The organism is Glutamicibacter sp. V16R2B1, from assembly GCF_005774635.1.
Lineage (GTDB): Bacteria > Actinomycetota > Actinomycetes > Actinomycetales > Micrococcaceae > Glutamicibacter > Glutamicibacter creatinolyticus.
Window position 1 is genome coordinate 57,672 of sequence record NZ_VATX01000004.1, and the last position, 57,671, is coordinate 115,342.

At 67.7% G+C, this 57,671-nt stretch carries 49 protein-coding genes and 1 tRNA gene (2 of these 50 cut by a window edge); 35 read left to right on the forward strand and 15 right to left on the reverse strand.

Features of this window, described 5'->3' with window-relative positions; translation table 11 throughout:
- From metE to FDN03_RS01785, 4 genes are all read left to right on the forward strand, one after another.
- Positions 1 to 920, forward strand: partial view of a 5-methyltetrahydropteroyltriglutamate--homocysteine S-methyltransferase gene (gene metE / locus FDN03_RS01770; protein WP_138173514.1) — the final stretch only. It extends 1,432 nt beyond the left edge of the window; 920 of the gene's 2,352 nt are visible here — the last part of the coding sequence; its start codon lies off the left edge, out of view; it ends in the stop codon at positions 918 to 920.
- Between the two features lie 49 nt (positions 921 to 969).
- Positions 970 to 2,301 (forward strand): aminotransferase class I/II-fold pyridoxal phosphate-dependent enzyme, encoded by a 1,332-nt coding sequence (locus tag FDN03_RS01775; protein ID WP_138173516.1) that lies wholly within the window; start codon positions 970 to 972, stop codon positions 2,299 to 2,301.
- Positions 2,298 to 3,512, forward strand: a complete 1,215-nt coding sequence (locus tag FDN03_RS01780; RefSeq protein ID WP_138173518.1) for a cystathionine gamma-synthase — start codon at positions 2,298 to 2,300, stop codon at positions 3,510 to 3,512. Before FDN03_RS01775 ends, FDN03_RS01780 begins: the two co-directional genes overlap by 4 nt.
- A 133-nt stretch (positions 3,513 to 3,645) precedes the next feature.
- A complete protein-coding gene (locus tag FDN03_RS01785) occupies positions 3,646 to 5,424 on the forward strand; it encodes an HNH endonuclease signature motif containing protein (protein WP_138173520.1) in 1,779 nt (592 codons plus the stop codon).
- Between the two features lie 108 nt (positions 5,425 to 5,532).
- Here FDN03_RS01785 and FDN03_RS01790 read toward each other — a convergent pair whose 3' ends face one another.
- From FDN03_RS01790 to FDN03_RS01800, 3 genes are all read right to left on the reverse strand, one after another.
- Positions 5,533 to 6,051, reverse strand: a complete 519-nt coding sequence (locus FDN03_RS01790) for a gamma carbonic anhydrase family protein (protein WP_138173522.1) — start codon at positions 6,049 to 6,051, stop codon at positions 5,533 to 5,535.
- A gap of 122 nt (positions 6,052 to 6,173) precedes the next feature.
- Positions 6,174 to 7,019 carry a formyltetrahydrofolate deformylase gene (gene purU, locus FDN03_RS01795; protein ID WP_138173524.1) on the reverse strand — a complete coding sequence of 282 codons (846 nt, stop codon included), beginning with the start codon at positions 7,017 to 7,019 and terminating at the stop codon, positions 6,174 to 6,176.
- 52 nt (positions 7,020 to 7,071) lie between these two features.
- On the reverse strand, positions 7,072 to 8,244 hold the full coding sequence (locus FDN03_RS01800; RefSeq protein WP_249354197.1) for an NAD(P)-binding domain-containing protein: 1,173 nt from the start codon (positions 8,242 to 8,244) through the stop codon (positions 7,072 to 7,074).
- Between the two features lie 286 nt (positions 8,245 to 8,530).
- Here FDN03_RS01800 and FDN03_RS01805 point away from each other — a divergent pair, with 286 nt between their 5' ends.
- Positions 8,531 to 9,394 (forward strand): bifunctional methylenetetrahydrofolate dehydrogenase/methenyltetrahydrofolate cyclohydrolase, encoded by an 864-nt coding sequence (locus tag FDN03_RS01805; RefSeq protein ID WP_138173526.1) that lies wholly within the window; start codon positions 8,531 to 8,533, stop codon positions 9,392 to 9,394.
- Between the two features lie 146 nt (positions 9,395 to 9,540).
- On the opposite strand, the gene FDN03_RS01810 is transcribed toward FDN03_RS01805, so the two are convergent.
- Entirely contained in the window at positions 9,541 to 10,935 is a 1,395-nt protein-coding gene (locus tag FDN03_RS01810) for an MFS transporter (RefSeq protein ID WP_138173528.1), read from the reverse strand.
- 128 nt (positions 10,936 to 11,063) lie between these two features.
- On the opposite strand from FDN03_RS01810, the gene FDN03_RS01815 reads away from it, so the two are divergent.
- Complete coding sequence (locus FDN03_RS01815) at positions 11,064 to 12,020, forward strand: LysR substrate-binding domain-containing protein (protein WP_249354200.1); 957 nt, start codon at positions 11,064 to 11,066, stop codon at positions 12,018 to 12,020.
- Positions 12,021 to 12,119: 99 nt separating this feature from the next.
- Positions 12,120 to 12,476: a VOC family protein gene (locus FDN03_RS01820; protein ID WP_054821735.1), complete on the forward strand. Its 357-nt coding sequence runs from the start codon at positions 12,120 to 12,122 to the stop codon at positions 12,474 to 12,476.
- 43 nt (positions 12,477 to 12,519) lie between these two features.
- Here FDN03_RS01820 and FDN03_RS01825 read toward each other — a convergent pair whose 3' ends face one another.
- Positions 12,520 to 13,155 (reverse strand): response regulator transcription factor, encoded by a 636-nt coding sequence (locus FDN03_RS01825; RefSeq protein ID WP_138173530.1) that lies wholly within the window; start codon positions 13,153 to 13,155, stop codon positions 12,520 to 12,522.
- On the reverse strand, positions 13,152 to 14,447 hold the full coding sequence (locus FDN03_RS01830; RefSeq protein ID WP_171021092.1) for a histidine kinase: 1,296 nt from the start codon (positions 14,445 to 14,447) through the stop codon (positions 13,152 to 13,154). The genes FDN03_RS01825 and FDN03_RS01830 overlap by 4 nt, the downstream gene beginning before the upstream one ends.
- A 109-nt stretch (positions 14,448 to 14,556) precedes the next feature.
- Between FDN03_RS01830 and FDN03_RS01835 the strand changes: the two genes are divergently transcribed.
- From FDN03_RS01835 to FDN03_RS01855, 5 genes are all read left to right on the forward strand, one after another.
- A complete protein-coding gene (locus tag FDN03_RS01835; RefSeq protein ID WP_171021093.1) occupies positions 14,557 to 15,432 on the forward strand; it encodes a GAP family protein in 876 nt (291 codons plus the stop codon).
- Between the two features lie 100 nt (positions 15,433 to 15,532).
- A complete protein-coding gene (locus tag FDN03_RS01840; protein WP_138173536.1) occupies positions 15,533 to 16,036 on the forward strand; it encodes a hypothetical protein in 504 nt (167 codons plus the stop codon).
- Positions 16,037 to 16,101: 65 nt separating this feature from the next.
- Complete coding sequence (locus tag FDN03_RS01845; RefSeq protein WP_138173538.1) at positions 16,102 to 16,944, forward strand: exodeoxyribonuclease III; 843 nt, start codon at positions 16,102 to 16,104, stop codon at positions 16,942 to 16,944.
- A gap of 13 nt (positions 16,945 to 16,957) precedes the next feature.
- Entirely contained in the window at positions 16,958 to 17,980 is a 1,023-nt protein-coding gene (gene trpS / locus FDN03_RS01850) for a tryptophan--tRNA ligase (protein ID WP_138173540.1), read from the forward strand.
- Between the two features lie 2 nt (positions 17,981 to 17,982).
- The gene (locus FDN03_RS01855; protein WP_138173542.1) at positions 17,983 to 18,525 is read left to right on the forward strand and encodes a 2'-5' RNA ligase family protein; all 543 of its coding nucleotides are present in this window, start codon (positions 17,983 to 17,985) and stop codon (positions 18,523 to 18,525) included.
- 178 nt (positions 18,526 to 18,703) lie between these two features.
- On the opposite strand, the gene FDN03_RS01860 is transcribed toward FDN03_RS01855, so the two are convergent.
- From FDN03_RS01860 to sdhC, 6 genes are all read right to left on the reverse strand, one after another.
- Entirely contained in the window at positions 18,704 to 20,179 is a 1,476-nt protein-coding gene (locus FDN03_RS01860; RefSeq protein WP_138173544.1) for a catalase, read from the reverse strand.
- 32 nt (positions 20,180 to 20,211) lie between these two features.
- Positions 20,212 to 20,667, reverse strand: coding sequence for a Fur family transcriptional regulator (locus FDN03_RS01865; RefSeq protein WP_246049721.1), 456 nt, complete (start codon positions 20,665 to 20,667; stop codon positions 20,212 to 20,214).
- A gap of 197 nt (positions 20,668 to 20,864) precedes the next feature.
- A complete protein-coding gene (locus FDN03_RS01870; RefSeq protein ID WP_138173546.1) occupies positions 20,865 to 21,647 on the reverse strand; it encodes a succinate dehydrogenase iron-sulfur subunit in 783 nt (260 codons plus the stop codon).
- On the reverse strand, positions 21,647 to 23,434 hold the full coding sequence (gene sdhA, locus FDN03_RS01875; RefSeq protein ID WP_138173548.1) for a succinate dehydrogenase flavoprotein subunit: 1,788 nt from the start codon (positions 23,432 to 23,434) through the stop codon (positions 21,647 to 21,649). Before sdhA ends, FDN03_RS01870 begins: the two co-directional genes overlap by 1 nt.
- 46 nt (positions 23,435 to 23,480) lie before the next feature.
- Positions 23,481 to 23,930 (reverse strand): succinate dehydrogenase hydrophobic membrane anchor subunit, encoded by a 450-nt coding sequence (locus FDN03_RS01880; protein ID WP_138173550.1) that lies wholly within the window; start codon positions 23,928 to 23,930, stop codon positions 23,481 to 23,483.
- Between the two features lie 3 nt (positions 23,931 to 23,933).
- A complete protein-coding gene (gene sdhC, locus FDN03_RS01885; RefSeq protein ID WP_246049723.1) occupies positions 23,934 to 24,314 on the reverse strand; it encodes a succinate dehydrogenase, cytochrome b556 subunit in 381 nt (126 codons plus the stop codon).
- A 300-nt stretch (positions 24,315 to 24,614) separates the two neighbouring features.
- Here sdhC and FDN03_RS01890 point away from each other — a divergent pair, with 300 nt between their 5' ends.
- The gene (locus tag FDN03_RS01890) at positions 24,615 to 25,724 is read left to right on the forward strand and encodes a mannose-1-phosphate guanylyltransferase (protein ID WP_138173552.1); all 1,110 of its coding nucleotides are present in this window, start codon (positions 24,615 to 24,617) and stop codon (positions 25,722 to 25,724) included.
- Between the two features lie 144 nt (positions 25,725 to 25,868).
- On the opposite strand, the gene FDN03_RS01895 is transcribed toward FDN03_RS01890, so the two are convergent.
- A complete protein-coding gene (locus FDN03_RS01895) occupies positions 25,869 to 27,815 on the reverse strand; it encodes a penicillin-binding transpeptidase domain-containing protein (RefSeq protein WP_138173554.1) in 1,947 nt (648 codons plus the stop codon).
- A gap of 515 nt (positions 27,816 to 28,330) precedes the next feature.
- On the opposite strand from FDN03_RS01895, the gene betT reads away from it, so the two are divergent.
- The 13 genes from betT to FDN03_RS01960 all read left to right on the forward strand — a co-directional run bounded on the left by betT (position 28,331) and on the right by FDN03_RS01960 (position 45,868).
- Complete coding sequence (gene betT / locus FDN03_RS01900; RefSeq protein ID WP_138173556.1) at positions 28,331 to 30,493, forward strand: choline BCCT transporter BetT; 2,163 nt, start codon at positions 28,331 to 28,333, stop codon at positions 30,491 to 30,493.
- Entirely contained in the window at positions 30,490 to 32,028 is a 1,539-nt protein-coding gene (locus tag FDN03_RS01905; protein ID WP_138173558.1) for an aldehyde dehydrogenase family protein, read from the forward strand. The genes betT and FDN03_RS01905 overlap by 4 nt, the downstream gene beginning before the upstream one ends.
- Before the next feature lie 231 nt (positions 32,029 to 32,259).
- Complete coding sequence (locus FDN03_RS01910; protein ID WP_138173560.1) at positions 32,260 to 33,846, forward strand: GMC oxidoreductase; 1,587 nt, start codon at positions 32,260 to 32,262, stop codon at positions 33,844 to 33,846.
- A 188-nt stretch (positions 33,847 to 34,034) separates the two neighbouring features.
- The gene (locus FDN03_RS01915; RefSeq protein WP_138173562.1) at positions 34,035 to 35,237 is read left to right on the forward strand and encodes an amidohydrolase; all 1,203 of its coding nucleotides are present in this window, start codon (positions 34,035 to 34,037) and stop codon (positions 35,235 to 35,237) included.
- Between the two features lie 273 nt (positions 35,238 to 35,510).
- Positions 35,511 to 36,599, forward strand: coding sequence for a BMP family ABC transporter substrate-binding protein (locus FDN03_RS01920; protein WP_138173564.1), 1,089 nt, complete (start codon positions 35,511 to 35,513; stop codon positions 36,597 to 36,599).
- 120 nt (positions 36,600 to 36,719) lie between these two features.
- Positions 36,720 to 38,261, forward strand: a complete 1,542-nt coding sequence (locus FDN03_RS01925; protein ID WP_138173566.1) for an ABC transporter ATP-binding protein — start codon at positions 36,720 to 36,722, stop codon at positions 38,259 to 38,261.
- Entirely contained in the window at positions 38,258 to 39,481 is a 1,224-nt protein-coding gene (locus FDN03_RS01930; RefSeq protein ID WP_246049725.1) for an ABC transporter permease, read from the forward strand. The genes FDN03_RS01925 and FDN03_RS01930 overlap by 4 nt, the downstream gene beginning before the upstream one ends.
- Positions 39,481 to 40,761: an ABC transporter permease gene (locus FDN03_RS01935; RefSeq protein ID WP_138173570.1), complete on the forward strand. Its 1,281-nt coding sequence runs from the start codon at positions 39,481 to 39,483 to the stop codon at positions 40,759 to 40,761. The genes FDN03_RS01930 and FDN03_RS01935 overlap by 1 nt, the downstream gene beginning before the upstream one ends.
- Positions 40,762 to 40,763: 2 nt before the next feature.
- A complete protein-coding gene (locus tag FDN03_RS01940) occupies positions 40,764 to 41,348 on the forward strand; it encodes a cytidine deaminase (RefSeq protein WP_349291702.1) in 585 nt (194 codons plus the stop codon).
- A complete protein-coding gene (locus tag FDN03_RS01945; protein ID WP_138173572.1) occupies positions 41,329 to 42,642 on the forward strand; it encodes a thymidine phosphorylase in 1,314 nt (437 codons plus the stop codon). The genes FDN03_RS01940 and FDN03_RS01945 overlap by 20 nt, the downstream gene beginning before the upstream one ends.
- A 347-nt stretch (positions 42,643 to 42,989) precedes the next feature.
- On the forward strand, positions 42,990 to 43,673 hold the full coding sequence (locus FDN03_RS01950; protein WP_249354203.1) for a DedA family protein: 684 nt from the start codon (positions 42,990 to 42,992) through the stop codon (positions 43,671 to 43,673).
- 91 nt (positions 43,674 to 43,764) lie between these two features.
- Positions 43,765 to 44,979, forward strand: a complete 1,215-nt coding sequence (locus FDN03_RS01955) for an adenosine deaminase (protein WP_138173576.1) — start codon at positions 43,765 to 43,767, stop codon at positions 44,977 to 44,979.
- A 121-nt stretch (positions 44,980 to 45,100) separates the two neighbouring features.
- Positions 45,101 to 45,868 carry a class I SAM-dependent methyltransferase gene (locus FDN03_RS01960; protein WP_171021094.1) on the forward strand — a complete coding sequence of 256 codons (768 nt, stop codon included), beginning with the start codon at positions 45,101 to 45,103 and terminating at the stop codon, positions 45,866 to 45,868.
- 39 nt (positions 45,869 to 45,907) lie between these two features.
- Here the strand turns inward: FDN03_RS01960 and FDN03_RS01965 are convergent, their stop codons facing one another.
- Positions 45,908 to 47,401, reverse strand: a complete 1,494-nt coding sequence (locus FDN03_RS01965; RefSeq protein ID WP_138173578.1) for an aldehyde dehydrogenase family protein — start codon at positions 47,399 to 47,401, stop codon at positions 45,908 to 45,910.
- Between the two features lie 196 nt (positions 47,402 to 47,597).
- Here FDN03_RS01965 and FDN03_RS01970 point away from each other — a divergent pair, with 196 nt between their 5' ends.
- The 8 genes from FDN03_RS01970 (at position 47,598) to FDN03_RS02005 (ending at position 55,882) form a co-directional block, all read left to right on the forward strand.
- Positions 47,598 to 48,281, forward strand: coding sequence for a MazG nucleotide pyrophosphohydrolase domain-containing protein (locus tag FDN03_RS01970; protein WP_249354206.1), 684 nt, complete (start codon positions 47,598 to 47,600; stop codon positions 48,279 to 48,281).
- Between the two features lie 91 nt (positions 48,282 to 48,372).
- Positions 48,373 to 49,653: a phosphopyruvate hydratase gene (eno, locus tag FDN03_RS01975; RefSeq protein WP_138173582.1), complete on the forward strand. Its 1,281-nt coding sequence runs from the start codon at positions 48,373 to 48,375 to the stop codon at positions 49,651 to 49,653.
- Between the two features lie 134 nt (positions 49,654 to 49,787).
- The gene (locus FDN03_RS16900; protein WP_283205472.1) at positions 49,788 to 50,663 is read left to right on the forward strand and encodes a septum formation initiator family protein; all 876 of its coding nucleotides are present in this window, start codon (positions 49,788 to 49,790) and stop codon (positions 50,661 to 50,663) included.
- 110 nt (positions 50,664 to 50,773) lie between these two features.
- The gene (locus FDN03_RS01985; RefSeq protein ID WP_138173584.1) at positions 50,774 to 51,460 is read left to right on the forward strand and encodes a DUF501 domain-containing protein; all 687 of its coding nucleotides are present in this window, start codon (positions 50,774 to 50,776) and stop codon (positions 51,458 to 51,460) included.
- Positions 51,460 to 52,416, forward strand: coding sequence for a Ppx/GppA phosphatase family protein (locus tag FDN03_RS01990; RefSeq protein ID WP_138173586.1), 957 nt, complete (start codon positions 51,460 to 51,462; stop codon positions 52,414 to 52,416). The genes FDN03_RS01985 and FDN03_RS01990 overlap by 1 nt, the downstream gene beginning before the upstream one ends.
- Positions 52,417 to 52,584: 168 nt before the next feature.
- Positions 52,585 to 54,033 carry a S8 family serine peptidase gene (locus FDN03_RS01995; RefSeq protein ID WP_138173656.1) on the forward strand — a complete coding sequence of 483 codons (1,449 nt, stop codon included), beginning with the start codon at positions 52,585 to 52,587 and terminating at the stop codon, positions 54,031 to 54,033.
- Between the two features lie 257 nt (positions 54,034 to 54,290).
- A complete protein-coding gene (locus FDN03_RS02000) occupies positions 54,291 to 55,658 on the forward strand; it encodes an NAD(P)/FAD-dependent oxidoreductase (protein ID WP_138173588.1) in 1,368 nt (455 codons plus the stop codon).
- Between the two features lie 139 nt (positions 55,659 to 55,797).
- Positions 55,798 to 55,882, forward strand: a tRNA-Leu gene (locus FDN03_RS02005).
- A gap of 162 nt (positions 55,883 to 56,044) precedes the next feature.
- Here the strand turns inward: FDN03_RS02005 and FDN03_RS02010 are convergent.
- Complete coding sequence (locus FDN03_RS02010) at positions 56,045 to 56,692, reverse strand: hypothetical protein (protein ID WP_138173590.1); 648 nt, start codon at positions 56,690 to 56,692, stop codon at positions 56,045 to 56,047.
- Between the two features lie 327 nt (positions 56,693 to 57,019).
- Between FDN03_RS02010 and FDN03_RS02015 the strand changes: the two genes are divergently transcribed.
- Positions 57,020 to 57,671: the 5' portion of a Bax inhibitor-1/YccA family protein gene (locus FDN03_RS02015; RefSeq protein ID WP_138173592.1), read on the forward strand. Its footprint extends 161 nt past the window's final position; 652 of the gene's 813 nt are visible here — the first part of the coding sequence; its start codon is at positions 57,020 to 57,022; its stop codon lies beyond the right edge, outside the window.

The window sequence follows — 57,671 nt, forward strand, 5'->3', positions numbered from 1 at the left end:
ACGACCAGGGCTACCGCCGGTTCGTGGAGCAGGAGATCGCCCGGGTGATCGCGCTGCAGGAGGAGCTGGGGCTGGATGTGCTGGTGCACGGGGAAGCCGAACGCAACGACATGGTGCAGTACTTCGCGGAGAACCTCGACGGGTTCGCGGTCACCGAGCACGGCTGGGTGCAGTCCTACGGTTCACGCGCCACCCGCCCCTCGATCCTCTTCGGCGACGTCACCCGCCCGGCGGCGTTCACCGTGCCCTGGATTTCCCACGCCGCCTCGCTGACCGACAAGCCGGTCAAGGGCATGCTCACCGGGCCGGTGACGATCCTGGCCTGGAGCTTCGTGCGCGATGACGTGCCGCTGCAAACCAGTGCCCGGCAGGTGGCGCTGGCGCTGCGCGATGAGATCCAGGACCTGCAGCAGGCCGGGATCCGCATCATCCAGGTCGACGAGCCGGCGCTGCGTGAACTGCTGCCGCTGCGTGCCGCCGCCCAGCCGGAGTACCTGCGCTGGAGCGTGGACGCGTTCCGCCTGGCCACCGGCGGGGCGGCGGCCGGCACCCAGATCCACACCCACCTGTGCTATTCGGAGTTCGGTGAGGTGATCGGCGCGATCGACGCGCTGGGCGCGGACGTGACCTCCATCGAGGCGGCCCGCTCGGCGATGGAGGTGACCGCGGACCTGAAGTCCTTCGGCTACCGCCGCGGCATCGGCCCGGGCGTGTACGACATCCACTCCCCGCGGGTGCCCTCCCAGCAGGAGATCGCCGAGCTGATCGGCACCGCCCTGGATTCGGTGGACCGCCAGGCGCTGTGGGTGAACCCGGACTGCGGGCTGAAGACCCGCGGCTATGCCGAAACCACCGCCTCCCTGGCCAACCTGGTCGCCGCCGCCCGGCAGGTGCGCGCCGACCAGCTGGCCGCGATCTAACCCCGCGCACCACCACCGGTACGCACCAGCACGAGTAAAGGAGCCAGCCATGGCGCAGCAGTCCACCACAGCGATCCACGCCGGATACAGCCCCGGCGGCGAGCACCGTCCCCTCACGGTGCCGCTGTACCCCTCCGCGGCCTACGAATTCACCTCGCACGCCGATGCGGTGGAGAAGTTCGCGCTGCGCCAGGCCGGCTTCACCTATTCCCGCACCGGCAACCCGACGGTGGCGGTGTTCGAACAGCGCGCCGCCGCCCTGGAGGGCGGGGCGCACGCGGTGGCCACCGCCACCGGGCAGGCGGCCGTGGCCCTGTCCCTGCTGGCCCTCAGCCAGGGCCCGCGGCACCTGGTGGTCTCCAACCAGCTCTACGGGGGCACTGTGGACCTGCTGACCGACACGTTCCACGACTTCGGGATCCGGGTCAGCTTCGTGGACCCGGACAACCCGGACGCCTGGCAGGCGGCGATCGAGCCGGACACCCGGGCGTTCTTCCTCGAATCGGTGACCAACCCGCTGTCCACGGTGCCGGAACTGCCCCGGCTGGCCGCGATCGCGCACCGGCACCAGATCCCGGTGGTGGTGGACAACACCCTGGCCACCCCCGCGAACTTCCGGCCGCTGCAGCACGGGGCGGACATCGTGGTGCATTCGGCCACCAAGGCGCTGGCCGGGCACGGGCAGGTGCTGGGCGGGGTGGTCATCGACGGGGGCGGCTTCGACTTCTCCGACGCCGAGCGCTGGCCCCAGCTGGCCCGGGGCCGCGAACGCTACGCCGGGTCCAGCCTGCTTGAACGCCACGGGGCCGGGGCGTACGCGATGCTGGTGCGCTCAAAGTTCCTGCACGACCTGGGCCCCACCCTCTCCGCGGCCAGCGCCCACAGCATCCTGACCGGCATGGAAACCCTGGCGGTGCGCGCCGCCGCGGTGCAGCACAACGTGCAGCTGCTGGCCCGCTTCCTGGCCGCCCACCCGGCCGTGGCCCGGGTGCACCACCCCAGCCGTCCCGAGCACCGCCACCACCGGCGCGCCGCCGCCCTCTTTCCGCGCGGCACCGGCAGCGTGCTGGCCGTTCAGCTGCACGACGCGGCCCTGGTGCCCGGGGTCATCGACCGGCTGCAGGTGATCGCGCTGGCCGCGAACATCGGGGACACGCGCACCATGGTCGCCCACCCGGCGACGATGACCCACTGCCGGCTCTCCGCCGCCCAGCTGGCCGAGGCCGGACTGGACCCGGCGGTGCTGCGCCTGTCGGTGGGGCTGGAGGACCCGGCGGATCTGATCCGCGACCTGGACCATGCGCTGAACGCGGCGCTGGCCGAACGCCCCGCACCCGGCGCCCCTGCCCTGGCCCCCGCACCGAAAGTGAGCATCGCATGAGCGGCTTCAACACGCTGGCGGTCCACGCCGGCCAGGCCAAGGACCCGGCCACCGGCGCGGTCATCCCGCCGATCTACCAGACCAGCACGTTCATCCAGGACGGCATCAACGTGCTGCGGGCCGGGCACGAATACTCCCGCGGCTCCAACCCCACCCGCAACAGATTTGAGACCCAGCTCAACGCCCTGGAGGGCGGGGCCGCCGGGTTCGGCTTCGCCTCGGGCATCGCCGCGGAGGACGCGCTGCTGCGCGCGGTGCTGGCCCCGGGCGACCACATCGTGCTGGGCGCCGACGGCTACGGCGGCACCCACCGGCTGATCACCGGGCTGCACCGCAAGTGGGGGATCACCGCCAGCGCCGTGCCGATCACCGACCTGGATGCGGTGCGCGCGGCCCTGCGCCCGAACACGGCGCTGCTGTGGCTTGAAACCCCCTCCAACCCGCTGTTGGGCATCGCCGACCTGGCCGGCTGGGCGCAGCTGGCCAGGGACGCCGGCGCCCTGCTGGTGGTGGACAACACCTTCGCCACCCCCTACCTGCAGCGCCCGCTGGATTTCGGCGCCCACGCGGTGGTGCACTCCACCACCAAGTACATCGGCGGACACTCCGACGTGCTGGGCGGGGCGGTCATCGTCACCGAGCATCTGCACCGCGGCACCCCGCTGGCCGAGGCGGTCGGCTACCAGCAGTTCGCCGGCGGGGCGGTGTGCGGGCCGCAGGATTCCTACCTGGCCGCCCGCGGGCTGAAGACCCTGGGGCTGCGCATGGAACGGCATTGCGCCACCGCCGCAGGCCTCGCCCGCTGGCTGCAGACCCGCAACGAGGTCACCGGCGTCTACTACCCGGGACTTGAGGAACACCCGGGGCACCAGCTGGCCGCCCGGCAGCAGCGCGGCTTTGGCGGGATCCTCTCCCTGACGCTGGCCGATGAGCCCGCCGCGCGCGCCTTCGCCGAATCCATGCGCTACTTCCAGCTCTCGGTCTCCCTGGGCGGGGTGGAATCCCTGGTCTGCTACCCCCGGGAGATGACCCACGCCTCGCTGATCGGCACCCCGCTGGAAGTCCCGGCGAACCTGGTGCGCCTCTCGGTGGGCATCGAGGAGCCCGAGGACCTGCTGGCCGACCTGGAGCGGGGGCTCGGCGCGGCGCGCACCGCCGGTGCCGGCACCGCACGGCGCCCGGCCGGGAAGCTGGTGCCAACCCCGCGCTAGCTGTGCTGCCCAGACAGGTTGGTCAAGCGGCCCCGGGGCGGCGGTACCGCTGTCCCGGCGGCCGGCGGCCTTGTTATCCACAGCAGGTCGGGGCGCCGGTGTGCAGGCTGGCTGCCGGGGGCATGATTGGGCCATGAACACCTCCGGCACCGAAGCGGCGCTGGATCAGCTGGCCCAGGCGGTCAACCTGATCGACAGCGCGACGGCGGCCTTTGCAGCGGATGAACCAGCTGCCGGGCACGCCGCCTACTTCGCCTGGCTTGTGGAACAGGCCGGCGAACGCCTCACCCGCGCCCAGGTGCACGCCGCCCACGGGCTGCGGGCCAGCGGCGCCCACCTGCTGGAGCCCGATTCCTACCAGGCGATCCGGCAGGCCGGGTTGCAGCCCAGCGCCGAGGACCTGGCGCGCACCCGCGGCCGGAAAACCACCGGGCGCAGCTACTTCAAGAACACCGTGGACCTGTACAAGGGGTGGCTGAACCTCGGCGTCGGCGTCGCCCAGGACCGGATCAACATGGCCGACGCGCTGGTCGCCGGGATCACCGAGGCCGGGCAGCGCACCGCGCCACGCTTCGGGCGGCTGGGCGATGAACTGGCCAACCCCGACACGAACCCGGCCCTGGTGCTCACCGCCGCGCGGCAGCTGCGCAAGGCCGAACCGGACCTGGGTGCCGGACCGCAGGCCGGCGAGGCGTGCGAACGGCTGCAGGAAGACGCGATCACGCTGATCCGGCACGAACCGGGCACCGCACGCCGGCACCTGCCGCGGCTGATCGAACAATCCCTGGGGGAGAACCGTCCACTGGCGGCCCTGCTGGGCGAGGCCGGGCTGTTCCGCCGCGGCATGCGGCGCGGACTGATGCACTACCTGCTCAAGGTCATGCCCCAGGACGCGGAGCTGATCGAATCCCTGTGCGTGCAGATCGACAACCCCAAAACCATCGCCGGCAACCGGGACGAGCTCAAGGCCCTGGTCAACGAACAATACGCCCGGCCCACCCCGGAACCGGACGCCGATGAGCAGCCTTCGGGCGCCCAGGCCCCCGCAACCGGCTCTACCAGCCTCCCGCCGCAGTGGGGCGAGCAGGACACCATGCCCGACTGGGCCCGCCCTCACGACCCGTCCGCCACCACCGAAGCCGCCGAGCAGGCTCCGCCCACGGCAGCGCCGCCCACCCCGGATGCCCACCCCGCGCAAACCCCCGGGGCGGGGGAAGGCGCCGGCACCTTTGGCCAGCTGGGCGGAACGGACCGGTTCCCCGAGGAGCTGCTCAAGCCCTTCGAGGACCTGCGCCCCGAATTCCGCCACCTGATCGCGCTGCTTTCACTGCTGCGCGCCGATCACAGCGGCACCGGCAAGCAGGTGGGGGTGGTGCAGCCCGAAATCACGGTCATCATGGATTACGACAAGATGATCGCCGACGGCAAGGACTTCGCCGTCACGGAAAACGGCATCCCCATCTCCGCGGCCGCGATGCGGGCCATGCTCTGCAACGGGATCCTGCGCCCAGCGGTCTTTGGCACCAAGAGCGAGATCCTGGACATCGGCCGCACCAACCGGCTCTTCCCGAACTACATGCGCAAGGGCCTGCGGGCCAAATACCGCGGGTGTGCCTACCCCGGGTGCACCATGCCCGCCTCCAGATGCGAGGCCGACCACATCACACCCTGGGACGAAGGCGGGCAGACCAGCATCGATAACGGGTGCCTGTTCTGCCCGATGCACCACCACGCCCGGCACTGCGGCCTGTTTACGGTGATCCGCAACGAAGACGGCCCACCCATGGTGTTGTTGCCCAAGGACCTGGACCCCCATCAACGCCCGCGGATCAACACCTACTGGCTCAGCCCCTCCGAGGCGCTTACGGCCGCCCGGGCCGAGCAGGCCGCCGCCGACCGGCTGGCCGTCTGAAACACATAGGACTGCCCCCGACCGGTCACGGTCGAGGGCAGCACACCACCACTGCCGCCACGCGGCGTCCAATCCAGGCCGGTTTCCGCCGGCTCGGCGCTCGCGTCCCTAGGAATTGGCGGCCAGGTGCTTGGCGGCAAGCTCCAGGTAGGTGTCCGCGTTCTTTGACAATCCCGCGACCTCTTCCTCGGTCAGCTCACGGCGCACCTTGGCCGGAACCCCGGCCACCAGGCTGCGCGGGGGAACCTGGGTTCCCTCCAGCACCAGCGCCCCGGCCGCCACCAGGCACTGCTCGCCGATCACCGCGCCGTTCATGATCGTGGCGCTCATGCCCACCAGGCACCCATCGCCCACGCTGGCCCCATGCACCACCGCCGAATGCCCCACGGACACGGACTGGCCCACCGTGCACGGGAAACCGGCATCGGCGTGCAGCACCACGTTGTCCTGCAGGTTCGTTCCGGCGCCGACCCGGATCGGGGCCGAATCCCCGCGCACCGAAACGCCGTAGAAGGCGCTCGCGCGCTCGCCGAGTTCCACATCCCCGCTCAAGGTCGCGGTGGGGGCAACGAACACGTTCTGCGCCACCTTGGGGGTGGCGCCGTCAATGGTAATAATGTGAGCCATGGCACCCACTGTAGTTCAGGGGACGAACCGGCAGCGATTCCGGCCCGCGCAGATGACACCACCGCGACGCTCGCACAAGCGGCCCGGAAAAGCGGCTCGGAAAAGCGGCTCGCAGGAAGCCGCTAGGAGAAGACGATGGTGCGCTGCCCGTCGAGCATCACCCGATGCTCGGCATGCCACTGCACGGCCCGGGTCAGGGTGCGCCCCTCGACGCTGCGCCCCAGCTCCACCAGCTGGGCGGCGGTACGTGAATGGTTGACCGGGGTGACTTCCTGGTCGATGATCGGCCCTTCGTCCAGGTCGGCGGTGACGTAGTGGGCGGTGGCGCCGATGAGCTTCACGCCGCGGGCGTGGGCCTGGTGGTAGGGCTTGGCGCCCTTGAAGGAGGGCAGGAAGGAATGGTGGATGTTGATCACCCGCCCGGCCATGCGCTCGCACAGCGAGTCGGAGAGGATCTGCATGTAGCGGGCCAGCACCACCAGTTCGATCCCGTGCTCCTGCACGAGCTTGAGCAGCTCGGCCTCGGCCTGGCCCTTGTTCTGGGCGGTCACCGGCAGGTGCACGAAGTCCACCCCGTAGAACTCGGCCATCGGCTGCAGGTCACGATGGTTGGAGACGATCACCGGGACCTCGATCGGCAAGGTGCCGGCGCGCTGGGCGAACAGCAGGTCGTTCAGCGCGTGCCCGGCCTTGGAGCACATGATCATGGTGCGGGTGCGGCGGGACGATTCGAACACCTTCAGGTCCATGCCGAACTCGTCGCGGATGGGCGCCAGCTGCGCCATGACCTGGTCCAGGGTGTGCCCGGTGGCCACCTCGATGCGCATGAAGAAGGTGTTGGAATCCGGGCTCTCATACTGCTGCGACTCGGTGATGTTGCAACCGGCACCCAACAGGCCCCCGGAGACGGCATGCACGATGCCCGGACGGTCGACGCAGGAGAGGGTGACGATGAAGTGGTTGCTCATGCATTCCAAAATACGTGGGCTGGCGCCCCGGCACCGAATTGATGAGCAAAGATCACACCCGCAGCGATTGCGGTGACTTCTCCTCCGGGTGCGCAGTCGTATAGCCGGTCGCCTCCGTGCCCGCCATGCCGGAGGCATGCTGCTTCAGGTGCTTGATCGCGGCGATGGCGGCGCGCCGTCCGGCGCGGGTGGCCCCAATGGTGGAGGCCGACGCCCCGTAGCCGACCAGGTACAGGCCGGGCTGGTCGGCGGCGCTGACCGCATCGGCGGACATCCGGATCCCGCCCTGGGCGGTGCGCAGCTTCAGCGGCGCCAGGTGCTTCAGCGCGTGACGGAAGCCAGTGGCCCACAGGATCGCGTCGATGCGTTCGCGGCTGCCGTCGCTGAACACCACCGCATCGGCCTTCAGGCGGGAGATCGGACCCCGGGAAATCATCAGCCCGGAGGCGATCGCCGCGCGCATCTGCCCGGTCAGCGGCAGGCCGGTGTTGGCCACCACCGGCCGCGGCGGACGCCCGGCCCGGGTGTCCTCGGTGACCCGGCGTTCGACCTCCAGCCCCCAGTCCCTGGTGCTGGCGAAGTCCTTCCAGCGCGGTGGGGTGCGGGTGGACCACAGCGTGTCGATGCCGGCCGCGTCCAGCTGCACGATGAACTGGGTGGCGCTGGCCCCGCCGCCGACCACCAGGGTGCGCCGGTTCGCGAACTGCTGGACCCCGGTGAAGTTCCGGGTATGCACCTGCAGGCCGGTGAACGTGGACATGCCGCGGTAGCTGGGCCAGAACGGGTTGCTCCAGGTGCCGGTGGCGTTGATGACGGTGGCGGCCTGCAGCCCGGTGCCATCAGCCAGTTCCACTTCGAAACCCGCCGCGGAACCGGTTCCCTTGCGACTGACCGAAACCACCGGGCCCGAGCGGTAGACGGGCAGGCCCATGTGCTGTTCATACTCCCCGTAGTAGCGGCTGACCACGGCCGAGGCCGGCTCGGTGGGGTCCGGGGTGGCCAGTTCGAAGTCCGGCAGGGGGTGCAGGTGGTGGGCCTTGCCGAACGTCAGTGAGTCCCAGCGGTCCCGCCAGGCCCCGCCGGGTCCGTCGTTGGCGTCGAGCATGACGAAGTCCACCCAGGGCCGCATCCCCCTGCGCAGCAGGTGGTATCCGGCCGACAGGCCGGCCTGCCCGGCGCCGATGACCACCGTACGGTACCTGGTGCGCAACTTGCCGCGATCCACCGTTGAGCTCACTCCTTGACTCGTGCCATCCGGTCCGGGGCCACCCGCCAAATCATATTGACGTGTCAACCTCCTACTCGTTGCAACGCTCACATGACGTGCAACATTCCCGCCGCATTCGATAAACTCGGTGACGGACTGAACTTCAACTCGTAACTGGCGTTGGGTGGATCACCACCGGGGAGCGAAAACCGACATTCCACCGCAGACCGCGCGCCTGGGTTTGCGGAACCTGACCATCGACGATGCCCCGCCCGGCCGGGGCTCGCGAACGAAAGGACACCCCATGACCGCCCAGATTCTCGACGGCAAGGCGACCGCAAAACAGATTAAGCAGGAACTGACCCAGCGGGTCGCGGCCCTGCAGGAGCGCGGGATCACCCCGGGGCTGGGCACCATCCTGGTCGGCGATGACCCGGCATCGGCCTGGTACGTGCGCGGCAAGCACCGCGACTGCGCGGAGGTGGGACTGGAGTCCATTCGCGTGGACCTGCCCGAGCAGACCACCCAGGAGGAACTGCTGGCCAAGGTGCGCGAGCTGAACGAGGACCCGGCCTGCACCGGCTACATCGTGCAGCTGCCGCTGCCCAAGCACATCGACCAGGACGTGATCCTGGAGGCGATGGACCCGGCCAAGGATGCCGATGGCCTGCACCCGATGAACCTGGGCCGACTGGTCGCCAACGTCAACAAGCCGCTGACCAGCCCCGCCCCCTGCACCCCGGCCGGCTGCGTGGAGCTGCTCTCGCGCCATGGGCTGGATTTGAAGGGCAAGCACGTGCTGGTGATCGGCCGCGGGGTGACCATCGGACGGCCGGTGGGCCTGCTGCTGACCCGCCGCGACGTGAACGCCACCGTCACCCTGGCCCACACCGGCACCACCAATCTGCCCGAGCTGCTGGCCCAGGCCGACGTGGTGATCGCCGCCGCGGGACAGGCGCACATGGTCAAGGCCGACGCGATCAAGCCCGGCGCGATCCTGCTGGATGTTGGCGTCTCGCGCGTTGATGGCAAGGTCACCGGGGATATTGATCCGGACGCCGCGCAGCACGCCTCCTGGATCTCCCCGAACCCCGGCGGCGTGGGGCCGATGACCCGGGCGATGCTGCTGGCCAATGTGGTGGAAACCGCCGAACGCCAGGCCTCCTAGCCACCCGGGCGCCTCCTTGCCGACGCGCGGCGCCGGCGGCGGGAGGAACGTAAGCGACAAAGGCTTGGGCCCTGCGGAAGAACCGCAGGGCCCAAGCCTTTGTCACAGCTCCGGTGCCGGCCGCTGGCCGGGGCGTCGAGCCGGAACTACTTCACCGGTTCATTCTCGATCGCGGACCCGCGGCCCACCACCAGTGCCCCGACTTCCTGTTCCGCCTGGTTCGTGTAGGACAGGTCGATGCCCTGGCGGTCACGGATCAGGCTGACCACCAGCAGGGAAACAATGCAGAAGGCCAGCAGGTACAGCGCCACGGCGTTCGTTCCGCCGGTGGCCTGCACCAGGGCGGTGGCAATGGTCGGCGCGAACGCGCCGCCGATGATCGCGCCGATCGCGTAGGAGATCGACACCCCGGAGAAGCGCACCGAGGCCGGGAACATCTCCGAGTACAGGGCCGCCTGCGGCCCATAGGTCAACCCCAGGCCGATGGAGAAAACCCCGAAGGCCAGGTACAGCATCACCAGCGAACCGGAGTTGACCATCGCGAAGACCGGGAAGAGGGAGAGCGCCAGCACGATGAAACCGATCTGGTAGGTGCGCACCCGCCCGATCCTGTCGGCCATGATCCCGGAAATCAGGGTCATCACCAGCCAGATCGCGGCACCAAAGGCCACGGCCAGCAGCACGTCGGTGCGCTCCAGGCCGATGGGGCCTTCGGGGTCGGTGGTGTAGTTCTGGAAGAATCCGCCGGTGGTCATGTACCCGGCGGCATTGTTGCCGGCGAAGACGAGGGCGGCAATCAGCACCAGCGGCCAGTGCTTGCGGAACAGCTCCACGACCGGGACCTTGGTCTGGGCCTTCTTCTCGGCGATCTCCTCGAACACCGGGGACTCATCGACCGCGCGGCGTACGAAGTACCCGATGATGATCAGCACGAAGCTGACCAGGAACGGCACGCGCCAGCCCCAGTTCAGGAATGCGTCGCCGGGGGAGATGACCCCGGTCATCAGCGCCATCATGCCCGAGGCGAGCAGCATGCCCAGCGGCACACCCACCTGTGGGTAGGCTCCGGCCCGGCCGCGGCGGTCCTTCGGTGCGTGCTCGACGGCCATCAGGACCGCGCCGCCCCATTCCCCGCCGGCGGAAACGCCCTGCAGGATGCGCAGCAAGAGCAGCAGCACCGGGGCCAGCAGCCCGGCGGTGTCGTAGGTTGGCAGCACGCCGATCAGGGTGGTGGCCGCACCCATCAGCGACAGGGTGAGCACCAGCATGGCCCGCCGGCCGATCTTGTCCCCGTAGTGCCCGGCCAGGAAGGCCCCCAGTGGGCGGAACAGGAAGGAGATGCCGACCGAGGCGAAGGAGATCAGCAGTCCGATCTTGCTGCCGGCCGGTTCGAAGAACAGCTGGGGGAAGACCAGCCCGGCGGCGGTGGCGTAGATGAAGAAGTCATACCATTCCACGGTGGTGCCGATGACCGTGGCGAAGGCGACGCGCCGTTGGTTGGACTTTTCAATGCGGGTGTTGGGCGAAGCGGCGATGCTCATGTTGCTCCTCGGTTGACGGTGTGTCGTGCGTGACCACCGCCTGAGTCTTGTGTCACCTCAGTGTTGCACCGCACACACGTAAGGTAAACTTCAAATATCTGCAATAGTTTTGAAGGAAGCCTTAAGACGTGTCTGGATTCTCGCTGCGACATCTGCAAATCATGGCGGAGCTGCCCGAACATGACACCCTGGGGTCCGCTGCCTCCGAGCTTCACATTTCCGAATCCGCGCTGTCCCAGGCGCTGAACACCATCGAACGCCTGGCGGGGGAGCAGCTGTGCCTGCGACGCAAGGCCCACGGGATCACGATGACCGCCTCGGGACGCTACTTCTCCTCCCTGGCCCGCAAGATCGTGGCCGAGGTCGAGGATTTGAACGCGACCTTCCCGCACCGCGAGGGCGTGCTGCGCGGACCGGTGCGCTTTGGCTGTTTTGCCTCGCTCTCCCCACACCTGATTCCGGCCATCATGGAGGGCTTCCCGCCATTGCACCCGCAGGTGCAGGTCTCCGTGCAGGTGGGCACGCATGACGATTTGATCCCGGCGTTGAATTCCGGGGAGCTGGACGTGGCCTTCGTCTACGATCTGATGCTGCCCCCGGATTTGCGCAAGCAGGTGGTCTACGAGACCGAGATGCAGGTGCTGCTGCACCCGCAGCACCCATTGGCGGCCCTGGAGCGGCCCCTGGAACTGCGGGACCTGGTAGACGAACCGATGATCATGTACGAATCCACTCCCAGCACCGACTATGTCCTGCAGCTGTTCGCCGCGCAGGGTCTGGACCCGCACATCATTGCCTCACTGCCGCAGATGATCCTGGTCAGCGCCATGGTCGGTCGTGGGCTGGGGTACGGGATGCTGATGGAAAGGCCGAACAACGCCCAGCTGTCCCTGGAGGGCAGGGCCCTGGCCTTCCGCCGGCTCAGTCCACCGAACTACCCCAATTCGGTGGTCGCGATCAGTCCCCGGCATACCACCCTGTCCCCGCGGGTTCAGGCGCTGGTGGATTACGCCACCGACCTGATGGGCCAGGCGATGGCCGAGCAGCGCGCCCTGGCCGAGCTGCCTGCAGGCCGATCGCGGTAGCCGATCCGGTGGCCGGAGCCTGTTGTGCGAGCGCCTGCACGAGGCATAATGGCAAGCACCACAGGCACGGCACCAACATTTGGCGGGAGTGATGGACCGATGATCGGCACATGGCAGGCACTGGTAATTGATTGCGATGATCCCGATGAACTGGCCGGCTTCTATGAGCGGCTGCTGGGCATGGTCAGGATCGACAATGACCCGGACTGGGTGAGCATCGGCGATGCGCCGGATCGTCCCGCCATCGCGTTTCAGGCCGTCACCCCATATGTTCCGCCGCAGTGGCCGGGACATGTGCACCCGCAGCAGGCGCACATCGACGTGCGGGTCAAGGACCTGGACCTGGCCGAAACCGAGGTGCTGGCGCTGGGTGCCACCGCCACCGGAGAGGGCTCCAAGACGTTCCGCGTCTACCTGGACCCGCAGCAGCATCCCTTCTGCCTGGTCAGCTGGTAGCAAGTCCGCGGTTCCCGTGCCTGGACCGGCCCGGGGCGGGCATCTACCCCCATTGGGCGAAGGCCACCCGCGCCGCCTGCAGCCGGGTCTGCACCCCCAGCTTGTCCATGACCCGCGAGGCATGGGTTTTCACCGTCGATTCGCCGATGCCCAGTTGCGCGGCGATCTGCGGGTTGCTCAGGCCCTGGCCGAGCCCCCGCAGCACCTGGATTTCACGCTCGGTCAGGCTTTCGGGCAGCGGCTCGCGCGGCGGAGCGGCCGGTGCCGGCTGCACGGCCCGCCTGATGACCCGGGCGGTGAGCTCCGGGCTGAGCACGGCCCGGCCGGCGGCGACCGCGAGCACCGCGTCGATGATCTGCTCCGGTTCGGCGCTCTTGAGCAGGAAGCCGTGTGCACCGGCCTGCAGCGCCCCAAACAGGTACTCATCGTCGTCGAAGGTGGTCAGCACCAGCACCTTCGCCGTGCCGTGCTCGCGCAGGGCAGCGGTGGCCGCGATCCCGTCCATGACCGGCATGCGCAGGTCCATCAGCACCACCTCCGGGCCCAGCGCCCGCGCCATCGCCAACGCCTGGCGGCCGTCGGCGGCCTCGCCGACCACTTCGATCCGCGAACTGGCCTCCAGCACCATCCGGATGCCCAGGCGCACCGCTGAATGATCGTCAACGATCAGGACCTTCATGAAACCTCCTGGTTGTCGGTGCCGCCGCCCGGGCCGGGCTGCAGCGGCAGGGTGACGTGCACCGTGAACTGTCCCTGGTCGATCTGCCACTTGCTCTGGCCGCCCAGCGCCTGGGCGCGCGCGGCGATGTTCCGCAGCCCGGATCCCGCGCCCGGTCCACTGCCGTCGTGCGGGACGAGCGGGGGAGTGAAGGCGGCGTCCGCGGCGGGGTCCGGCGTGTTGTCCGGGCCGGGCAGCGGGTTGGCGGCGGTGATCCGCAGCTGGCCGCCGTGGGCGCGCACGACGAGGCGCAGCGCGGTGTGCGGGGCGTGGCGGGAGTGGTTGACCAGCAGTTCGCTGATGGTGCGGTAGGCGGCGGTCTGCGCGGCGGCACCGACCTGGGACGGGTCCACCTCACCGGTGTAGTCGATGGTGCGTCCGCCGGCCCGGTGCGCCTCGATCAGGGCGTTGGCGCTGTCCAGGGTGGCGCGCAGGGCCTGGGGTGCCCCGGCGTGCAGCATCCGCACCATCCGGGTCATTTCCTCCAGCCCGGCCAGCGCCTCCCGGCGGATTTCGCCGACCGGTCGGCGGATCGCCTGCCAGGCGGGGTCCTGACTGGGTGCCGGGACCCGGTTCAGCGCCGCCGCGGAGAGCAACGCCATGGAGGAGAAGCGGGCGGAGAGCACGTCATGCATTTCCCGGGCCAGGCTGGTGCGTTCGGCCTCCACCGCAGCCGCATGTTCGGTGCGCAGCAGTTGTTCGCGCTGCCGGGCCGCGGCGGCGGCCTGCCGCGCCCGTTCGGCCTGGCTGGCGGCCAGCTCCTTGGCGGTGCGCACGTTCTGGGCCCAGAGCATCGGGGTGAACAGCACGAACCCGATCGTGAACACGGTGAGCACCACCGCGCTGGCCCCGGCGTCGCTGGCCCATTGCGCGGCGGCGGCCAGCACCGTGAACGTGGCCAGCAGTGTTCCGGTGACATTGCGGGTGCGCGGCGGGCAGAGCAGGAAGATCGTGAACACGGTTTCGAAGATCAGGAAGTAGCCGCCGATGCTGCCCATCGCCAGCAGTGCCGAGCCGGCCGCGGCCATGCCCAACGCGCAGGGCAGCGGGGCGCGGCGGCGCAGCAGGATGCACCCGACGCCGGCCAGCAGCATCAGCGGCCACCAGGCGGCCAGCGTCGCGGGCAACACCGGGGTGTTCACCAGCCCGGCGGCATGCAGCACCACGGCCAGCACCAGGTAGGTGATGGCCACCTCCGGCTCCTGCTCGCCGCTGATGAACCGCCGTCGGGTATGCGAAAAATCGATCTTCACCCCTCCATCATCGTCCACCGGCCCGGCCGCTGCCGTCCCCCAAAGGTAGGACACCGGCGTGGACCGATGCCCGATGTGCCCGTTCCCGTCCACTGGCAGGCTCGATGGCATGGACTTCATGCAACAGGCACCGGCCGCCGCGCTGGCCGTACTTGCCCTCATCGACGCCACCAGCATCGGCACCCTGGTGATCCCGATCTGGCTGCTGCTGCGCCGCGACTACCGCCGCGCCATTCCCAAGGTACTGGCCTACCTGGGCATCATCGCCGTCTTCTACTGGCTGCTGGGCTTGGGGTTGCGGGCCGGCTGGCTGGCCGGCACCCAGCTGCTGCCGGACGGGTTCTTCGACGCCCCGCTGCTGCGGATGTTCGCGCTGCTGGTGGGCGGGGCCATGCTCACCTGGGCGCTGCTGAGCAAACCGGCGGGCAAGGATGCCGCCGGGTCCCCGCAAGGCCCCACACCGCCCGCCCCGGCTGAACACGCCGCCGGCCGCACACCGGGCACGGAGCCGGCACCTGCGGCGAAGCCCGGGACGACGGCGGTGGCCCACGACCAGGCGGTGCCCGCCCGGCTGCGCCGGCACCTGGGCGCCGCACTGGATTCCTGGGCGGGGGTGATCGTGCTGGCCCTGCTGGCCGGTTTGCTGGAGGTGCCGACCATGCTGCCCTACCTGGGGGCCCTGGGGCTGATGGGAACGCTGGGTTGGAGCGGCCTCGTGCAGGGCGCCGTGCTGGGCGTCTACTGCCTGGTGATGATCCTGCCGGCCCTGGGCCTGGTCGCGGTGCGGCGCCTGGCCGGATCGCGGATGGACCGGTGGCTGCAGCGGGTCGGGGCGAAGCTGGGACGCTACGCGGCGGAGACCGGGGCCTGGGTGGTGGGCATCGTCGGGTTCCTGCTGGTGCGTTTTGCCTTCTCACCCCGGCCCGACGGGCAGGGGCTGTGGGGCGGGCTGCGCCGGCTGCTGGAGGGGATCCTGCCGTTCTGAGCCCGCCTGGGCACCGGTGCCGGCGGCGGGCCTGACGCTGTGGGCGAAGCGACGGGCCGAAAGTTGGTGGCCGCCGCGAACCGATGGGAGAATGGGTGGCATGGAATCTCTAGGCAGCAACGCATCACGCGGGAAGAAGTTGACGCTGAACGCGTCCACGGTCTCCATGGGCGTGATGCTCATCATCCTCCTGGTCGCGGTCATCTTCGCCGCCAACTCGAACCAAATCGTCGGGTGGTTCGTGGTCGTCATTTCCGGAGGCTGGCTGCTGCTCTCGGCGTTCCTGGTGTTCGGGCTCAAGCGTGGGGCGGACCGGATCAACACCTCGCTGCGTGAGGCCACCGTGGCCGTGGCCGACCGGGCCAAGGGTGGTTCCACCGTCGTGATCGATGAGGCCACCAGCCAGCGCGACATGAAGCTGGACCACTCCTTCAAGATCGTCCAGGTGCAGGCCGGGGTGATCCAGCAGGAGCTGGGGAAGTCCGGTCCCGAGTCGCGCGCCATGATCGACCGGGCCCTGGACACCATCAACATGACCGCTGCCAACGCCCGGGACATGATGAAACCCAATGAGCAGCCGATCGACGGCGAGATCATCGACTAGTTTTTGTTACCGCACAGCGCAGCGTCCTGCCCGGGCGTTGCGCTGTCTTTTTGTAAGGTGGAACCGTGATACCTACCAGCTCGGAAATCCTGAACAAGAATGCCGGCGCCGTGCGTGTGGCCTCGGTGAACGTCAACGGCATCCGTGCCGCCTACCGCCGCAACATGGCGGACTGGATTGCGGCGCGCGACGTGGACATCCTGTGTCTGCAGGAAGTGCGCGCACCGGACAAGATCGTGCGCGAGCTGGTGGGCGAGGGCTGGCACATCCTGCATGCCGAGGCCAAGGACAAGGGCCGGGCCGGGGTGGCGATCCTCTCCCGCGCCGAGCCGGTGGCGGTGCGCGAGCACATTGGCGATGAGTACTTCGCCGAGTCCGGACGCTGGGTGGAGGCGGACTTCACCATGGCCGACGGCTCGACGCTGTGCGTGGTCTCCGCCTACGTGCACTCCGGGGAGCTGAACACCCCCAAGCAGGAGGACAAGTACCGCTTCCTGCAGCGGATGACCGAGCACCTGCCGGTGCTGAAGGCCACCAAGGACCATGTGCTGGTCGTGGGCGACCTGAACGTGGTGCACACCGAACGCGACATCAAGAACTGGAAGCCGAACCACAACAAGCGTGCCGGGGTGCTGGACGAGGAGATCGCCTACTTCAACGGCTTCTTCGGCGAGCAGATCGGCTACATGGACGTGGCCCGGACCCTGGCCGGTGACGAGCAGGGCCCCTACACCTGGTGGTCCTGGCGCGGCCAGGCGTTCGTGAACAACGCCGGCTGGCGCATCGACTACCACATGGCCACCCCGGAGCTGACCGCCAAGGCGATCAAGGCCCACGTGGACCGTGCCAGCGAATACGCCCTGCGTTTCTCCGACCACGCACCGCTGGTCGTCGACTACCAGTTCTAAGGATCGAAATCTCATGAGCACCACCCGTCCCCGCGTCCTGTCGGGCATGCAGCCCTCCGGCGACTCCCTGCACCTGGGCAACTACCTCGGAGCGCTGGTCAACTGGGTCAAGACCCAGGATCAGTACGACGCGTTCTTCTTCATCCCGGACATGCACGCGATCACCGTCGCGCAGGACCCGGCGGACCTGCAGGCCCGCACCCGCAAGACCGCCGCCCAGTTCATCGCCGGGGGCATCGACGTGGAGAAGTCCACCCTCTTCGTCCAGTCCCAGGTTCCCGAGCACGCCCAGCTGGCCTGGGTGTTCAACTGCATCACCGGGTTCGGTGAGGCCAGCCGAATGACCCAGTTCAAGGACAAGACCGCCAAGGGCGGCACCGAGAACGCCAGCGTCGGGCTGTTCACCTACCCGGTGCTGATGGCCGCGGACATCCTGCTCTACCAGCCCGAAGGGGTGCCGGTGGGCGATGACCAGCGCCAGCACGTGGAGCTGACCCGCACCCTGGCCCAGCGCTTCAACCACCGCTTCGGGCAGACGTTCGTGGTGCCCAAGGCGCAGATCCCGGCCGAGGGGGCGCGGATCTACGATCTGCAGAACCCCACCGCGAAGATGTCCAAGTCCGCGGAGTCGCCCAACGGGCTGATCAACGTGCTCGATGAGCCGAAGCTGATCGCCAAGCGGATCAAGTCCGCGGTCACCGACACCGGCACGGTCATCGCCTACGACAAGGAAAACCAGCCCGGGGTCTCGAACCTGCTGGACATCCTGGCCGCGGTCACCGAACGACCGGTGCCGCAGCTGGTCGCCGAGTTCGAGGGCAAGATGTACGGGCACCTGAAGGTCGCCGTGGCCGATGCGGTGGTCGAACGGCTCACCCCGATCCGCGAACGCACCCTGGAGCTGCTCGATGACCCGGCCGAGCTGGACCGGCTGCTGCTGACCGGGGCGAACAAGGCCCGTGAGGTGGCCAGCCGCACCGTGGCCGACGTGTACGAGAAAGTCGGTTTCCTGCCGCCGTTGGGAAGCCTGCGGTAGCGGTGCAGCCGCACCCGGTCCCGCCTGAGGACCCCCAGTACACGCTGGGGGTCGTCATCCCGGTGCCCGAACCGCCGCGCACCCAGCTGCGCGACTGGCGGGCCAGCTACGGGGGCCAGGCCAGCCTGCTCATCGAACCGCACATCACCCTGGTCACCGGGTCGCTGAACGGCGGCGCCAGCTGGCAGGACGCGGCGCAGCACCTGCAGCGGGTCTGCGCCGCACAGCCCCCGTTCACCGTGCAGCTGGGAGCGGCGATCTCCTTCCGGCCGCTGAGCCCGGTGGTGTACCTGCCGCTGCGCCAGGGGCTGGACGCCTGCCGGCAGCTGCACCAGGCGCTGCTGCACGGCCCGCTGCGCCACGACTCGCCCTTCGAGTACCACCCGCACCTGACGATCGCCCAGAACGTCACCGACGCCGAACTGGACGCGGCCCTGCACGCATTGTCCGGGGTGGAGCTGCGCTTCACCGTGGACCAGGTGCAGCTCTTTGCGATGCACGCCGGCACCTGGCAGCTGCGCGAACAGCTGGCGCTGCTGGGCTAGGCACGACCCGCCGATCCCGGCCGATACCACACGGAAGGCACCGCTGCCGCCCATTGCCCTGCGGTGGCGCGAAAGGCAAAAAACCTCCGCGGTGCAACAGCACCACGGAGGTTTTTTCACGCCCTAGCGCACGCGGCGCCCGGGACCGGTCCCTGGACCGTTGCCCGCAGGCAGGGTCCTAGACGGTCGCCTTCGCGCGAACGTTGGACTCGATCTGCGAGCCGACGTTCTCGTCGATGTTCTTCCAGTACTGGATGGCGTTGGACAGGACCGGCTCGATGACGCCCTCCAGGGCGCCGGTGACGGTCTGCACCAGACGGGCACGCTGCTCGTCGTCCATGACCTCGCGCACCAGGATGCCCGGCTGCACGAAGTCGCCATCGTCCTCACGCAGGGTGTAGGACGAGCGCACCAGGTCTCCATCGGATTCGAAGGAGTTGTCGACCGGGCCGGTCTCATCGCTCCAGGAATCACCGAAGGAGTTCGGGACGTAGTAGCTGCGGGCACCGGAGTGCTCGTACCACATGTTGCCCTCGAAGTTGTAGCTGTGCACCGGAACCTTCGGGCGGTTGACCGGCAGCTGCTGGAAGTTGGTGCCGATGCGGTAGCGCTGGGCATCCGCGTAGGCGAAGTTGCGGCCCAGCAGCATCTTGTCCGGGCTCATGCCCATGCCGGGAACCATGTTCGCCGGCGAGAAGGCGGCCTGCTCGATCTCGGCGAAGAAGTTCTCCGGGTTGCGGTTCAGGGTCAGGGTGCCGACCTTGATGCGCGGGTAGTCCTTCTTCGACCAGGTCTTGGTCAGGTCGAACGGGTTGTAGCGGTAGGTCTTGGCCTCTTCATACGGCATGACCTGGATGTACAGGTCCCACTGCGGGAAGTTGCCTTCCTTGATGGCGTTGAACAGGTCGCGGCGGTGGAACTCGGCGTCCGCACCTGCCAGGCGCTCGGCCTCGGCACCGTCGATGGTCTCGAACTTGTCCGACTGCTTGTTGATGAAGTGGTACTTCACCCAGAACTTCTCGCCGGCTTCGTTGACCCACATGTAGGTGTGCGAGCCGTAGCCGTTCATTTCACGCCAGGTCTTCGGCAGGCCGCGGTCACCCATGATGTAGGTGACCTGGTGGGCCGACTCGGGGTTCTGGGTCCAGAAGTCCCACTGCATGGTGCCGTCGCGCAGGCCCGAATCCGGCAGGCGCTTCTGCGAGCGGATGAAGTGCGGGAACTTCATCGGATCACGCAGGAAGAACACCGGGGTGTTGTTGCCCACCAGGTCGAAGTTGCCTTCGGTGGTGTAGAACTTCAGGGCGAAGCCGCGCACGTCGCGCCAGGTGTCCGGGGAGCCGAGCTCACCGGCCACGGTGGAGAAACGCAGCAGGGTCTCGGTCTTGACACCCTTCTGGAACAGTGCAGCCTTGGTGTACTGCGAGACGTCCTCGGTGGTCTCGAATTCGCCGAAGGCGCCAGCGCCCTTGGCGTGCGGACGACGCTCCGGAACGTTCATGCGGTTGAAGTGCTGCAGGGTCTCGACCAGGTGGTGGTCGTGCAGCACGATGGGGCCATCGGCACCCACGGTCAGCGAGTTGCGGTCGCTGACGGCTGGGATGCCAGCCTGAGTGGTCGAACCGGTGTGGTGACCGTTGTTTTCGGCAGCCATGTGCTCTCCTTTGTTTGGATCCGGCTAGGTGGTCAGGGAAGGTTCAGTCCAGCGGACGCCGCACACTTGGCGCAGGTCCCGTGATAGAGGACTTCAGCCACGGAGATTTTCATCCCGCGGACGATGTTGGGGTCCAGGCAGGCCGGCGCCGTGGTGGGCAGCGCGACATCCTCGACGAGTCCGCACTGCGTGCAGACGGCATGGTGGTGGTCGGTGATGCGGGTTTCGTAGCGTGCCCCCGCATGCGGCACATCCAGCCGACGCAGCAGCCCGGAGCTGGCCAGGTCGTTCACCACGGTGTGCACGGTGCCCAGGGCGATCCCGGGGATCTCCTGCTGGGCGTGGCGGTGCAGCTCATCGGCGGTGGAATGCGGGTGGCGGGTGGCACAGTCCAGGACGGCCACACGCTGCTTGGTCACACGCCGGCCCGCGGCGCGCAGGGGCTCGGCCCAGCGTGCATGCGAAGCGTCGGTCTGATCGTGTGCCATATCTCTATCATGCCACAAACTTGAATAGTTCAAAATAAGCATGGGGTGGATTTTCGCTGGGAGACTAATCTCCTCCTGCCGGATCCGCCCTGCGGTAGCGGCACCTTTGGGGAGCCGGCGCCGGCCGGGGGAGGGGATGGCAAAGGGGCCCCGAACCGCAGTGGTTCGGGGCCCCTAGGGTGCCGTCGGGCAGCTGATTAGATGGTGCGCGACAAGATGGCCTGCTTGACCTCGGCGATCGCCTTGGTCACCTGGATGCCACGCGGGCACGCCTCGGTGCAGTTGAAGACGGTGCGGCAGCGCCACACGCCTTCCTTGTCGTTCAGGATCTCCAGGCGCATGTCCCCGGCCTCGTCACGCGAGTCGAAGATGAATCGGTGGGCGTTGACGATCGCGGCCGGGCCGAAGTACTGGCCATCGGTCCAGAACACCGGGCAGGAGCTGGTGCAGGCGGCACACAGGATGCACTTGGTGGTGTCGTCGAAGCGCTCACGGTCCTCGACGGACTGGAAACGCTCGCGGGTCGGCTCGTGGCTGTTGTTGATCAGGAACGGCATGATCTCGCGGTAGGACTGGAAGAACGGCTCCATGTCCACGATCAGGTCCTTCTCCAGCGGCAGGCCCTTGATCGCCTCAACGGTGATCGGCTTGGAGGTGTCCAGGTCCTTGAGCAGGGTCTTGCAGGCCAGGCGGTTGCGGCCGTTGATGCGCATGGCATCGGAGCCGCAAATGCCGTGGGCGCAGGAGCGGCGGAACGACAGCGAGCCGTCGTGCTCCCACTTGACCTTGTGCAGGGCGTCCAGCACGCGGTCGGTGCCGTACATGGTCAGCTTGAAGTCTTCCCAGTAGGCCTCGGACTTGCTCTCGGGCAGGTAACGGCGAACACGCAGGGTGATGTTGAAGGTAGGGATTTCTCCGCCGCCGCCAACACCGGGCTTCAGCTCGATCTTTGATGCTGGTTCTGGCTGTTCGGTGCTCATTAGTACTTACGCTCCATCGGCTGGTAACGGGTGAAGACCACCGGCTTGGTCTCCATGCGGATGCCCTTGATGTCCTCGGTGACGGCATCGGCGTCGCGGTAGGACATCGAGTGCTTCATGAAGTTCTCGTCATCGCGGTCCGGGAAGTCCTCGCGGTAGTGGCCGCCGCGCGATTCCTTGCGGTGCAGGGCTGCCACGGTCATGACCTCGGCAAGGTCCAGCAGGAAGCCGAGCTCGATGGCTTCGAGCAGATCCAGGTTGAAGCGCTTGCCCTTGTCCTGGATGCCGATGTTCTTGTAGCGCATGCGCAGGTCCTCGATCACGTCGCGGGCCTCCTTCAGCGAACGCTCGTCGCGGAACACCTGGACGTTGCTGTCCATGGTCTCCTGCAGGATCGAACGCAGCTCGGCGACCTTCTCGGTGCCGTTGGAGTCCATCAGCGCGCCGATCTGGCTGGTGACGAACTGCTCGCTGTCCTCCGGCAGGTCGACGAAGTCGGCGTCCTTGGCGTATTCGGCCGCGGCCACACCGGCGCGCTTGCCGAAGACGTTGATGTCCAGCAGCGAGTTGGTGCCCAGGCGGTTCGAGCCGTGCACGGACACGCAGGCGACCTCACCGGCGGCGAACAGGCCCGGGACGACGGTGTCGTTGTCCTGCAGCACCTGGGTCTTGATGTTGGTCGGCACACCGCCCATGGCGTAGTGCGCGGTCGGGTACACCGGGACCGGATCGGTGAACGGCTCCACACCCAGGTAGGTGCGGGCGAACTCGGTGATGTCCGGCAGCTTGGATTCGATGTGCTCCGGCTCCAGGTGGGTCAGGTCCAGCAGCACGTAGTCCTTGTTTGGACCGCAGCCGCGGCCCTCGCGCACCTCGTTGGCCATGGCGCGGGCGACGATGTCGCGCGGGGCCAGGTCCTTAATGGTCGGTGCGTAGCGCTCCATGAAGCGCTCACCGTCGGAGTTGCGCAGGATCGCGCCTTCACCGCGGGCACCCTCGGTCAGCAGGATGCCCAGCCCGGCCAGGCCGGTCGGGTGGAACTGGAAGAACTCCATGTCCTCCAGCGGCAGGCCGCGGCGGAAGGCGATGCCCATGCCGTCGCCGGTCAGGGTGTGGGCGTTGGAGGTGGTCTTGAAGACCTTGCCGGCGCCGCCCGATGCGAAGATCACGCTCTTGGCCTGGAACACGTGCAGTTCGCCGGTGGCCAGGTCGTAGGAGACCACGCCGGCCACGCGCTTCTGCTTGTAGGCGGTGCCGTCCTCGCGGTAGGCGTCCTCCTCAACCAGCAGCAGGTCCAGCACGTAGTACTCGTTGTAGAACTCGACGTTGTGCTTCACGCAGTTTTGGTACAGGGTCTGCAGGATCATGTGACCGGTGCGGTCCGCGGCGTAGCAGGCGCGGCGCACGGCAGCCTTGCCGTGGTCACGGGTGTGCCCGCCGAAGCGGCGCTGGTCGATCTTGCCGTCCGGGGTGCGGTTGAAGGGAAGACCCATCTTTTCCAGGTCCAGCACCGCGTCGATGGCTTCCTTGGCCATGATCTCGGCTGCGTCCTGGTCCACCAGGTAGTCGCCACCCTTGATGGTGTCGAAGGTGTGCCATTCCCAGTTGTCTTCTTCAACGTTGGCCAGTGCCGCGCACATGCCACCCTGGGCCGCACCGGTGTGGGAGCGGGTCGGGTAAAGCTTGGTCAGCACTGCGGTACGGGCGCGCTGGCCGGATTCGATCGCGGCACGCATCCCCGCGCCGCCGGCACCGACGATGACGACGTCGTACTTATGTACCTGCATTCTTGAGGCTCTCTTTTCTAGAAATCTATTGCGGTGTGGCGCGCAATTAGGCGCACTGCGGCAGCGGGCTGTTGGCCACGCACGGATCGAAGGTGAAGATCACCAGCGAGCCGAGGACCAGGATGAAGATGGTGGCCACGTACAGCAGCCCCTTCAGCCAGGTGCGGGTCGCGTGCTTCTCGGCGTAGTCGTTGATGATGGTGCGCACACCGTTGGTGCCGTGCAGCATGGAGAGCCACAGCAGGGCCAGGTCCCAGAACTGCCAGACCGGGGAGGCCCACTTGCCGGCCACGAAGCCGAAGGACAGGGCGTTGATGCCGTCGCCAACAATAAGGTTGGCGATCAGGTGACCGAAAATCAGCACGACCAGGACCACGCCGGACAGGCGCATGAACAGCCAGCCGAGCATTTCGAAGTTGCCGCGCGACTTCGGACCGCGAATGTACTTCGGGTCCATGCGCTGGCTGCTGCGCGGAGCTTGAATATCGACACTCATGGCTTAGTGACCTCCGAAGGCGAGCGACAGGTGGCGGATGGCGAATCCGGCGAAGACGACGACCCACAGGCCGAGCACGCCCCACAGCAGCTGGCGCTGGTACTTGGTGCCCTGCTTCCAGAAGTCCACCAGGATCACGCGCAGGCCATTAAAGGCGTGGAAGAGGATGGCGGCAACCAGGGCGGTCTCGCCCAGGGCCATCAACGGGTTCTTGTAGGTGCCGATAACGGCGTCGTATGCGCTGGCATCGACGCGGACGAGTGCAGTATCAAGCACGTGCACCAAGAGAAAAAGGAAAATAACGACACCGGTGACTCGGTGTCCCACCCATGACCACATGCCCTCACGGCCGCGGTAGAGGGTGCCTGACGAAGTCTTCGACACTGAACTAAACCTCCAAGACTCGCAACGGCGCATGTGTATCTTGCACACAATGAAATGTGACGCACTTGTGCGAGCGTTCCTTGCCCGAGTCTAAACCACTCGTGCCGGTGTGTTCTATGTTCTGATTATTTTGTGTGAGCAGGTTCACCGATAGGGGTGAATATTGCGCCGAATGGCCACAAATGCCCGTGGATTAGGGCATTTTTCAATGTTCTAATTATCGGAAATGTGCGCTAAATCCAACGCGCATTGACGCGTTCAAGCCGGGCGCGGATGGGCCAATGAACTAGTCTTGCTGTTGTGAATGAAGACCTGCTAGCGCGTTTCCATGGCGTCATTCCGGCCGGTGGAGTCGGAACCAGGCTGTGGCCACTGTCCCGGGCGTCGGCCCCGAAGTTCCTGCACGATCTGACCGGCTCGGGCTCCACGCTGATCCGGGCCACCTACGACCGCCTGGTGCCGCTGGCCAGTGAGCGGATTATGGTGGTGACCGGCCGGGCGCACCGTGGCGCCGTGCTGAGCCAGCTAAACGAGATCTGCGACGAGAACCTGGTGCTGGAGCCGGAGCCACGTGACTCCGCCGCCGCGATCGGGCTGGCCGCGGCCATCCTGTACCGCCGCAACCCGAACATCATCATGGGCTCCTTCGCCGCCGACCAGGTCATCGGTCCGGTGGCGGTCTTTCAGGAGGCGGTGCGCGAGGCCATCCACACTGCGGCCACCGGCAAGATCGTGACCATCGGCATCCACCCCACCCACCCGTCGACCGGGTTCGGGTACATCCAGACCGGCCTGCCGCTGGAGATCGAGCACGCTCCCACGGCCCGCGCGGTCGCCCAGTTCGTGGAGAAGCCCGACGCGGATACCGCCCGGCAGTACCTGGCCAGCGGCTTTTTGTGGAACGCGGGCATGTTCGTCGCCCCGGTCTCGCTGATGCTCCAGCACCTTCAGGCCAACGAACCGGACCTGCATGCCGGGCTGATGCGCATCGCCGCCGCCTGGGACACCGACCAGCGAGACGCGGTCATGGAGGAAGTCTGGCCCGGGCTGCCGAAGATCGCGATCGACTACGCGGTCGCCGAGCCGGCGGCCGCCGCCGGGGACGTCGCGGTCATTCCCGGCGTCTTCAACTGGGACGACGTGGGCGACTTCGCCGCGATCGGCCGGTTGAACAAGGCCAGCGAGGAAACCGGGGTGACGATCCTGGGCGACAAGGTCCGGGTCTACTCGGACAACGCCTCCGGGGTCGTGTACGGGGACAACCCGCGGGTGGTGGCGCTGATCGGCATCGATGACGTGATCGTGGTGGACACGGCCGATGCGCTGCTGGTGACCACGAAGGAACATGCGCAGCAGGTCAAGCAGACCGTGGAGCAGCTGAAGAAGGACGGCGCCACGGACGTGCTGTAGCCGCAGCCAGCGCCCCGTCCCGGTGGTCGATGCGGGGCTGCGGCGCAAAACAGGCACGCTGCCGATGAAGATGCGAATCGCGGCCCCGGGGATCATCCCCGGGGCCGCGATCTGTCATTGTCGGCGGCTGCCTGCGGCAGCGCCCTAGCGCGGCAGCTCGGTGAGGAACTCGCGCACCAGCGGCCCGGCGGTTTGCGCGCCGCCCTCGCCCTCCTCGACGAAGGCCGCGATCGCCAGGTCGCCCTGCCCGGCAATGGCCCAGGCGTGGGCGTTGCGTTCGGCGTCGTACTCCGCGGTGCCGCTCTTGCCGATCACCGTGCCGCCGGGCACCGAATTCAGCTGCTTCAAGGTGCCGTGGTCCACGACCTCGCCCATCATGGAGCGCAGCTGCTTGGCTTCATCCTCGCTCAGCTCGGTGGCCTGCGTCGAGGGGCTGGGCTGCTGGGACTGCCCGGCGTCCTGCTGGTCCTGCGCGTCGGTGAGCACCAGCTGGGGGTGCACGGTCTCACCGGCCACCACCGAGGCCATCACCGTGGCCATGCCCAGCGGGGAAGCCTGCACCACCCCCTGCCCGATCATGTTGGCCGCCAGCTCCGTGCCCTTGGAATCATCGGGCACCATGCCGAGGAAGGCGTTGGCGCCGGTGGAATCCTGCGCGTTCAAACCCAGCGAGCCAGCCGCCTGGGCGACCTTGGAGGAGCCCAGGTCCGCCCCGGCCTCAACGAAGACCGTATTGCAGGACTGGGCCAGGGCCTCGGACAGCGGCAGCTGGCCCAGCGCGCTGGAGGGGTAGCCGTCATAGTTCTTGAAGGCCTTGCCATCCACGGTGGTGGTGGCGGGGCAGTCGACCTTGGTGCCCGGGGTGGCCCCGTCGCGCAGCATCGCCAGCGCGGAAATGACCTTGAAGGAGGACCCCGGGGCGTACTTGCCCAGCAGCGCGGTGTTGTAGGCGTTGTCTTCCGGCCCGGAGGCGGCGGCCAGCACGGCCCCGTCGGAGGGGCGCACGGCGACCAGCGCGGCGGGGGAGTCGGTGTCGGCGACCACCGAGTCGGCCAGCTGCTGCAGCTTCGGATCCAGGCTCAGCTCCAGGTCCTTGCCGTTGACCGGCTCGCTGCTGAACAGTTCGTCCTGCTGCTCGTGCTCGGAGTTGTAGCTGGCCACCGTGGTGCCGGCGGTGCCGGCCAGCAGCTGGTTGTACTGGGCCTGCAGGCCGGAGCGTCCCACCTGGTCCCCGGCCTTGACCTTGCCCTCGGACTTCTCGATGATTTCCGCGGTCGCCTGGCCGACGGTGCCCAGCAGCTGGCGGGCGAAGCTGCGGGTGGGGGCCAACGGCAGCTCATCGGGGGTGGCGACCGCCCCGGGGAGGGCGTTGATCTTTTCATCGGTCGCCTCACGCTCGGCGTCATCGCGCAACACGATCGCCTCGACCCAGGCCCGTTCCCCGGCCGCGGCGACCCGCTTGGCGTAGTCATCGGGATCCAGGTCCACCAGCTTGGCCAGGGCCCGGGCCGAGTCCTCCCATTCGGAGGCCTCGGCGCGGGTCTTGTCGATGCCCACGCGCACGACCGGACGGTCGGTGACCAGTTTGGCGCCCTTCGCCCCGAGGATGTCGCCGCGCTGCGCCGCGGTATTCCGGGCGGCCAGGTAGTCGCCCTCCTCCAGGCCTGGGGCCAGGACGGCCGGATCGAAGCGCAGCTTCCAGTCCTGGGCGTCCTGGTCGTACTCAAAGACCGCGTTGGTTTGGTAGCTCAGGTCGTTCTCGCCTGGGTCGACGTCCCATACGGTGTTGATCACCGCGGTCGCGGTCTTCTGCTCACCCTGGGGTTCCTCGTCCACCTCGGCCGACTGCACGGTGTGCGTGTGCCCGATCCCGTCCATGCGCCGGAAGGTTTCCTTGACGACCTGGCTGACCTGCTCGGTATCGGCACCGGCGGCCAAGGGCACCTGCGAAAAGTCGTCGGACTCCAGTGCCGCGCTCAGCGCCTCGGCGGCCGGCTTGACCTCCGGGGTGGAGTCGCTGCAGGAGGTGAGGGTGGCCGCGAGCAGGGCGGCGGTGGTCAGGGCGCCCAAGGGGCGGAGAACGGGTCGCATGGCGCCATCGTATTCACCCCCAGGGTGTTGCAGGCAATTGGTTAAGGAAACCCAAAGCGCATCCGGACATGGCCGGAGTTAATGGCGGTGGCGATCCGCTGGCGTAAAACCGGCAACGTTGCATATAGCTGGCCGCAATGGGCGGCCAGGATTCGGGGTGCGTTAATCCCTTGCGCGGAGGTTTGGACCGGCCGGGGCAGCAATGGGTTCTTGACGCCATTTCCGGCAGTGTTAAAAGCGCAGGGATCCGGTATCGTGGAACGGCTTAAAAAGGCCGTTCGGAACGTCACTGGCTCGCCCCAATTCAAGGGTTAAAATGACACGTCTTGCGGCGCCGCGCAAGAGGCGGCGCACGGTGATTTTCGCCCCAGTCCCGGCCTAACGTGCATCAACTCTCAAATCTGAATCGCAAATCCCTGTGACTAGGCTCGAAGAATAGTTGAAACATGAAGCTTCAAGCGGAATTGTGGTGCATTTCTCGCCCTATTTATTACTCATTGGTAGGCTCAATGGCCATGACTGCCCCTACGACAACCCCTGAACCACCCAAGACCAGCGGGGAAACTCCGCCTGCGGGCCAGGCGCCCCCACCAAAAACCCGGGTCAACCGGGTGGTGTTCTACGGTTCGGCGCTGCTGGTGCTGGCCATTGCCCTGTGGGCGATCATCGACCGGGAATCGGCCGACGCGGTCATTACCGCGTGCGTGACCTGGATCGGACACACCTTCGGCTGGTACTACACGCTGATCGTCGTGGCGGTGCTGGTCTTCGTCATCGGGATCGCGATCTCCAAGGTGGGCAAGACCCGGCTGGGCCCGGACCACTCCCGGCCCACCTTCAACCTGTTCACCTGGGCGGCGATGCTGTTCGCCGCGGGCATCGGCATCGACCTGATGTTCTTCTCGGTCTCCGAACCGGTCACCCAGTACCTGGCACCGCCGCGCGGGGAGGGCTCCACCGTGGAGGCCGCACGCCAGGCGGTGGTGTGGACGCTGTTCCACTACGGACTCCTGGGTTGGGGGCTCTATGCGCTGATCGGCCTGGCCCTGGGCTACTTCTCCTACCGGCACAACCTGCCGCTGTCGATCCGCTCGGCGCTCTACCCGCTGCTGGGGGACCGGATCCACGGCTGGATCGGGCATGCGGTGGACATCGCCGCGATGCTCGGCACGATCTTCGGCATCGCCACCTCGCTGGGCATCGGCGTCGCCCAGCTGAACTTCGGGCTGAACTTCATGTTCGACATCCCGGAGAACACCATGTGGCAGATCATCCTGATCGTCATCGCGGTACTGATGGCCACGATCTCGGTGCTCACCGGAGTGGAGAAGGGCATCCGGCGGCTCTCCGAGCTGAACGTGCTGCTGTGCATCGCGCTGATGGTGTTTGTGCTGGTGGCCGGCAGCACTTCGTTCCTCTTCGACGGGATTATCACCAACATCGGCGACACGCTCTCGCGCTTCCCGTCGATGGCGCTGGACACCTTCGCCTTCGACCGCCCCGATGACTGGCTGAACAGCTGGACCCTGTTCTTCTGGGCCTGGTGGATCGCCTGGGCCCCGTTCGTGGGCCTGTTCCTGGCGCGCATCTCCCGCGGCCGGACCATCCGCCAGTTCGTCACCGGCGTGCTGGTTGTGCCGTTCGCGTTCATCCTGCTGTGGATCTCGATCTTCGGCAACAGTGCGCTGGCCCTGGTGCGCGGGGGCAATGAGGCGTTTGGCGAGGTGGCGATGAACACCCCGGAACAGGCGTTCTACTCGCTGCTGGAGCAATACCCGGGCGCGCCGATCACCGCGGCGATCGCCACCTTCACCGGGCTGCTGTTCTACGTCACCAGTGCCGACTCCGGTGCCCTGGTGATGGCGAACTTCACCTCCCACCTGGCCGACCCGCAGTCCGACGGGTCCAAGCCGGTGCGCCTGTTCTGGTCGCTGGCCACCGGCCTGCTGACCCTGGGCATGCTGCTGGTGGGCGGGGTGCCGACCCTGCAGGGCGCCACCGTGATCATGGGGCTGCCGTTCTCCTTCGTGCTGGTGTTCATCATGCTCGGCGTGTTCAAGTCGCTGCGGGTGGAATCCGCGCTGGCCAACAGCTACAAGCACACCATGCACAAGCTGCTCTCCAGCCGCATCGGCACCCCCAACGACCGGCGCAGCTGGAAGCAGCGCCTGGCCCGGACCATGAACTACCCCGGGCACCGGGCCACCAAACGCTACCTGGACGAGGTGGCCCTGCCGGCCCTGGAGGAGGTCAGCCAGGAGTTCTCCGCCCGCGGTGCGGAAGTGGCACTGGATATTGAACGGGTGGAGCACCTGGAGCTGGATTCGCTGGACCTGGTGGTCAGCAACGGGGACGAACGGCCCTTCAAATACCAGATCTACCCGGTGGCCATGCCGGTGCCCAGCTACGCCAGGGTTTCGGCCGGCAACGACATCTACTACCGCATCGAGGTCTTCTCCCAGGAAGGCAGCCACGGCTACGACCTGATGGGCCTGAACAAGGATCAGCTGATCTGCGACGTGCTGGACCAGTACGAGGCGCACATGACGTTCTTGACCACCCAGGTCGAGGCCGAGGGGCCCAGCCTGATCAACAGCAACGGGGTCTCGAAGACCGACTGGGAATCGGACTTCGACACCACCTCCCTACCGATTTCAACCACTAAGGAGCAAGCATGAGCCTGCCACAGGACACCGACTTTCCCCGCAACGAAAACCCGTTGCTGCATTCGGGCGCGACCCTGTTCATCGACGGGAAGTTCCAAAAGGCGGCCTCCGGGCGCACCCGCACCATCCAGTGCCCCGCCAATGGGGTAGCGGTGGCCACGGTCTCCGAGGCCGGCCAGCAGGACTCCGAGGCCGCGATTGCCGCCGCCCGCCGCTCCTTCGACTCCGGGGTGTGGTCCTCGGTGCCGGCCGGAGAGCGCGGGGACTTCCTGCTGAAGGTCGCCGACCGGATCAGCGAGCGCAAGGAGGAGTTTGCGCTGGCCGAAACCCTGGACACCGGCAAGCGGATCGTCGAAGGCCGCCTGGACATGGACGACATCATCGCCAGCTTCCGCTACTTCGGCAAGCTGGCCGGCAACCAGGCCGGACGGATCGTGGACGCCGGGGACGCGAACGTGGTCAGCCGGATCGTGCATGAGCCAATCGGCGTGGCCGCGATGATCACCCCCTGGAACTACCCGCTGCTGCAGGCGGCCTGGAAGATCGCCCCGGCGCTGGCCGCCGGCTGCTCGTTCGTGCTCAAGCCCGCGGAGCTGACCCCCTCCACCGCGATCCTGACCATGCAGGTGCTCGATGAGCTCGGCCTGCCGGCCGGGGTGGCGAACCTGGTCACCGGCACCGGGGTCGAAGCCGGCGCGATCCTCTCCGAGCACCGCGACGTGGACCTGGTCTCCTTCACCGGCGGGCTGGTCACCGGGCGCAAGGTGGCCGCCGCGGCCGCCGGCACCGTGAAGAAGGTGGCGCTGGAGCTGGGCGGAAAGAACCCGAACGTGATCTTCGCCGACGCCGACTTCGACGCCGCGGTGGACAACGCGCTGAACGGCGCGTTCGTGCACTCCGGGCAGGTGTGCTCGGCCGGTGCCCGGATCGTGGTGGAGGAATCCATCGCCGAGAAGTTCACCGCCGAACTGGTGCGCCGCGCCCAGCAGATCCGCCTGGGCGGCCCGTTCGACGAGCGGACCGAGACCGGCGCGCTGATCTCCGCCGAGCACCTGGCCAAGGTTGACGCCTACGTGCAGGCCGGTATCGCCGAGGGCGCCCGCGTGCTGTGCGGCGGACGGGCCGCAACCGACGAGGACGGCGCGGGCCTGGGCTCCGGGCACTTCTACCTGCCCACCGTGATCGACCAGGTCCGCTCCGGGATGAGCGTGGTCGTCGACGAGGCGTTCGGCCCGGTGGTCACCGTGGAGACCTTCCGCACCGAGGATGAGGCCGTGGCCATCGCCAATGACACCGACTACGGCCTGGCCGGAGCGGTGTGGAGCCAGGACGCCTCGCGCACCCAGCGGGTGGCCGCCCGCCTGCGCCACGGCACCGTGTGGATCAACGACTTCCACCCCTACCTGCCGCAGGCCGAATGGGGCGGCTACGGCCAGTCGGGCGTGGGCCGTGAACTGGGCCCGACCGGACTGGGCGAGTACCAGGAAGCCAAGCACATCTACCACAACCTGGATCCCCAGGTCACCGGCTGGTTCCCCGCCAAGTAGGCGAGCCGCACGCGGCCCGTTCCGGCGCTGCGCCAGCCTCCTGCGGGGCGCTGGCGCAGCGCCGGACCCCTGCCCACCGGGGCGTGCCGGACCGGCGCGGCACGGCTTCGCTGACCCGGCGGCGGACGGGGCAGCAAACACAGACACAGACACTGAGCAAGACAATGCCAACGCAAGGTAACGCAGAAGTGTAGCAACGCAATCGTGCAGTAACGACGAGGAGAATGACTGATGCATCAGGACAGTGCAAAAACCGACTTCGACTACATCATCATCGGCGGCGGATCGGCCGGCGCCGTGGTGGCGGCCCGACTCAGTGAGGACCCCGAGGTCAGCGTGGCGCTGGTGGAGGCCGGCCCCGATGACCGCGGCATCGATGAGGTGCTGCAGCTGAACCGCTGGATGGAGCTGCTGGAGTCCGGGTACGACTGGGACTACCCGATCGAACCGCAGGAGAACGGCAACTCGTTCATGCGCCACTCGCGCGCGAAGGTGATGGGCGGATGCTCCAGCCACAACTCCTGCATCGCCTTCTGGGCCCCGCGCGAGGACCTGGATGAGTGGGAGAGCAAGTTCGGCGCCACCGGGTGGAACTCGCAGATGGCCTACCGGCTGTACAAGAAGCTGGAAACCAATGAGGACGCCGGGCCCGAGGCCCCGCACCATGGCGATTCCGGCCCGGTGAAGCTGATGAACGTTCCGGCCGAGGACCCCTGCGGCGTGGCCATCCTGGACGCCTGCGAGCAGATCGGCCTGCCCCGGAGGAAGTTCAACAACGATGAAACCGTGATCAACGGCGCGAACTTCTTCCAGATCAACCGCCGCGAAGACGGCACCCGCTCCTCCTCGTCGGTCTCCTACATCCACCCGATCCGGAACCGGAAGAACTTCACCCTGCTCACCGGCCTGCAGGCGCGCCAGCTGAACTTCGACGCCGAGCGCAACTGCACCGGCGTGGACGTGGTGGAGGGCGCGTTCGGGCGCACCACCACCCTGAACGCCCGGCGCGAGGTGATCGTCTCGGCCGGCGCGATCGACTCGCCCAAGCTGCTGATGCTCTCGGGCATCGGCCCGGCCGAGCACCTGTCCCAGGTGGGTGTGCAGGTCGTGGTCGACGCTCCGGGCGTCGGCGAGCACCTGCAGGACCACCCGGAGGGCGTGATCCAGTGGGAGGCCAAGAAGCCCATGGTGGAAACCTCCACCCAGTGGTGGGAGATCGGCATCTTCGCCGCCACCGAAGAGGGGCTGGACCGCCCGGACCTGATGATGCACTACGGGTCGGTGCCCTTCGACATGCACACCCTGCGCCAGGGCTACCCGAGCACCGAGAACGGCTTCTGCCTGACCCCGAACGTCACCCACGCCAAGTCGCGCGGCACCGTGCGCCTGCGCAGCCGGGACTTCCGCGACAAGCCGATGGTGGACCCGTGCTACTTCACCGACCCGGAGGGCCATGACCGCAAGGTGATGACCTACGGGATCCGCAAGGCCCGTGAGATCGTCGCGCAGTCCCCGATGGCCGAATGGGCGGGCCAGGAGCTCTACCCGGGACAGGACGTGCAGAGCGACGAGGAGATCTTCGACTACCTGCGCCGTACCCACAACACCGTGTACCACCCGGCCGGCACCGTGCGCATGGGCGCCGATGACGATGTGCTCTCCCCGCTGGATGCGCAGCTGCGCGTCAAGGGCGTCAAGGGCCTGCGCGTGGCCGACGCCTCGGTGATGCCCGAACTGGTGACCGTGAACCCGAACATCACCGTGATGATGATTGGTGAGCGCTGCGCCGAGATGATTCGCGAGGACCAGGCCTCCTAACCGGAGCCGGCTGCCAGACGGCAACGCCTCGGCCCCCGCGTCGCCCCCGTTTTTGGGGTGTGGTGCGGGGGCCGAGGTGTTTGGCAAGCCCTTGGCGTGGCCCTGGCATGGGCAGCAGTGTTTCACGGTTCGCTGCAAGATTACGCAGAAACTATCCCAGCGGACCTACCGACGCGTATCTTCGAAGGATGCGGACAGTGAAGTATCGGAATGCCACCATCCCCTCGGTCAAGCCCTGGGTTGAGCAGCTGCTGCCCGAATTGATCGACTTCCGGCGCGACGTGCACCGCAATCCGGAGCTGTCCTTCGCCGAATACCGCACCACCGAGATGATCCTGGCCCAGCTGCGGGCCGTCGGGCTGGAACCGGTGCCGATGAACAACACCGGCGCCTGGGTCGATGTGGGCCGCGGGGAGCTGGCCATCGGGCTGCGTGCGGACATCGACGCGCTGCCGGTGCTGGAGGAAACCGGCCTGCCCTACGCCTCGGTCAACGAGGGCGTGGCCCACGCATGCGGCCACGACATCCACACCACGGTCATGCTCGGGGCCGCGCTGACCCTGAAGAAGCTGGATGACGAGGGGCTGCTCAACGCCCGCGTGCGGGTGATCTTCCAGCCGGCGGAGGAGAAGATCCCCGGCGGCGCGCTGTCGGTGATCGAACAGGGCGTGCTGGATGAGGTGCCGCGCATCCTGGCGCTGCACTGCGACCCGCGCATCGACGTGGGGCAGATCGGCACCCGCATCGGGGCAATCACCTCGGCCAGCGACACCATCCGCATTGAGGTCAACGGCCGCGGCGGGCATACCTCGCGCCCGCACCTGACCGAGGACGTCGTGTTTGCGATGAGTCAGATCGCCACCCAGGTCCCGGCGGTGCTGGGCCGCAAGGTCGACGTGCGCTCGGCCGTGTCGGTGGTGTGGGGTCAGATTCACGCTGGCAGCGCCCCGAACGCGATTCCGGCCACCGGCTACCTGGCCGGAACCATGCGCTGCCTGGATGGGGAGGCCTGGTTCGCCGCCGGGCAGCTGCTGGATGAGACGGTCCGCCAGGTCTCGGCCCCCTACGGCGTGGAGATCAAGCTGCAGCACACCCGCGGGGTGCCGCCGGTGGTGAACACGGCCGAGGAGACCGGGCTGATTGAAAGCGCCGCCCGCTTTGAAATCGGCTCGCAGAACATCGGCTTGACCCCGCAGTCGATGGGCGGGGAGGACTTCGCCTGGATGACCCAGAAGGTTCCCGGGGCGATGTTGCGCCTGGGCACCCGCACCCCGGGCGGGGAGACGTTTGATCTGCACCGTGGGGACTATATTCCCGATGAGCGATGCATTGGGGTGGGGGTCTCGGTGATGGTCGGTGCGTGCTTGCGCGCGGTTGCGGACCTTGACTAGTGATTCTGCGCCCAGCCCGGGCGAAAATTTTTAGCGGATCTTTGACAATGACGTAAAACGCTCTGACGTGGCCTTTGACGTTAAGCGCTTGCCGTGAATGTGTTGCAAGTTACCGCTTTGTAATCTCCAGCCGGTGTACCTGTGCCTGATCTCATATAGGCTATGGAAACGATGGGATCGTTAGCACTGGCGCAGCGAACGGCAAAGTAGTTTTCCGCTGGGTTACAGGTGCCTGGCCTCCCGGATATCTCGCAACGCTCTATGGAGGATTACATGCGCTTCGCATCGCGTAAGGCCAGTGTGGCCGCTGCCATGCTCGGTATTTCTGCACTGGCCCTTTCCGCTTGTGGCCAGGCCCCGGAAGAAGGCGGCGCCAACGCCGACAACTCGGACTACACCGGCTGCATCGTCTCGGACTCCGGCGGCTTCGACGACCAGTCCTTCAACGAGTCCTCCTACCGCGGCCTGAAGAAGGCCGAAGAGGATCTGGGCATCCAGGCCAAGGAAGCCGAATCCAAGTCCAACGCCGACTTCGCCACAAACCTGCAGGGCATGATGAACGCCGGCTGCAACATGACCGTGACCATCGGCTTCCTGCTGGGTGACGCCACCGAGAAGGCCGCCGCGGAGAACCCGGACAAGCACTTCGCGATCGTTGACTTCCAGTACGAAAACGAAATCGAGAACGTCAAGCCGATCATCTACGACACCGCCCAGGCCGCGTTCCTGGCCGGCTATGTCGCCGCTGCCACTTCGAAGACCGGCACCGTGGCCACTTACGGCGGCATCAAGCTGCCGACCGTGACTATCTTCATGGACGGCTTTGCCGACGGCGTGGAGAAGTTCAACAAGGACAAGGGCGAGAACGTCAAGCTGCTGGGCTGGAACAAGGACAAGCAGGACGGCACCTTCACCGGCGACTTCGAGAAGCAGGACAAGGGCAAGCAGGTCACCAAGACCTTCATCAGCCAGGGTGCTGACGTGATCATGCCGGTCGCCGGGCCGGTCGGCAAGGGCTCCGGCGCCGCGGTGAAGGAAGAAAATGCGGCCGGCAAGGACGTCAAGCTCGTCTGGGTTGACTCCGATGGCTTTGAAACCGCTCCGGACTACAAGGACGTCATGCTCACCTCGGTCATCAAGACCATGGACCAGGCCGTCGAGGACGTCATCAAGGAAGACACCGAGGGCAACTTCGACGCCACCCCGTACGTGGGCACCCTGGAGAACGGCGGCGTGGACATCGCACCGTTCCACAACTTCGAAGATGAGGTCAGCGACGAGACCAAGTCCGAGGTGGAGGCGCTGAAGCAGCAGATCATCTCCGGCGAGCTGAAGGTCGAATCCCAGGCCAGCCCCAAGTAAGGGCCACAACACCCCTAACCGTCATGGAGCGTGCCACCGCTCACCGCCCGAGCGGTGCGCGGCTGGCGCGCTCCATGACTGTGTCCAACCTGAACCCAAACAACCAAAGATGGTGGGATCGTGAAACTCGAACTGCGGGGAATCTCCAAGGCCTTCGGTTCCTTCTATGCCAACAAGGGCATAGACCTGGTGGTCGATGACGGGCAAATCCACTGCCTGCTCGGCGAGAACGGCGCCGGCAAATCCACACTGATGAACGTGCTCTACGGGCTCTACGAGCCCACCGAGGGGCAGATCCTGGTCGACGACCAGCCGGTGGAGTTCAGCGGCCCGGGCGACGCGATGGCCGCGGGCATCGGCATGGTGCACCAGCACTTCATGCTGATCCCGGTCTTCACCGTGGCCGAGAACGTGGCGCTGGGTTCGGAGGCCACCAAGGCCGCCGGCGTGCTGGACCTGGATGTCACCCGGGCCAAGATCCGGGAGATTTCCGAACGCTATGGCTTCCACGTGGATCCGGACGCGCTGGTGGAGGACCTGCCGGTGGGTGTGCAGCAGCGCGTGGAAATCATCAAGGCGCTGGTGCGCGAGGCCAAGGTGCTGATCCTGGACGAGCCCACCGCGGTGCTCACCCCGCAGGAAACCGACGAGCTGCTGGAGATCATGCGCCAGCTCAAGGCCAACGGCACCTCGATCGTGTTCATTTCCCACAAGTTGCGCGAGGTCAAGGCGGTCTCCGATGTGATCACCGTGATCCGCCGCGGCGAGGTCGTGGGCAGCGTCGAACCGGACACCGACACCACCGAACTGGCCAACCTGATGGTGGGGCGCTCGGTGCAGCTGACCCTGCAGAAGGAGCCGGCGGTGCCCGGGGAGGCGACCTTCCAGGTGCGCGACCTGTCGGTCGTCGACGAGGCCGGCACCACGACCCTGGACCAGGTGTCCTTCGACATCCGCCAGGGCGAGATCCTGGCCGTGGCCGGCGTGCAGGGCAACGGCCAGACCGAATTGACCGAGGCGATCCTGGGCACCCAGGCGGTCACCGGCGGCTCGGTGAAGCTGCAGGGCAAGGAGCTAATCGGCCAGAGCGTGAAGCAGGTGCTGCGCTCGGGGGTCGGCTTCGTGCCCGAGGACCGTTCCGTGCACGGGCTGGTCGCCGAGTTCTCCATCGAGGAGAACCTGGTGCTGGACCTGTACGACCGTGCCCCCTTCGCCAAGGGGGTGTCGATGAACCTGGGCGAGCTGCGGCGCAACGCCGCCAAGCAGATCCAGGACTTCGACGTGCGCACCGACAACCAGCTGAACCCGGCCTCCAGCCTCTCGGGAGGCAACCAGCAGAAGGTGGTGATGGCGCGCGAGCTTTCCCGCCCGCTGAAGCTGTTCATCGCCTCGCAGCCCACCCGCGGCGTGGATGTGGGCTCGATCGAATTCCTGCATCGGCGGATCGTGGCCGAACGCGACGCCGGCACCCCGGTGATGATCGTGTCCACCGAGCTGGATGAGGTGATGGAGTTGGCCGACCGGATCGCGGTGCTCTACAAGGGCCGGGTCAACGGGATCGTGCCGGCCGGAACCCCACGCGAGGTGCTGGGACTGATGATGGCCGGGGTATCGGCCGAGGAAGCCATGGCGCAACACCAGGCGGAAGGAGAAGGCCAGTGAGCCAGACCAAGACCGTGCAGCCGCCCAACGGCGGCGCCGCGCAGCAGGGCAACGACCTGTTCCGCAAGATCACCCAGGGCCCGGGCATGGTCTCGGTGCTGGGGGTGATCGTGGCCCTGGTGATCGGCGGGCTGCTGATTGCCGTGACCGACGAGAAGGTCATCAAGACCGCCGGGTATTTCTTCGCCCGGCCCACCGACTTCCTCTCCGCGCTGTGGCACGCGGGCACCGAATCCTATGTGGCGCTGTTCAACGGCTCGATCTACAACTCGGCCCGGGGCTTCGCCCCGTTCCTGGAGACGCTGACCGTCTCCACGCCGCTGATCTGTGCCGGGCTGGGCGTGGCGCTGGCCTTCCGGGCCGGGCTGTTCAACATCGGCGCGCAGGGGCAGATCATCATCGGCGCGACGATGGCCGCCTACGCCGGGTTCGCCTGGCACCTGCCGATCGTGCTGCACCTGTTGGTCGTGATCATCTTCGGCCTGCTCGGCGGCGCGATCTGGGGCGGGCTGGTGGGCGTGCTCAAGGCCCGCACCGGCGCGCACGAGGTGATCTTGACGATCATGTTCAACTATGTGGCGCTGTACCTGCTGGACTACCTGATGAACACCGCGGCGTTCCGCCGCCCCGGAGGCACCAACCCGATCTCCCCGGTGCTTGATTCCACCGCCGTCTTCCCGGCGCTGCCCGGTTCCCGGCTGCACCTGGGGTTCCTGATGGCGATCGCGCTGACCATTTTCGTGGCCTGGCTGCTCAAGCGCTCCACGCTGGGCTTTGAGCTGCGCGCGGTGGGGCACAACCCGGCCGCCGCACAGACCGCCGGGGTGAACGTGGCCCGCGCGACCATGCTGGCGATGGCGTTGGCCGGGGCGCTGGCCGGGGCCGCGGGCGTGGCGCAGGTGGCGGGCACCGAGAAGGTGCTCACCGCCGGGATCGCCGGGTCGCTGGGTTTTGACGCGATCACCGTGGCGCTGCTGGGCCGCTCCACCCCATGGGGCACCTTCTTTGCCGGGCTGCTCTTTGGCGCCTTCCGCGCCGGCGCGGTGAACATGCAGATCTCCACCGGTACCCCGATCGACATCGTGCTGGTGGTCCAGTCCCTGATCGTGCTGTTCATTGCGGCCCCGCCGCTGGTGAAGGCGATCTTCGGCCTGAACAAGAAGAAGCGCGCGCGTGCCGCGTCCTCCAAGCGTCCCGTTTCGACTAAGGCTGGTGCCTGATGACCGCACAGACTTTGCCTACCTCCGTGCTGCCCACCCGTCCGGCGGTGCCGATCAAGACCCCGGTGTTCCTGTCGGTGATTGCCGTGCTGGTGCTGGTGGGCTTTGGCCTGCTGGGCAGCAGCGAGGCCGCGCACTTCCGCCTCTCCAGCGCCGGGGACGCGTTCGAACTGCCCACCCTGGTCTTCCCGGGCCAGGCCACCAACCTGGTGATCGGCGTGCTGCTGGCGGCCGGCGCGGTCTACTCCTGGGTGCGGCGCAGGCAGGGGCTGGCCACCGAACGCTGGATCGTGATCGTCTTCGCGGTCCTGTTCGTGCTTTCGTTCCTGATCTGGGTGGTCTCCGGAGCGAACGTGACCACCATTTCGCTGGCCTCCCTGCTGGCCGGGGCCGTGGTGCTGGCCGTGCCGCTGGTGTTCGGTTCGCTGTCCGGGGTGCTGTGCGAGCGGTCGGGCGTGGTGAACATCGCCATTGAGGGCCAGCTGCTGGCCGGCGCCTTCACCGCCGCGATCGTTGCCTCCACCACCGGCAACGTGTTCGCCGGGCTGGTCGCCGCCGGCGTGGCCGGGGCCCTGGTCTCACTGATCCTGGCATTGTTCTCCATCAAGTACCTGGTCAACCAGATCATCGTCGGCGTGGTGCTGAACGTGCTGGTCTCCGGGGTGACCGGGTTCCTGTTCACCACGGTGATGCAGCGCGACCCGGAACTGTTCAACTCGCCCGGGCGCCTGCCGATCATCGAGATTCCCGGGCTGAGCGCCATCCCGGTCATCGGCCCGATCCTGTTCAAGCAGTCCGTGGTCGGCTACCTGATGTACATTGCGGTGTTCCTGGTCTGGTTCGGGCTGTACAAGACCCGCTGGGGCCTGCGTGTGCGGGCGGTGGGCGAGCATCCCAAGGCCGCGGACACCCTGGGCATCAAGGTCAACGTGATGCGCTTTTGGAACGTCACCCTGGGCGGGATCGTGGCCGGCATCGGCGGCTCCTTCTTCACCCTGGTGGCCATCGACTCCTTCACCAAGGAGATCTCCGGCGGGCGCGGCTTCATCGCCCTGGCCGCGGTGATCTTCGGGCGCTGGAACCCGATCGGCGCGTTCATGGCGGCCCTGCTGTTCGGTTTCGCCGACAACCTGCAGGTGACCCTGACGATCATCGGCACCCCGGTGCCCAGCCAGTTCATGGCGATGATGCCCTATCTGGTGACCATCTTCGCCGTGGCCGGACTGGTGGGCCGCTCCCGCGGTCCGGCCGCGGTGGGCGAACCGTACACGAAGGAGTAGCCGTGCCGTCACAGCCCCGCCCGCAGGGCGATCCTGCGCAGATCCCGGTGCCCGAGGGCGGGCAGGAAGAGCGGATCTGGTCGCGGCTGCACGCCGCGGCCACCGCGGCCCTGGACAACGCCTACGTGCCGTACTCGAATTTCCAGGTCGGAGCCGCGGCCCTGAGCAGCGACGGGCGCCTGGTCTCCGGGTGCAACATCGAAAACGCGGCCTACGGGGTGACCCTGTGCGCCGAATGCTCGATGCTCGGCCAGCTGTTCGCCACCGGCGGCGGAACCCTGGCCCACTTCCTGTGCCTGGGCCGCCCCGTCGGCGGGCAGGCGGAGCTGATCACCCCGTGCGGGCGCTGCCGGCAGCTGCTCTACGAGCACCGCGGCAACCCGTTGCGGATCAAGACCGCCCGCGGGGTGCGCAGCATCGACGAGCTGCTGCCCGACGCATTCGGGCCGCAGAACCTGGAACGCACCGGACACCGCGAACCCGCCGGGCCGGGCCCGGCAGGAGCCGGGGCGCGGACACTACCTGAGACGCCAGCGCGGCAGAGCGCGCAGCAGGAGGAGGAGCAAGATGGCAATGGAGGCCTTTGACGCGGTTGAGGTGATCCGCACCAAACGCGACGGCGGGCGGCTGAGCCCGCAGATGATCGACTGGACCATCGACGCCTACACCCGCGGGGTGATCGCCGAGGAGCAGATGGCGGCGCTGAACATGGCGATCTTCCTGAACGGGATGGACCGGGCGGAAATCGCGCGCTGGACCACCGCGATGATCAACTCCGGACAGCGCATGGACTTCTCCACGCTCACCGACGCCTCCGGGCGGCGCCTGGCGACCACCGACAAGCACTCCACCGGCGGGGTGGGGGACAAGATCACCCTGCCGCTGGCGCCCCTGGTGGCGGTGTTCGGGGTGGCGGTCCCGCAGCTGTCCGGGCGCGGGCTGGGGCACACCGGAGGCACCCTGGACAAGCTCGAATCCATTCCCGGATGGCGGGCCAACCTGAGCAATGAGCAGATGTTCGCCCAGCTATCCGAGGTCGGCGCCGTGATCTGCGCGGCCGGGGCGGGGCTGGCGCCGGCGGACAAGAAGCTCTATGCGCTGCGCGACGTCACCGGCACCGTGGAGGCCATCCCGCTGATCGCCTCCTCCATCATGAGCAAGAAGATCGCCGAGGGCACCGGCACCCTGGTGCTGGATGTGAAGGTCGGCTCCGGGGCGTTCATGAAGGACGAGGCCAGCGCGCGCGAACTGGCAACCACCATGGTCAACCTGGGCGCGGACGCGTCGGTGAACACCGTGGCGCTGCTGACCAACATGGACACCCCGCTGGGGCTGAGCGCCGGCAACGCGATCGAGGTCGCCGAATCGGTGCAGGTCCTGGCCGGCGGCGGACCGCAGGACGTGGTTGAGCTGACCGTGGCGCTGGCCGAGGAAATGCTGGCCGGTGCCGGGGTGCGCGATGTGGACGTGCGCGCGGCGCTGAACGACGGGCGGGCGATGGACAAGTGGCGGGCCATGATTTCCGCCCAGGGCGGGGACCCGGACGCGCCGCTGCCGCAGGCGAAGGAATCGCACACGATCTACGCCCCGGCCGAGGGCAGCGTGCTGCGCCTGGACGCGATGGACATCGGCCTGGCCGCCTGGACGCTGGGCGCCGGGCGGGCCCGCAAGGAGGATGCGGTGCAGGCCGGGGCGGGGGTGCAGCTGCACGTCAAGCCCGGGGCCCTGGTGCGCCGCGGGCAGCCGATCGCCACCCTGCTGACCGACACCCCCCAAAAAATCGAGCGCGCCGCGGCGCTGGTGGAACGCTCCCTGGTGCTCGGGGCCGAATCCGACCGGGCCGACACCCGGCTGATCATCGAGCGCATCACCGCCAGCTAGCGGGGTGAAACCCAGCCGCTGCACGGCCACGGGCCGCCTGCCTCCACCACCGGTGGGAGCCGGCGGCCCGTGGCGTATGCCGCGCCGGATCGGTCCACGGCCTTGCCCTGGTGCAGGTGCGCAGTGCCGGTGAATCAGCTGGCGCGGCGGAACTTCTGCCCGGCGCGGTTCGTTGTGCCAGACAAGAATTCTCCTGGCCCAACGGCCTCAACCCACGGGTGGAGACCGGGCCGGCGCAGATCATCACTTTCGGGGGTGTGCGTGCCCGGCCCGGTGGGAGACAATGGAAGGCAGAAGCCCGGGGGACGGCTCCGGGCAGCGAGGAAGCGACGTACGCACCCATGGAAATGGTCAATGAGGCAATCATGCAGGCCGCCAGCGCCTGGTGGGTTTTGCCGTTGCTGTTTGCCTTCTGCCTGATCGACGGCGTGTTCCCGGTCGTTCCCTCGGAGACCTTCCTGGTGTCGCTGGCCGCGGTCGGCTTCGGCAGCGGCAGCCCCAACCTGCTGCTGATTTTTTTGATCGGGGTGGCCGGAGCCATCATCGGCGACCAGATCACCTTCCGGATTGGACGCAGCATCGGCTACCGGCAGTTCGCGTGGATGCGTTCGGGCCGGGCCAAGAGGGTGCTGGACTTCGCGGCCCGCAAACTGGAAACCTCCGGTGCGCTGCTGATCTTCACCGCCCGCTACATCCCGCTGGGGCGCGTGGCGGTGAACCTGACCGCCGGGGCGACCGGCTACTCGTACCAGCGTTTCACGTTCTTCGACGTCATCGGGTGCATCACCTGGGGCGGCTACTCGGTGGGGATCGGCGCGGTCGCCGGAAACTGGCTGTCTGACAACAAGCTGCTGGGCGTGGTGCTCTCGGTGGCGATCGCCCTGGTGCTGGGGTTCATCATCGACCGGATCGTGAACAAGATCCTGGAGGCGGTGCACCGCAAGCGACTGCGGCGGCTGCAGGCCGAGCGCGGCGGCGCGGAGGGAAAAGCCCGTGAAACCGTCCCGCCCGGTGAGCTGGACGCGAATTAACCCGCAGCACCAATAACCGCCCCCAAGATGTGTCCTTTTCTTCAGCCGTGGTGGCTATCTGTCCGGCCCAAATGCGGCTAGGCTCGACACTGTGACTGAAGAACTGATTCATCTTGCCTATGATCCCGAATTCGACTTCCGCGATCTGCCCAAAATCTCCCTGCACGACCACCTGGATGGTGGGCTGCGCCCGCAGACCATCATCGAACTGGCAGCCGAGGTGGGCCACACCCTGCCCGCGGACGACGCCGAATCACTGGGCGAATGGTTCCGTGAGTCCGCCGACTCCGGGTCGCTGCCGCGCTACCTGGAAACCTTTGAGCACACCATCGCGGTGATGCAGACCAAGGGCGCCCTCAAGCGGGTGGCCAGCGAGTTCGTGGAGGACCTGGTCGCCGACGGGGTCATCTACGGTGAGGTGCGCTGGGCGCCGGAACAGCACCTGGCCAAGGGGCTGAGCCTGGACGAGGCCGTGGAGGCGGTGCAGGCGGGCCTGGACGAGGCCGTGGAGCGGCTGACCGAGGAAGGCCACCTGATCCAGGTGGGCCAGCTGGTCACCGCGATGCGCCACGCCGATCGCGGCAAGGAGATCGCCGAGCTGGCGCTGCGCCACCGCGGCGACGGGGTGGTCGGCTTCGACATCGCCGGCGCCGAGGAGGGCTTCCCGCCCTCGCGCATGGCCGAGGCGTTCGACCTGCTGGCCGAGAACTTCTTCCCCACCACCGTGCACGCCGGTGAGGCGGCCGGGATCGACTCCATCAAGGAGGCCATCCTGATCGGCCGCGCCCAGCGCCTGGGCCACGGGGTGCGCATCGCCGAGGACATCACCATCGAATTCGGTGGGGTGGACGATGAAGGCGAGCAGGTGGGGGAGGACACCGGCCTGGTTTCGCTGGGCCAGGTCGCCAACTGGGTGCGTGAACGCGGCATTCCGCTGGAAATCTGCCCGTCCTCGAACCTGCAGACCGGGGCGAGCGCCGGATTTGGCCAGGGCATCGAGAACCATCCGATCGACCTGCTGGTGCAGACCGGGTTCAACGTGACCATCTCCCCGGACAACCGGCTGATGAGCGGCACCACGCTCTCGGACGAGTACGAGCTGCTGGTGGAGGCGTTCGACTACGACCTGGAAGACCTGCTGGATCTGACCCTGAACGCCGCCGAGGCCGCCTTCGTGCCGCTGGAGGTGCGCGAGATGATGGTCGAGTACATCAACGACGCCTACGCGGACCTGCTGGACGACGAGGATGATGACTTCGACGATGAGTACGACGAAGACGACTTCGACGAGGACGATGAGGACTAAGCATCCACCTCAGCCATCCACCGCGGGTGGCTGAAACACGCACCGCGGGCCGGTGCCGGGTAATCCACGTGATTGCCCGGCGCCGGCCCGCCGTGCTTGGCAGCGGGGAGCAGTGAAAGGCATGGGGGAGCAATACGCGGCACGGCTCGTCGACCTCTACGACGCGGACAATCCCGACGGGCCGGATCATGACTACTACCGGGAGCTGGCTGCACGTCATGTGGCCAACAGCATCCTGGATCTGGGGTGCGGCACCGGAATCCTGACCGTCACCTTCGCCGGGCCGGGCCGGCAGGTCACCGGAGTGGACCCCTCCGCCGCGATGCTCGACTACGCCCGCCGCCATCCCGGCGCCCAGGCGGTGCGCTGGATCCACGGCGACAGCCGGCTGCTGCCGGACGGACCCTACGACCTCATGGTGATGACGGGGAACGTTGCCCAGCACATTGCCGATCCACAGTGGCAGCGGACCCTGTCGGACCCTGTCGGACCTGCGCGCCCGGGCGGCTGCCGGGGCGGTGCTGGCCTTCGAATCCCGGAACCCCGCGGCGCGGGCCTGGGAAACCTGGGGACAGGAGGAACCCGAAATCAGGCACACCCCGCACGGACCGCTGGCGGAACGGTGCACTGTCACCGAACAAGGCCACGGGCGGGTCCTGCTGCGATTCGACAACCACTTTCTGGCCACCGGGGAGAGGATCGGGCAGGAAACGCTGCTGACCTTCCGCGACCGGTCCACCCTGGCACGGCAACTGCAGGCGGCGGGGTTCAAGGTCAGCGCGGTATGGGGCACCTGGCGGCGCACCCCCTTCCGGGGACACGAGCCGATCATGGTGTTCGAGGCGCTGGCGTGGGACTCGGCAACAACGCACTGACGGCGGCACCTTAGCTGAAGGTGCCGCCCGGAGTGCTGGTGTTTACTGGAACGCTAGAACGGGTACTTCTTGGCGGTGCCCTGCACGCCGATCCAGTGGTCGGTGGTGAACTCCTCGATCGCCCACTCGCCGTTGAAGCGCCCCAGCCCGGAGTTCTTCTCCCCGCCGAACATCACGTGCGGTTCATCGTTGGCGGTGATGTCGTTGATGTGCGTCATCCCGGCCTTGATGCCGCGGGCAAAACGCACCCCGCGCTCGATGTCGCTGGTGAACACGGCCGAGGAGAGCCCGAACTCGGTGTCGTTGGCCAGGCGCAGCGCCTCGGCCTCATCCGCCGCCCGGGTAATGCCGACCACCGGCCCGAAGATCTCCTCGCGGAACAGCTCCATTTCCGAGGTCACCTCCGCGAAGACGTGTGGGGCGATGACCCGCCCGGTGATCGGGCCGGCCACCACCGGCCGGGCGCCCTGCTCGCGGGCGGTGTCGATCTTGCCGCGCAGGCCGGCCAGCTGCGAGTCGTTGATGATCGGCCCGACCAGGGTGGCCGGGTCGGCCGCGTCCCCATACTTCAGTTCCTTGACCTGGGCGGCGAAGCGTTCGACGAACTCATCGTAGACGGCGTCCTCGACGATGATCCGGTTGATCGCCATGCAGATCTGGCCCTGGTGCAGGAACTTGCCCAGCGCCGCGGCCTTCACCGCCTGGTCCAGGTCCGCGTCGGAGAGCACCACGAACGGGGCGTTGCCGCCCAGTTCCAGCGAGACCCGCTTCATGCGCTCGCCGGCGATCGCCAGCTTGCCCACGTTCTGGCCCACCGGGGTGGAGCCGGTGAAGGAGACCAGGGAGGGGGTGGGGTGGGTGACCACATGATCCCCGATTTCAGAGCCGGAACCGATCACGGTGTTCAGCGCCCCGGCCGCCAGCCCGGCGGTCTCAAACGCCTTGGCCAACACCAGGGCACCGGTCAACGGGGTGTCCGAGGCCGGCTTGAGCACCACCGTGTTGCCCAGCGCCAGGGCCGGGGCCACCGAGCGCGCCGAAAGCAGCAGCGGGAAATTCCAGGGGCTGATTACCGCCACCACCCCGACCGGTTCACGGTAGACGCGGTTTTCCTTGCCCGGGGCGTTGGAGGGCAGGATCTTGCCGTGCACGCGGGTGGGGAAGGTGGCCGCCTCCCGGATCGCGGCGATCGTGCCGGACAGTTCGATGTTCGCCTTCAGGTGGCTGGAGCCGGATTCGGCGACCAGCAGCTGCAGCACCTGCTCGAAGTGCTCCTGCAGGTAGTCCGCCGCCTTGCCCAGCACGGCGCTGCGCTTGGCCGGAGGCAGGCTGGCCCAGCCCGGCTGGGCGTCGGCGGCCGCCTGGTAGGCCGCATCCACATCGGCCGTGGAGGCCTGGCGGATCTCGGCCAGCAGGGTGTCGTCAAAGGGGTTGGTGGTGCGCAGCGTGCGCTGGGAGGTGCCTTCGCGCCACTGCCCGCCGATGAACAGTTCACTGGGCAGCTGATCGAGAAACTGGGGGCTGGTGAGGGTGTGCGGCTCGGTCATGGCAGGTCCTTTCGCAGGTTCCCGGATGGTGGGCGGGTCCCGGCAGGGCATTGCCCCCGTGCAGCGGCACGGGGGCGCTACGCGCGTTCCGGGACCGGGGAGGACGCCCAGCGTGCTCGCTGCGACGCCCATCACCCCCAGCGTAGGCCACCGGGTGGGGCCAGCAGCGCGGGTTGCGGGGATTAGCATGGTTTTCATGGCTGAAACCGAGACCGAGCAACTGCTGGAGACCATCGGGATCCTGCGCACCCACTGCGCCTGGACGCGGGCGCTGACCCACCAGTCGCTGCGCACCTACCTGGTGGAGGAGGCCTATGAGGTGATCGACGCGATCGGGGCCGGAAACCCGCAGGAGCTGCGCGACGAACTGGGGGACCTGCTGCTGCAGATCGTGCTGCACGCCCAGATCGCCAGCGAGGCCGGACAGTTCGGCTTCGACGACGTGGCCAACGGGCTGCGCCAGAAGATGCTGCGCCGCAACCGGCACATCTTCGACGAGCACGGGCAGCTGCGCGGGGACATCACCCAGGATGTGGCCACCATCATCGAGACCTGGGATGCGGCCAAGGCGGAGGAACAGCGCGGGCGCCGGCCCCGGGCCGGGCTGCCTGCCGGGCTGCCGGCCCTGACCCTGTCCCAGAAGCTGCATTCCCGCCAGGCCCGCGCCGGGCGGCCGGTGGCGCCCGAGCACCAGGGCGGGGGAGCCCTGGCTGCGGCGGTGAACGACGAGCAGCAGCTCGCCGCGGCCCTGATGGGGCTCACCGCCCGGGCCAGCGAACTGGGCCTGGACGCGGAGGCGGTGCTGCGCGACGCGCTGACGGCCCGCTATGCCCAGCCCGGTGATGACACATCGTCGCCGGAAACCCCGGGTAAGCGCTAGGCTAGGAACCAGGCAACGGTGCCAACGGTCAATCTGGACCGCTGGATTGACTTGCCCCTCGACCACCCCTTTATACAAGGAGTCCAAACTCATGGCATTGATTGACGCCATCCACGCGCGTGAAATCCTTGATTCCCGCGGCAACCCGACCGTTGAGGTCGAAGTCCTGCTCACCGACGGCTCCCACGGCCGCGCGGCTGTTCCCTCGGGCGCCTCCACCGGGCAGTTCGAGGCCGCGGAGCGCCGCGACGGAGACAAGAAGCGCTACCAGGGCAAGGGCGTGCTCGGTGCCGTTGAGGCAGTGATCGAAGAGATCGCCGGGGAACTGGAAGGCATGGATGCCACCGACCAGCGTGCCATCGACCAGGCCATGATCGACCTGGACGGCACCAGCAACAAGTCCAAGCTGGGCGCCAACGCCATCCTGGGCGTCTCCCTGGCCGTGGCCACCGCCGCCGCCACCAGCGCCAACCTTCCGCTGTTCAAGTACCTGGGCGGCCCGAACGCCCACGTGTTGCCGGTGCCGCTGATGAACATCCTCAACGGCGGCTCGCACGCCGACTCCGACGTGGACATCCAGGAGTTCATGATCGCCCCGATCGGCGCCGAGACCTTCTCCGAGGCCCTGCGCTGGGGTGTTGAGGTCTACCACAACCTCAAGTCCGTGCTGAAGGAAAAGGGCCTGTCCACCGGCCTGGGCGACGAGGGCGGCTTCGCCCCGAACCTGCCCAGCAACCGTGCCGCCCTGGAGCTGATCACCGAGGCGATCCAGCGGGCCGGCTACACCCCGGGCCAGGACATCGCCCTGGCGCTGGACGTGGCCTCCTCCGAGTTCTTCGAGAACGGCTCCTACCAGTTCGAGGGCCAGCAGCGTTCGGCCCAGCAGATGAGCGACTACTACGCCCAGCTGGTCGCCGACTTCCCGCTGGTCTCCATCGAGGACCCGCTGGATGAGAACGACTGGGAGGGCTGGAAGACCCTGACCGACGCGATCGGGGAAAAGGTGCAGCTGGTGGGCGATGACCTGTTCGTCACCAACCCGCAGCGCCTGGCCGAGGGCATCGAGAAGGACATCGCCAACTCGCTGCTGGTCAAGGTCAACCAGATCGGTTCGCTGACCGAAACCCTGGATGCGATCACCATGGCCCAGCGTGCCGGCTACACCACCATCACCTCGCACCGTTCGGGGGAGACCGAGGACGTGACCATCGCCGAGATCTGCGTGGCCACCAACGCCGGACAGATCAAGACCGGCGCCCCGGCCCGCTCCGAGCGCGTGGCCAAGTACAACCAGCTGCTGCGCATCGAGGAGGACCTCGGTGATGCAGCTATCTACGCCGGCGCCAGCGCCTTCCCGCGTTTCAACAGCTAATTGCCAGTGATAGCGATTAAGCTCGTCGGTAGGAACCTGCCGGCGGGCTTCGTCGTTTAACGACGCGTACCGCCGCACGGTACCGCCGGCCACAGACCAAAGAATGGGGGAGCATGGCTCAGCGACCACCACGAATGCCTCGTCGACCGACCCCCAAGCGACCCGAGGGGAACGGCGAACCAGACGCCCAGGACGCGGGCACCGGTGCGGCGCACCCCGGCAGCGGGTCGATGACGGAGCACCGGCAGGGGCCACGCCCCGCCGCGGCCCGCCCCTCCGCCAGCGGGCCGCACGCCGCGGGGCACACCGCACCCCGTGCCACCAGCGCCAAGGTGGTCCCGCTGGATCCCGAGCAGCGCTGCGCCCCGCCCACCGAACTGCCCACCGACGCGATCAACGTGGTGCCCAGCCCGCGGCCCCGCCCGGCCGGACGCCGCCGCGCCCCCGACCCGGAAGCCACCCCGACCCCGGGCAAGAGCGCGCGCTCCCCGCGGCTGGAGCGGGCCAAGCAGAAGCAGTCCCAGCGCCGCCGGGTGGACCGGGTCAAGTTCTCCGCCGCGGTGCGCCGCAACCCCGCCGAGGCCCAGCCCCCTACCCAGCCGGCCGAACCCGGCGGGGAGCCGGTGGCCGCGCACCGCTTCTCTGGACGCGTCGCCGCCCTGCTGGTGGTGCTCGCCTTCTTCGCGGTGATGCTGGTGCCCACGGTGAACCACTACCGCGCCCAGATGCAGGAGATCAACGAGCTGCGCGCTTCGATCACCGCCATGGAGGCCGAACGCGACGCGCTGAAAGAGGAGATCGCCCGCTGGGACGACCCGCTGTACATCAAGCAGCAGGCCCGCGACCGGATAAACTTGGTGATGCCCGGTGAGCGGGTGTACATGGTGGTCGGTGAACGGCCCTCCGCGCAGGAGGACGAACAGGCCAACGGCAGCACCTATGAGGTGCGCCAGGAACTGCCCTGGGTCGACGCCCTGCTGGACTCGGTGCGCCGTTCGGCCACCGACTGACCAAACCGGTCCCGGCCCCGCACCGGCCCGCCGCCACCGGCCCCGAATGACCCGAAGTCCCCTTTGTTGCGGACCCAAGACCTACGACGCAAGCGGAAGAGCAGTGAGACGTGAGCAACCAGCGAATTCATGAGGCCCTGGACGCCGCCGGGCGCACCCCCAGCGAGAAGGACCTGGAAACCCTCAGCCGGCAGCTGAACCGCCCGGTGCGCGACGTGGTGGAGATCGGGGCGCGCTGCGTATGCGGCAACCCGCTGGTGGCCACCACCGCCCCGCGGCTGTCCTCCGGCATCCCGTTCCCCACTACCTACTACCTGACCCACCCGGTGGTCACCTCGGCCGTTTCCCGCCTGGAGGCCGCCGGGGTGATGAACCAGATGAACGAACGGCTCGGGCAGGACCCGCAGCTGGCCGCCGCCTACCGCGAAGCCCACGAATCCTACCTGGCCAACCGGGACGCGATTGGTCGGCGTTCGGGCACCGGTGAGGTTCCGGAGATCGCCGGGGTCTCGGCCGGGGGCATGCCCACCCGCGTGAAGTGCCTGCACGTGCTGGTCGGCCATTCCCTGGCCGCCGGGGAAGGGGTCAACCCGCTGGGCGACGAGGCGCTGGCCGGGATCGCCGAATGGTGGACCAAGGACGTGTGCTACTGCACCGGGGCCTGGGACACGAAGGGCCCGGCCCCCAGCCGGGACCGCTCCCGGCACGTAAAAACCCAGGCGGTGGATCCGGAAGTCAAACGCGCCGAGCGTGCCCGCAAGCGGGCCGAACGCCAGGCGGCAGGGGAGGAGAGCTAATGCGGGTAGCCGGGATCGACTGCGGCACCAATTCCATCAGGCTGCTGATCGCCGAGGCCAGCCAGGGCGCCGACGGCGTGCAGCTGGCCGACGTCGAGCGGCGCATGCAGATCGTGCGCCTGGGCCAGGGCGTGGACGCCACCGGGCGGTTCGCCCCCGAGGCCCTGGAACGCACCTACGCGGCGGTGCGCGACTACGCCGCGCTGATCGAGCAGCACCAGGTGGCGCACACCCGCTTCGTGGCCACCTCCGCCACCCGCGACGTGGCCAACCGCGAGGAGTTCCTGGACACCATCGAGCAGATCCTTTCGGTGCGCCCCGAGGTGATCAGCGGCCAGGAGGAAGCGGCGCTGTCCTTCGCCGGGGCGACCGGCGTGCTGCCGGCCGATGCGGCCGGGGAGCGGATGGTCATCGACCTGGGTGGGGGATCCACCGAGTTCGTGATCGGCGCCGGACGCACCCCGCGCACCGCGGTGAGCCTGGACATAGGCTGCGTGCGGGTCACCGAACGCTTCTTCTCCGACGGGCTGGGTGGACTGGATGCCCGCAGCCAGGCTGCGGACTTCATCGACAACCAGCTGCGCGTGCTCGAATCCCTGGACCTGTCCCAGCTGACCGGGCTGGTCGGGGTCGCCGGGACCATCACCACGCTGACCGCCCAGGCGCTGGGGCTGGAGCACTACGACTCGCAGCGCATCCACGGCGCGCAGCTGGACTTCTGCCAGATGCGTGAGGCGACCGGCGCGATCCTGGGCATGAACCGGGCCCAGCGTGCGGCGCTGGGCTTCATGCACCCCGGACGCGTGGACGTGATCCAGGCCGGGGCGCTGATCGTGGAGCGCATCCTTTCCCACGTGCACCGGGCCACCAGCGGCCGGGTTGAGCGGATCACCGCCTCGGAACACGATATCCTCGATGGCATTGCCGCCTCGGTGGCCGCCCTGCACACCGCCTAGGCCCCAGGGGCCACCTTGGCCTCGGAGCCACCCTTGAGACCCACCCACCACACACCCGCACCCGATCATGCGTCACGGCCAGCCGGCCGGCGGCCCGGGGACTAGGAGGAAACCGTGTTCGCACGCACCGGGCCCCGGATCACCCGCACCCTAGGCACGCTGCTGGCCATGAGCCTGGCGCTCGTGCTGGGAGTGGGTGGCAACCTGCTGCTGGCACCCAGCGCCCACGCCGACAGCATCCGCGAGGCCGAGTACTGGCTGGACTCGCTGGGCATCAAGGATGCCCACAAGGACGCCAAGGGCCAGGGGGTGAAGGTCGCGGTGATCGACACCGGCATCGACACCTCACACCCCGACCTGCGCGGTGCCGTCACCGGCGGCACCGACGTCTCCGGATCCGGCGGACCGACCGGCAACACCCCGATTGGGGCGCGCAGCGAGCACGGGACCCTGGTGGCCACCCTGCTGGCCGGACGCGGGAACAACAAGGCCGAGATCGATCGGGTCAAGGCCGAGAACGAGAAGCTGAAGACCGCGTGGGAGAAGGCCAAGAAGCACGCGGAAGAGGAAGACGAGGACGTTCCGGAGGAACCGGAGTACGAGACCGTGCCCAAGCCCTCCGGCGGGCCGGACGGCGTGCTGGGGGTGGCCCCGGCCGCAGAGCTGATGTCCGTCTCGTTGTGGATGGGCGGGCAGAACCCGGCCGGGATCCCGGTCGAGGAACAGATCCCGCGCGCGGTGCGCTGGGCCGTGGACAACGGGGCGAAGGTCATCAACATGTCCTTGGGCTCCACCAGCCCGGCCTGGCCCGAAAGCTGGGATTCGGCGTTCAAGTACGCCGAGGACCACGACGTGGTGGTCGTGGCCGCCGCCGGGAACCGTTCCGGCGGGATGAGCCAGGTTGGCGCGCCGGCCACCATCCCCGGGGTGCTGACCGTGGCCGGGGTCGACGAGTCGGGCAAGGCCTCGAAGGACTCCTCCACCGAGGGCATCTCGATCGGGGTGGCCGCCCCGGCCGAGCCGCTGGTCGGCGGCATGCCCGGCGGTGACTATGCCCGCTGGTCCGGCACCTCCGGCGCCGCGCCGATCGTCTCCGGCGTGGTGGCGTTGATCCGCTCCAAGTACCCGCAGATGAAGGCGCCACAGGTCATCAACCGGATCCTGAAGACCGCCAAGGACGCCGGCGCCCCCGGGGTGGACAACCTCTACGGCTACGGGATCATGGACGCGAAGGCGGCCCTGACCGCCGACGTCGCCGAGACCAGCACGAACCCGCTGGGCACCATCGCCGAATGGATCCACGTGCACCGCCGGGACACCGACGCCGGAGCGCAGGACACCAGGGAACCGGGCATCTCCATGGAGAAGTCCGACCTGAAGCAGGTCGCCGCCCCGCAGCCGGTCGCCCCGCCGCAGGAGGCGCCGCTGCTGCAGCCGGCGCTCGTGATCGGCGCGGGGGTGCTGCTGGTGCTGGCCCTGGGCCTGGGCGGCTGGCAGGTGGCCGCGGCCAACCGGCGCTACCAGCGCTCGAAGCAGATCGACGACGCGGCACTGAGCGACCTCAAGGTTGGCCGGGCCCCGGGCAGCCGGGACCTGTTTGACGACGTGCCTGAATAGCCTTGCGGCAGCCCGTCCGGGCTTTGCGGACGGGGGCAGCGATCCGGGAGACCGGCGCGCTGCCCCCGTTGCTGTTTCCGCGGTTCTAGACAGCAGGGCCGCCCCCAATCAGTGAGTTGGATCCGGGCCCGCCGCCGGGCCCTGCCCAGGACTGGACCGCCAAGGGCGAACCGGTCACAACACCGGGTGGCCAATCTCCCTCCCAATGGTTAGTGAATGTTTTCACTAACCTGGTTTTTCCGCGTAGAATCGGCCATATGTCAATCATCGAAAGCTCCCAGAAGCGTCCACGCATTCTCGTTGTCGGCGGCGGCTATGTCGGTCTGTACGTCGCGAAGAAGCTCCAGAAGAAGGTCAAGGCCCACGGCGGCATCGTGACCGTGGTGGACCCCAACCCCTACATGACTTACCTTCCGTTCCTGCCCGAGGTGGCCGGCGGCGGCATCGAACCACGCCACATCGTGGTCTCGCACCGCCAGCACCTGAAGGACTCCGAACTGATCAACGGTCGGGTCACCAGCATCGACCACGCCAGCAAGAAGGCCGTCATCGACCCGGTCAACGGTGAAAGCTTCGAACTGGAATACACCGACGTGGTGATGAGCGCCGGTTCGGTCACCCGTACCTTCCCCATCCCGGGCCTGGCCGAAGAGGGCATCGGGCTGAAGACCATCGAGGAAGCCACCGCGCTGCGCAACCAGGTTTCCGAGCGCATCGAATCGGCCTCCAACATGACCGACCCGGCCCAGCGCAAGCGTGCGCTGACCTTCGTGGTCGTCGGCGGCGGCTTCGCCGGCATCGAGACGATCACCGAAATCGAGGACATGGCCCGCTACGCCATCTCCCTGAACGACCGCATCGGCCAGGACGAAGCCCGCTTCGTGCTGATCGAGGCCATGGGCCGCATCATGCCCGAGGTCACCGAGGACCAGGCCGTCTGGGTTGTCGAGCACCTGCGCAGCCGCGGCATCGAGGTGCTGCTGAACACCTCGCTGGCCGACGCCACCGATGGCACCTTGAAGCTGATCAACATGGGCGACAAGTCCCCGGCCGGCGAATTCGACGCCGACACCCTGATCTGGTGCGCCGGCGTGATGGCCAACCCGATGGTTCGCTCCACCGACTTCCAGATCGAACAGCGCGGCCGCATCGAGACCCGCACCGACCTGCGCATCAAGGACGCCAACGGCGACCCGGTGGAGGGCGCCTGGGCGGCCGGCGACGTCTCGGCCGTGCCGGATGTGACCGGCGGGCTGCCCGACGGCACCTGCGTGCCCAACGCGCAGCACGCCGTGCGCCAGGCCAAGCTGTTGGCCAAGAACCTGTACGCCGCCCGCTACGGCGTGGGCACCATCAAGGAGTACAAGCACAAGAACCTGGGTGCCGTTGCCGGTTTCGGCCGCAACAAGGGCGTGGCCCGCATCAAGTCGATCAAGCTGCGCGGCTGGCTGGCCTGGATGGCGCACCGCGGCTACCACGGCATGGCCATGCCGACCTTCGAGCGCAAGTTCCGCGTGCTCGGCGACTGGATGGTTGCCCTGTTCTTCAACCGCGATTCGCTGCAGCTGAACAACATGCAGAATCCGCGCAAGGCCTTCGAGGAGTCGGCCAAGCCGAAGAAGTAGCCTGCCGGCCGTAGAAGGCTGCATCAAGCGATGATTGACCCGACGGTGGGCCGACGCCACAGGCGCCGGCCCACCGATCCTTGCCGTTCCGGCGAAATTTCAGAAAATGGGAAAACATCGCGTAGGATTTTTCAAGCTGGCCCCTATGGTGGAATTGGCATACACGGCTGACTTAAAATCAGCTGCCGCAAGGCTTGTGGGTTCGAGTCCCACTGGGGGCACCAAAAGATACGCCGCTACATCCCCGGTTTTCGCGGGGCGGTAGCGGCGTTGTTGTTTTCTGTGGTAGGTTCGGGGGCGTGCCGGTGCACGCTGCCAGGTACTTCGATCCGGCATCCGGGCGCCGCAGCCCGAGCCTCTGCGGCCGGGGCTGTGTTGGTGGTGGGCTAGATGTCCTGCGCCTTGGCCCATGTCGTCCTGTCATAGTGGGCCCGGTGTTGACCGTTGCCGGTGGCCACCTCAACGGGCTTCAGCTCAGGGTTGGCAGGTGCCAGGTTTTCCATGAAATCCCGCGCAATGTCCTCAAGGATCGCACTTGCCGCTGGTCCCGGCCACGCGGCGAAGACCGCAGCGTCCTCCACGCGAATCCGCAGCGTTCCAGGCTCACCTGCGGACCAGGAGTCAACGAAATAGTGCGGGATGGTGATCGCATCAGGGCACCGGGCCCGGTGAGCCTCGAGCCACTGCCGGCCCATCCGGTTCGCCCAGCGTTGCGGATCCGTAGCCGCCTGCGGGACCTGCCAGGCAATGCACTGCTTGTCCCACGCGGCCTCGGGCCGTCCCTCGGCCAGCGCCCGGGAACGAGCTCGCTCCAGCTCGCTCGCGGTCTGTGGCACCGCCGATGCGGGGGCCGAAGCCGCGGCGGTGTTGCGTGTGGGGACAATGGGGGTCCCGGCGTTCGCCTCGGCGGTGAGCGCGGGATCGTTGCGCAGGAATTCGTCGGACATGGCGCTTGTTATCAATAGCAGGAGGATCGCGGTCAGCGACGCAAGGACGGCGATGTTTCCTGCGATGCGCTTGACGCGACGAGACAAGGAACCCTCCAACCAATGACGTACCGGCTGCTCACGGGTCCCTGCCGACCGGCGGCTGGCAATCGCGCGGCACGAGGAAGTGATCCACCCACCACGACGCCGCTGCCAGCGGATTTGCGAGCCAGCCGGTGAGAACGCGTGAGCCTGTGAATCCATTATGTGGCACCTGCAAGTGAACTGCCATTTCGGGGTTCCGATGGTGATCTCATCCGTAGGAATGAGCGCCGGGAACACGAACTGACGTAGTCTTAAAGCAACTGTCGTTAAGTAGCAACGAGGCATCCTCGCCGACGCTTCGCGACTTGACCTAATTGAGGGGAAAAGACCTTGAACGGAAACCCGATCTTCGACTCCAAGAACCAGGCCCAGGCCTGGGGCACCAAGCAGTCCCAGAATCCTGTGGGCTTCCAGAACGCTCCGCAGATGAGCGCCAGCCAGCTGGAGGATATGTACCGCCAGCCATCGGCCACCGGTGCCGATACCGGCCGGATGACCATCGGCGATGTCATTAACAAGACCATCCTGACCCTGGCCCTGGTGGCCGTGGGTGCTGGCATCGGCTGGATGTTCCCGGCCCTGATGCTTGTTGGCGCGATCGTCGGGCTGGTGCTCGGCCTGGTCAACGCCTTCAAGAAGATGCCCTCCCCGCCGCTGATCCTGGCCTACGCGCTGGCAGAGGGTCTGTTCCTGGGTGGCCTCTCGCAGGCCCTGAACTCGCTCTACCCGGGCGTGGCCGTGCAGGCGCTGGTCGCCTCCATTGCCGTGGCCGCCACCACCCTGGCGCTGTACCGTTCGGGCAAGTACCGGATGACCCCGAAGCTGAACAAGATGTTCTTCGTCGCGATGATCGGCATGCTGGTCTTCTCGCTGCTGAACTTCGTGCTGATGCTCACCGGCGCGGTTGATGGAATGTTCGGCCTGCGCAGCGCCGGCGGCGGCATGCTGGGCCTGGCCATTGGCGTGCTGGCGGTGCTGCTGG

Coding starts and splice junctions, on each gene's coding strand:
- FDN03_RS01965 (WP_138173578.1), bottom strand. CDS start 47,401: ATGACCGAGCCGCACACCCTCACCAGCCCCCAGTTTCTCGATCAGCTG.
- trpS (WP_138173540.1), top strand. CDS start 16,958: ATGAGCACCACCCGTCCCCGCGTCCTGTCGGGCATGCAGCCCTCCGGC.
- FDN03_RS01935 (WP_138173570.1), top strand. CDS start 39,481: ATGACCGCACAGACTTTGCCTACCTCCGTGCTGCCCACCCGTCCGGCG.
- FDN03_RS01775 (WP_138173516.1), top strand. CDS start 970: ATGGCGCAGCAGTCCACCACAGCGATCCACGCCGGATACAGCCCCGGC.
- FDN03_RS01990 (WP_138173586.1), top strand. CDS start 51,460: ATGCGGGTAGCCGGGATCGACTGCGGCACCAATTCCATCAGGCTGCTG.
- FDN03_RS01950 (WP_249354203.1), top strand. CDS start 42,990: ATGGTCAATGAGGCAATCATGCAGGCCGCCAGCGCCTGGTGGGTTTTG.
- FDN03_RS01820 (WP_054821735.1), top strand. CDS start 12,120: ATGATCGGCACATGGCAGGCACTGGTAATTGATTGCGATGATCCCGAT.
- FDN03_RS01785 (WP_138173520.1), top strand. CDS start 3,646: ATGAACACCTCCGGCACCGAAGCGGCGCTGGATCAGCTGGCCCAGGCG.
- FDN03_RS01995 (WP_138173656.1), top strand. CDS start 52,585: ATGAGCCTGGCGCTCGTGCTGGGAGTGGGTGGCAACCTGCTGCTGGCA.
- FDN03_RS02000 (WP_138173588.1), top strand. CDS start 54,291: ATGTCAATCATCGAAAGCTCCCAGAAGCGTCCACGCATTCTCGTTGTC.
- FDN03_RS01780 (WP_138173518.1), top strand. CDS start 2,298: ATGAGCGGCTTCAACACGCTGGCGGTCCACGCCGGCCAGGCCAAGGAC.
- FDN03_RS01945 (WP_138173572.1), top strand. CDS start 41,329: ATGGCAATGGAGGCCTTTGACGCGGTTGAGGTGATCCGCACCAAACGC.
- FDN03_RS01960 (WP_171021094.1), top strand. CDS start 45,101: ATGGGGGAGCAATACGCGGCACGGCTCGTCGACCTCTACGACGCGGAC.
- FDN03_RS01835 (WP_171021093.1), top strand. CDS start 14,557: ATGGACTTCATGCAACAGGCACCGGCCGCCGCGCTGGCCGTACTTGCC.
- FDN03_RS01910 (WP_138173560.1), top strand. CDS start 32,260: ATGCATCAGGACAGTGCAAAAACCGACTTCGACTACATCATCATCGGC.
- FDN03_RS16900 (WP_283205472.1), top strand. CDS start 49,788: ATGCCTCGTCGACCGACCCCCAAGCGACCCGAGGGGAACGGCGAACCA.
- FDN03_RS01810 (WP_138173528.1), bottom strand. CDS start 10,935: ATGAGCATCGCCGCTTCGCCCAACACCCGCATTGAAAAGTCCAACCAA.
- betT (WP_138173556.1), top strand. CDS start 28,331: ATGACTGCCCCTACGACAACCCCTGAACCACCCAAGACCAGCGGGGAA.
- eno (WP_138173582.1), top strand. CDS start 48,373: ATGGCATTGATTGACGCCATCCACGCGCGTGAAATCCTTGATTCCCGC.
- FDN03_RS01920 (WP_138173564.1), top strand. CDS start 35,511: ATGCGCTTCGCATCGCGTAAGGCCAGTGTGGCCGCTGCCATGCTCGGT.
- FDN03_RS01790 (WP_138173522.1), bottom strand. CDS start 6,051: ATGGCTCACATTATTACCATTGACGGCGCCACCCCCAAGGTGGCGCAG.
- purU (WP_138173524.1), bottom strand. CDS start 7,019: ATGAGCAACCACTTCATCGTCACCCTCTCCTGCGTCGACCGTCCGGGC.
- FDN03_RS01905 (WP_138173558.1), top strand. CDS start 30,490: ATGAGCCTGCCACAGGACACCGACTTTCCCCGCAACGAAAACCCGTTG.
- FDN03_RS01915 (WP_138173562.1), top strand. CDS start 34,035: ATGCGGACAGTGAAGTATCGGAATGCCACCATCCCCTCGGTCAAGCCC.
- FDN03_RS01970 (WP_249354206.1), top strand. CDS start 47,598: ATGGCTGAAACCGAGACCGAGCAACTGCTGGAGACCATCGGGATCCTG.
- sdhA (WP_138173548.1), bottom strand. CDS start 23,434: ATGCAGGTACATAAGTACGACGTCGTCATCGTCGGTGCCGGCGGCGCG.
- FDN03_RS01825 (WP_138173530.1), bottom strand. CDS start 13,155: ATGAAGGTCCTGATCGTTGACGATCATTCAGCGGTGCGCCTGGGCATC.
- FDN03_RS01860 (WP_138173544.1), bottom strand. CDS start 20,179: ATGGCTGCCGAAAACAACGGTCACCACACCGGTTCGACCACTCAGGCT.
- FDN03_RS01865 (WP_246049721.1), bottom strand. CDS start 20,667: ATGGCACACGATCAGACCGACGCTTCGCATGCACGCTGGGCCGAGCCC.
- FDN03_RS01880 (WP_138173550.1), bottom strand. CDS start 23,930: ATGAGTGTCGATATTCAAGCTCCGCGCAGCAGCCAGCGCATGGACCCG.
- FDN03_RS01840 (WP_138173536.1), top strand. CDS start 15,533: ATGGAATCTCTAGGCAGCAACGCATCACGCGGGAAGAAGTTGACGCTG.
- FDN03_RS01805 (WP_138173526.1), top strand. CDS start 8,531: ATGACCGCCCAGATTCTCGACGGCAAGGCGACCGCAAAACAGATTAAG.
- FDN03_RS01870 (WP_138173546.1), bottom strand. CDS start 21,647: ATGAGCACCGAACAGCCAGAACCAGCATCAAAGATCGAGCTGAAGCCC.
- FDN03_RS01895 (WP_138173554.1), bottom strand. CDS start 27,815: ATGCGACCCGTTCTCCGCCCCTTGGGCGCCCTGACCACCGCCGCCCTG.